Annotated in this window: 48 protein-coding genes (2 of these 48 only partly in view); 20 read left to right on the top strand and 28 right to left on the bottom strand. The window is 34.8% G+C overall.

Translation table 11 applies throughout. The features are described from left to right. Positions 1 to 995, top strand: the 3' portion of a protein-coding gene (locus ICJ83_RS02815) for an OmpA family protein (protein ID WP_188228834.1). 892 nt of this gene lie to the left of the window's left edge; the window shows 995 of its 1,887 coding nt (coding positions 893-1,887); the start codon falls outside the window, past its left edge; the stop codon is at positions 993 to 995. Between the two features lie 72 nt (positions 996 to 1,067). On the opposite strand, the gene ICJ83_RS02810 is transcribed toward ICJ83_RS02815, so the two are convergent. The 5 genes from ICJ83_RS02810 to ICJ83_RS02790 are packed head-to-tail and all read right to left on the bottom strand — an operon-like array spanning position 1,068 to position 4,718. Then, positions 1,068 to 1,832, bottom strand: coding sequence for a hypothetical protein (locus tag ICJ83_RS02810; protein ID WP_188228833.1), 765 nt, complete (start codon positions 1,830 to 1,832; stop codon positions 1,068 to 1,070). 28 nt (positions 1,833 to 1,860) lie between these two features. Next, positions 1,861 to 2,424, bottom strand: coding sequence for a 5-formyltetrahydrofolate cyclo-ligase (locus ICJ83_RS02805; RefSeq protein WP_188228832.1), 564 nt, complete (start codon positions 2,422 to 2,424; stop codon positions 1,861 to 1,863). Continuing rightward, entirely contained in the window at positions 2,417 to 3,409 is a 993-nt protein-coding gene (locus ICJ83_RS02800; RefSeq protein WP_188228831.1) for a succinylglutamate desuccinylase/aspartoacylase family protein, read from the bottom strand. Before ICJ83_RS02800 ends, ICJ83_RS02805 begins: the two co-directional genes overlap by 8 nt. 8 nt (positions 3,410 to 3,417) lie before the next feature. After that, positions 3,418 to 4,296 (bottom strand): 30S ribosomal protein S6--L-glutamate ligase, encoded by an 879-nt coding sequence (gene rimK / locus ICJ83_RS02795; RefSeq protein ID WP_188228830.1) that lies wholly within the window; start codon positions 4,294 to 4,296, stop codon positions 3,418 to 3,420. Continuing rightward, positions 4,293 to 4,718, bottom strand: coding sequence for an ATP-dependent zinc protease family protein (locus ICJ83_RS02790; protein ID WP_188228829.1), 426 nt, complete (start codon positions 4,716 to 4,718; stop codon positions 4,293 to 4,295). The genes rimK and ICJ83_RS02790 overlap by 4 nt, the downstream gene beginning before the upstream one ends. 130 nt (positions 4,719 to 4,848) lie before the next feature. Here ICJ83_RS02790 and uvrC point away from each other — a divergent pair, with 130 nt between their 5' ends. The 9 genes from uvrC to ICJ83_RS02745 all read left to right on the top strand — a co-directional run bounded on the left by uvrC (position 4,849) and on the right by ICJ83_RS02745 (position 17,057). Further along, entirely contained in the window at positions 4,849 to 6,642 is a 1,794-nt protein-coding gene (uvrC, locus tag ICJ83_RS02785; protein ID WP_188228828.1) for an excinuclease ABC subunit UvrC, read from the top strand. Between the two features lie 6 nt (positions 6,643 to 6,648). Then, on the top strand, positions 6,649 to 8,880 hold the full coding sequence (locus ICJ83_RS02780) for a patatin-like phospholipase family protein (protein WP_188228827.1): 2,232 nt from the start codon (positions 6,649 to 6,651) through the stop codon (positions 8,878 to 8,880). Positions 8,881 to 9,161: 281 nt separating this feature from the next. Continuing rightward, the gene (locus tag ICJ83_RS02775) at positions 9,162 to 10,319 is read left to right on the top strand and encodes a homogentisate 1,2-dioxygenase (protein ID WP_188228826.1); all 1,158 of its coding nucleotides are present in this window, start codon (positions 9,162 to 9,164) and stop codon (positions 10,317 to 10,319) included. A 150-nt stretch (positions 10,320 to 10,469) separates the two neighbouring features. Beyond that, positions 10,470 to 11,630 (top strand): 4-hydroxyphenylpyruvate dioxygenase, encoded by a 1,161-nt coding sequence (hppD, locus tag ICJ83_RS02770; protein ID WP_188228825.1) that lies wholly within the window; start codon positions 10,470 to 10,472, stop codon positions 11,628 to 11,630. 202 nt (positions 11,631 to 11,832) lie between these two features. Further along, the gene (locus ICJ83_RS02765) at positions 11,833 to 12,612 is read left to right on the top strand and encodes a DUF3108 domain-containing protein (protein ID WP_188228824.1); all 780 of its coding nucleotides are present in this window, start codon (positions 11,833 to 11,835) and stop codon (positions 12,610 to 12,612) included. A gap of 11 nt (positions 12,613 to 12,623) precedes the next feature. Beyond that, positions 12,624 to 13,541 carry a tryptophan 2,3-dioxygenase family protein gene (locus ICJ83_RS02760; RefSeq protein ID WP_188228823.1) on the top strand — a complete coding sequence of 306 codons (918 nt, stop codon included), beginning with the start codon at positions 12,624 to 12,626 and terminating at the stop codon, positions 13,539 to 13,541. Then, positions 13,499 to 14,830 (top strand): peptidoglycan DD-metalloendopeptidase family protein, encoded by a 1,332-nt coding sequence (locus ICJ83_RS02755; protein WP_188228822.1) that lies wholly within the window; start codon positions 13,499 to 13,501, stop codon positions 14,828 to 14,830. Before ICJ83_RS02760 ends, ICJ83_RS02755 begins: the two co-directional genes overlap by 43 nt. A 2-nt stretch (positions 14,831 to 14,832) precedes the next feature. Next, on the top strand, positions 14,833 to 16,452 hold the full coding sequence (gene pgi / locus ICJ83_RS02750) for a glucose-6-phosphate isomerase (protein ID WP_188228821.1): 1,620 nt from the start codon (positions 14,833 to 14,835) through the stop codon (positions 16,450 to 16,452). A gap of 164 nt (positions 16,453 to 16,616) precedes the next feature. Beyond that, positions 16,617 to 17,057, top strand: coding sequence for a hypothetical protein (locus ICJ83_RS02745; RefSeq protein ID WP_188228820.1), 441 nt, complete (start codon positions 16,617 to 16,619; stop codon positions 17,055 to 17,057). Positions 17,058 to 17,129: 72 nt separating this feature from the next. On the opposite strand, the gene ICJ83_RS02740 is transcribed toward ICJ83_RS02745, so the two are convergent. Continuing rightward, the gene (locus ICJ83_RS02740; protein WP_188228819.1) at positions 17,130 to 18,182 is read right to left on the bottom strand and encodes an endonuclease/exonuclease/phosphatase family protein; all 1,053 of its coding nucleotides are present in this window, start codon (positions 18,180 to 18,182) and stop codon (positions 17,130 to 17,132) included. Between the two features lie 87 nt (positions 18,183 to 18,269). On the opposite strand from ICJ83_RS02740, the gene ICJ83_RS02735 reads away from it, so the two are divergent. Next, positions 18,270 to 21,038, top strand: coding sequence for a TonB-dependent receptor domain-containing protein (locus ICJ83_RS02735; protein ID WP_188228818.1), 2,769 nt, complete (start codon positions 18,270 to 18,272; stop codon positions 21,036 to 21,038). A 23-nt stretch (positions 21,039 to 21,061) separates the two neighbouring features. Next, entirely contained in the window at positions 21,062 to 22,972 is a 1,911-nt protein-coding gene (locus tag ICJ83_RS02730; protein WP_188228817.1) for a DUF5689 domain-containing protein, read from the top strand. A gap of 66 nt (positions 22,973 to 23,038) precedes the next feature. On the opposite strand, the gene ICJ83_RS02725 is transcribed toward ICJ83_RS02730, so the two are convergent. After that, positions 23,039 to 24,007: an endonuclease/exonuclease/phosphatase family protein gene (locus ICJ83_RS02725; RefSeq protein ID WP_188228816.1), complete on the bottom strand. Its 969-nt coding sequence runs from the start codon at positions 24,005 to 24,007 to the stop codon at positions 23,039 to 23,041. 78 nt (positions 24,008 to 24,085) lie between these two features. Between ICJ83_RS02725 and hflX the strand changes: the two genes are divergently transcribed. Next, positions 24,086 to 25,303, top strand: coding sequence for a GTPase HflX (gene hflX / locus ICJ83_RS02720; RefSeq protein WP_188228815.1), 1,218 nt, complete (start codon positions 24,086 to 24,088; stop codon positions 25,301 to 25,303). Between the two features lie 38 nt (positions 25,304 to 25,341). Beyond that, positions 25,342 to 27,582 carry a transglycosylase domain-containing protein gene (locus ICJ83_RS02715; RefSeq protein WP_188228814.1) on the top strand — a complete coding sequence of 747 codons (2,241 nt, stop codon included), beginning with the start codon at positions 25,342 to 25,344 and terminating at the stop codon, positions 27,580 to 27,582. A gap of 74 nt (positions 27,583 to 27,656) precedes the next feature. Here ICJ83_RS02715 and ICJ83_RS02710 read toward each other — a convergent pair whose 3' ends face one another. The 15 genes from ICJ83_RS02710 to ICJ83_RS02640 all read right to left on the bottom strand — a co-directional run bounded on the left by ICJ83_RS02710 (position 27,657) and on the right by ICJ83_RS02640 (position 42,594). Beyond that, entirely contained in the window at positions 27,657 to 29,042 is a 1,386-nt protein-coding gene (locus tag ICJ83_RS02710; protein WP_188228813.1) for a S41 family peptidase, read from the bottom strand. 249 nt (positions 29,043 to 29,291) lie between these two features. Continuing rightward, positions 29,292 to 30,674 carry a glycoside hydrolase family protein gene (locus tag ICJ83_RS02705; RefSeq protein ID WP_188228812.1) on the bottom strand — a complete coding sequence of 461 codons (1,383 nt, stop codon included), beginning with the start codon at positions 30,672 to 30,674 and terminating at the stop codon, positions 29,292 to 29,294. Between the two features lie 327 nt (positions 30,675 to 31,001). Continuing rightward, positions 31,002 to 31,742: a hypothetical protein gene (locus tag ICJ83_RS02700; protein ID WP_188228811.1), complete on the bottom strand. Its 741-nt coding sequence runs from the start codon at positions 31,740 to 31,742 to the stop codon at positions 31,002 to 31,004. Beyond that, the gene (locus tag ICJ83_RS02695; protein ID WP_188228810.1) at positions 31,727 to 32,347 is read right to left on the bottom strand and encodes a hypothetical protein; all 621 of its coding nucleotides are present in this window, start codon (positions 32,345 to 32,347) and stop codon (positions 31,727 to 31,729) included. The genes ICJ83_RS02700 and ICJ83_RS02695 overlap by 16 nt, the downstream gene beginning before the upstream one ends. Positions 32,348 to 32,405: 58 nt before the next feature. Next, positions 32,406 to 33,332 carry a DUF3078 domain-containing protein gene (locus tag ICJ83_RS02690; RefSeq protein ID WP_188228809.1) on the bottom strand — a complete coding sequence of 309 codons (927 nt, stop codon included), beginning with the start codon at positions 33,330 to 33,332 and terminating at the stop codon, positions 32,406 to 32,408. 115 nt (positions 33,333 to 33,447) lie between these two features. Continuing rightward, positions 33,448 to 33,954 (bottom strand): DUF2480 family protein, encoded by a 507-nt coding sequence (locus ICJ83_RS02685; protein WP_188228808.1) that lies wholly within the window; start codon positions 33,952 to 33,954, stop codon positions 33,448 to 33,450. A gap of 49 nt (positions 33,955 to 34,003) precedes the next feature. Beyond that, positions 34,004 to 35,842 (bottom strand): ABC transporter ATP-binding protein, encoded by a 1,839-nt coding sequence (locus ICJ83_RS02680; protein ID WP_188228807.1) that lies wholly within the window; start codon positions 35,840 to 35,842, stop codon positions 34,004 to 34,006. 13 nt (positions 35,843 to 35,855) lie between these two features. Continuing rightward, entirely contained in the window at positions 35,856 to 36,179 is a 324-nt protein-coding gene (locus ICJ83_RS02675) for a DUF59 domain-containing protein (RefSeq protein WP_188228806.1), read from the bottom strand. Between the two features lie 54 nt (positions 36,180 to 36,233). Then, on the bottom strand, positions 36,234 to 36,656 hold the full coding sequence (locus ICJ83_RS02670; protein ID WP_188228805.1) for a SufE family protein: 423 nt from the start codon (positions 36,654 to 36,656) through the stop codon (positions 36,234 to 36,236). A gap of 106 nt (positions 36,657 to 36,762) precedes the next feature. Next, the gene (locus ICJ83_RS02665; protein ID WP_188228804.1) at positions 36,763 to 37,977 is read right to left on the bottom strand and encodes an aminotransferase class V-fold PLP-dependent enzyme; all 1,215 of its coding nucleotides are present in this window, start codon (positions 37,975 to 37,977) and stop codon (positions 36,763 to 36,765) included. Between the two features lie 213 nt (positions 37,978 to 38,190). Next, entirely contained in the window at positions 38,191 to 39,504 is a 1,314-nt protein-coding gene (gene sufD / locus ICJ83_RS02660) for a Fe-S cluster assembly protein SufD (protein ID WP_188228803.1), read from the bottom strand. 67 nt (positions 39,505 to 39,571) lie between these two features. Beyond that, positions 39,572 to 40,324 (bottom strand): Fe-S cluster assembly ATPase SufC, encoded by a 753-nt coding sequence (sufC, locus tag ICJ83_RS02655; protein WP_188228802.1) that lies wholly within the window; start codon positions 40,322 to 40,324, stop codon positions 39,572 to 39,574. 2 nt (positions 40,325 to 40,326) lie between these two features. After that, entirely contained in the window at positions 40,327 to 40,749 is a 423-nt protein-coding gene (locus ICJ83_RS02650) for a hypothetical protein (RefSeq protein ID WP_188228801.1), read from the bottom strand. Between the two features lie 42 nt (positions 40,750 to 40,791). Further along, positions 40,792 to 42,240 (bottom strand): Fe-S cluster assembly protein SufB, encoded by a 1,449-nt coding sequence (sufB, locus tag ICJ83_RS02645; protein WP_188228800.1) that lies wholly within the window; start codon positions 42,238 to 42,240, stop codon positions 40,792 to 40,794. Between the two features lie 24 nt (positions 42,241 to 42,264). Further along, positions 42,265 to 42,594 carry a HesB/IscA family protein gene (locus ICJ83_RS02640; RefSeq protein ID WP_188228799.1) on the bottom strand — a complete coding sequence of 110 codons (330 nt, stop codon included), beginning with the start codon at positions 42,592 to 42,594 and terminating at the stop codon, positions 42,265 to 42,267. 227 nt (positions 42,595 to 42,821) lie between these two features. Here ICJ83_RS02640 and thiL point away from each other — a divergent pair, with 227 nt between their 5' ends. Continuing rightward, the gene (thiL, locus tag ICJ83_RS02635) at positions 42,822 to 43,859 is read left to right on the top strand and encodes a thiamine-phosphate kinase (protein ID WP_188228798.1); all 1,038 of its coding nucleotides are present in this window, start codon (positions 42,822 to 42,824) and stop codon (positions 43,857 to 43,859) included. Between the two features lie 81 nt (positions 43,860 to 43,940). Here the strand turns inward: thiL and ICJ83_RS02630 are convergent, their stop codons facing one another. From ICJ83_RS02630 to ICJ83_RS02620, 3 genes are read right to left on the bottom strand one after another with little or no spacing between them, the layout of a single operon-like run. Continuing rightward, the gene (locus ICJ83_RS02630; protein ID WP_188228797.1) at positions 43,941 to 44,207 is read right to left on the bottom strand and encodes a hypothetical protein; all 267 of its coding nucleotides are present in this window, start codon (positions 44,205 to 44,207) and stop codon (positions 43,941 to 43,943) included. Between the two features lie 58 nt (positions 44,208 to 44,265). After that, a complete protein-coding gene (locus ICJ83_RS02625) occupies positions 44,266 to 45,045 on the bottom strand; it encodes an alpha/beta fold hydrolase (protein ID WP_188228796.1) in 780 nt (259 codons plus the stop codon). 8 nt (positions 45,046 to 45,053) lie between these two features. Continuing rightward, entirely contained in the window at positions 45,054 to 45,710 is a 657-nt protein-coding gene (locus tag ICJ83_RS02620) for a hypothetical protein (protein WP_188228795.1), read from the bottom strand. 160 nt (positions 45,711 to 45,870) lie between these two features. Between ICJ83_RS02620 and ICJ83_RS02615 the strand changes: the two genes are divergently transcribed. Further along, entirely contained in the window at positions 45,871 to 47,196 is a 1,326-nt protein-coding gene (locus ICJ83_RS02615) for an aspartate kinase (protein ID WP_188228794.1), read from the top strand. Positions 47,197 to 47,274: 78 nt separating this feature from the next. On the opposite strand, the gene ICJ83_RS02610 is transcribed toward ICJ83_RS02615, so the two are convergent. Beyond that, positions 47,275 to 48,567, bottom strand: a complete 1,293-nt coding sequence (locus tag ICJ83_RS02610; RefSeq protein WP_188228793.1) for an aminopeptidase P family protein — start codon at positions 48,565 to 48,567, stop codon at positions 47,275 to 47,277. Between the two features lie 369 nt (positions 48,568 to 48,936). Here ICJ83_RS02610 and ICJ83_RS02605 point away from each other — a divergent pair, with 369 nt between their 5' ends. The 4 genes from ICJ83_RS02605 to ICJ83_RS02590 are packed head-to-tail and all read left to right on the top strand — an operon-like array spanning position 48,937 to position 53,399. Then, the gene (locus ICJ83_RS02605) at positions 48,937 to 49,620 is read left to right on the top strand and encodes a succinate dehydrogenase cytochrome b subunit (RefSeq protein WP_188228792.1); all 684 of its coding nucleotides are present in this window, start codon (positions 48,937 to 48,939) and stop codon (positions 49,618 to 49,620) included. A gap of 12 nt (positions 49,621 to 49,632) precedes the next feature. Then, on the top strand, positions 49,633 to 51,645 hold the full coding sequence (locus tag ICJ83_RS02600; RefSeq protein ID WP_188228791.1) for a fumarate reductase/succinate dehydrogenase flavoprotein subunit: 2,013 nt from the start codon (positions 49,633 to 49,635) through the stop codon (positions 51,643 to 51,645). Between the two features lie 10 nt (positions 51,646 to 51,655). Further along, complete coding sequence (locus tag ICJ83_RS02595; RefSeq protein ID WP_188228790.1) at positions 51,656 to 52,396, top strand: succinate dehydrogenase/fumarate reductase iron-sulfur subunit; 741 nt, start codon at positions 51,656 to 51,658, stop codon at positions 52,394 to 52,396. Between the two features lie 40 nt (positions 52,397 to 52,436). Further along, positions 52,437 to 53,399 carry a M28 family peptidase gene (locus ICJ83_RS02590; protein ID WP_223154571.1) on the top strand — a complete coding sequence of 321 codons (963 nt, stop codon included), beginning with the start codon at positions 52,437 to 52,439 and terminating at the stop codon, positions 53,397 to 53,399. Between the two features lie 14 nt (positions 53,400 to 53,413). On the opposite strand, the gene ICJ83_RS02585 is transcribed toward ICJ83_RS02590, so the two are convergent. Continuing rightward, positions 53,414 to 54,565 (bottom strand): efflux RND transporter periplasmic adaptor subunit, encoded by a 1,152-nt coding sequence (locus tag ICJ83_RS02585; RefSeq protein ID WP_188228789.1) that lies wholly within the window; start codon positions 54,563 to 54,565, stop codon positions 53,414 to 53,416. 10 nt (positions 54,566 to 54,575) lie between these two features. After that, on the bottom strand, positions 54,576 to 57,671 hold the 3' portion of the coding sequence (locus ICJ83_RS02580) for a CusA/CzcA family heavy metal efflux RND transporter (RefSeq protein WP_188228788.1). It continues 1,221 nt past the right edge of the window; the window shows 3,096 of its 4,317 coding nt (coding positions 1,222-4,317); its start codon lies beyond the right edge, outside the window — the gene reads right to left on this strand; the stop codon is at positions 54,576 to 54,578.

Here is a 57,671-nt window from a genome sequence, read left to right as displayed (position 1 = left end):
AAGGAACCAAATACAATTACTTATCGAGTAAAAATAAACAAGAAGTGCGAGAGGCTATTAAAGGGCCTGTTTCGCGAGAAATGGAACCTATATTAAAGCACCATAGAAAAGCAGTGATAGAATTGGGGTTGGAAAAAAAGGATAGGTATAAAGATGCTACCGCAAATGCGTTATTAGAAAAGTTTAACGGCCAGGTTGCTGCGGGTAATTTAGATGAAGTAATAGATATTCAAAATTCTATTTTTGAGAAAATAAGATTAAACGAAACTGCCCCCGATATTTTGGGAAAAATGGAGATTCCAATGCAGGAAAAATTCGTAAAAATTTTCAATAAAAATTCGGCTTATAAATATATGTCTGATTTCAGGCAGGCTCTTATAGTTTATGACGAATTACAACAGCTAGAGGAATTAGCACCTAAAGACGCTGGGATTAAGTATAATTTAGTTGCGGTAAAAATGAAATTGTGGCGCTACAATGCTATAGAAGTTGATGAGGCAGCCTTTAAATCTCAAATTTATGCTTTAAGAAATTATGGAATTGGCTCGGGTTTAATGGATAGAATGATGGTTAATTATCACATTATAAAAGCCGAAAATTACATGCGATCTAGAGATTATGCTAGTAAAGATAAATCCGTAAATTTTATTAAGAACAATTACAAAAATTTTCCAATGTCTAATTTCGATTATTTAAGCTTAGCGCAGTTCTTCAGTTTTTATGCTAATACCGATTTAGCGGTGCAGTTACTGGAGCGAAAAGCAAGAAGCATTGATATAGACGAAGATTTATTGTTTTATTATTTAAACTTAACGTTAATCAATTCAAAGTTAACCAAGGATCCCGATTACAGGACCGTATTGCTAAATGCTACAAACATGAATAAAACAAGATTTTGTGAATTATTTAATTCTATTGAAAAAGGAGGTGTAACGTTTCAGTTGTTAGAAGACGAATATTTAAGAAAAACCTATTGCGAGAGCTGTAATGAATAATTCCAGAGTGAATGTTAATTTATTGATGAGACAACAAATAATATAAGTTTTACATTTTCTAAGATAAAGCTTTTAAATTTTCCAATCATAACCATCTTCTTTACTTAAAATTTTAAAAATTTGATATCCAAACTCAGCTAAATGAATTAATAGATCGTCAAGTGTTTTATAATTGAACTTTAAATTTATAAGATCATTTTCTAATCTATTAAGAGGGAATAGATATTCAAATAGTCTTTTGTAATAATCGTTATTAGGGATTTTTGAAGTTTTTAAATTGCCTTTCGAATGTGTTATTGCATGACGTATTTCTGAGAATATTTTGAATATCTCTTTAAATTTAAAATTAGTATTATTTTGTTTTGAATATTTAGCAAATCTTATTTTGCCAGCTTTTTTAATTAATTTAAAAATATCTTCACCACCCTTTAAACGGTTTCTTGAGTAATCATTATTCTTGGATAATGAATTTTTAAATGATTCATCCGTAATTATTTTCGTGTAAACCAAGTCTTTTAATAGAGTCTCAAATGCTTCATAGCATTGAGCAAAGGCTAAACCAAATTCTCTTGAAAGCACTTTGTTAATTTCTTTTGCGTAATTTTCTTTGAAAGTAGTTTTATTAACCCCTGTGTGATAATTTAACTTCCATCCATTTTCCGTGGGCCCTGTCCAGTCTCCAATAATTAATGAGGTTGCAGAAATATATTTAGCTCCTTTTGAAGTATATATTTCAACATCTTTGAGTAATATTTTATTTAAGCGGTTACAAGTATGTTTAAAATCCGTAATTGTTTCAAAATATTTGTTGAGGTGTATTCTATACGGATTTGTCATGTTAATATTGTACTTATATTAAAAATAATTAAAAAGTATAAACCTGTTTCGGAGTTATACAGTAATCCAGTTTAATATCATGATTGTTGCAATCATCAATCCGATTTACTGCTTCGAAAAACGATAATCCTATTTTGATGGTTTCTGGCTTGCAATCATCTAAAAACCGATCATAAAAGCCTTTGCCATAGCCAACACGATTTCCTTCCTGATCGAAGGCTAAAAGGGGAATAAAAACCACATCAATTTTTGTAGTTTCTATTTCAATACCATCAACAGGTTCTGGTATATTATAACTGTTCTTTTTTATCAACGTACTATCTGTTAGTAAAAAGTGACGCATAGTTCCTTTTTTAAAGTCACTTTTAGAAACTAAAATATGTTTGTCTTTTCCGGAAAGGATATTTAAAATATAATCGGTGTTAACTTCTTTGTGTTCTGTAATGGATAAAAAGATGTGGTAAAATGACGCATTCCAGATTGGAAGTTTTAATAGCTTGTTGGCGATTTCCAGACTTAAATTTTCAATGTCATCAATCAGTAAGTTGTGTCTAAGTTGTTTGTAAGTTTCACGCAATTCAGCTTTAAACATGTTGTTCTCTTTTAACTTTTAATTTTTTAGAAATATGAAAAAGCGCATCACCCTGATATACGATAGGAGCTTCATTAACATTAATAATGTATCCTGAATTAGTTGCCTTTACTTCGTGGTTTAATTTTCCGTAAGGGTCGGTAATGTTACCTAAAACATCACCTTTTTTTACTTGGCAGCCAATAGGTATGGCAGCCCGAAACATGCCTGAAAAATGAGCACGAATCCACCGGCTTTCATTAATGAAAACAGGTTCGGATTTTGCTTTTTTTGTTTTGTATTTTAAATTGAGCATGCCTAAATGTTCCAGTATGCGTTTCGAACCGTTAAGTCCGGCGCTGGTAACCGATTCATCTATATGAAACGATTTTCCGCCTTCAAAAAGTAACATGGGTTTGCCTAGTTTGAAGCAAGTATTTCTAAACGATTTGTTTAGGTTTTTAGAGTATAAAACAAATGGAGCTGCAAAGACTTTAGCTAAATCATTTAGGACTTTATTGTCCTTAGCAATACGTATTTGCGGCGCATTAAATCGACCCGAACCACCTGTGTGGAAATCGATAATATAATCGACATAGGGCACAATTTCGTTAATCAATTTATGAGCGACCCGGCTGGCTAACGAGCCGTCGATGGTGCCAGGGAATACCCGATTTAAATCGCGACCATCGGGAAATTCTCGTTTTAAGTTTATAAACCCAAAAATATTAATAACGGGTATGCAAATTATGGTTCCGCATTTTGGTTTATTTAGTCCTTTAGCTATGAGCTGTCGAACAATTTCAACACCGTTTACTTCGTCGCCATGAATACCTGCTGTAAATAATACAACAGGGCCTGGTTTTTTAGCACGTTCTATAATTACGGGAACATTTACCGGCGATGAGGTATGAAGGTTAGCCACATCGAAATTAACTTCTTTACTCTCTCCAGGTAATATACGCGTATCGAGAATGGTTAAAATATCCGGTTTAGTTGTTGTCATAGAGTCGTTTAAAGGAGTCTGTTTCGTTCTATATAAGTAATAATACTTTTAGCAATATTTCTTCCTGTAGCTTTTTCAATACCTTCTAATCCTGGAGTGGAATTCACTTCTAAAAGTAATGGTCCACGTGCTGATTGTAGCATATCTACACCGCAAACAGGTAATTTAAGTACACGTGAAGCATTCATAGCTAAACGTAATTCGGCATCATTTAATTTTATAATGTCGGCCGATCCTCCACGGTGCAGGTTAGAGCGAAATTCACCTTCTTTGCCTTGTCGTTTCATGGCGCCAACAACTTGTCCCTCTACAATTAAAGCACGAATATCGGCTCCTTTGGCTTCGCCTATAAATTCCTGAACGATAACACGAGCCTCTAAACCATTAAAAGCTTCTAAAACGGATTCGGCTGCATTTTTTGTTTCGGCTAGTACGACTCCTAATCCTTGTGTTCCTTCCAATAATTTTATAATTACAGGAACACCACCAACGTGTTCGATAACTTCTTCAACATCTCGCGAATAGTTTGTAAATACGGTTTTTGGCATACCAATACCTGCTTTACTCAAGCGTTGTAAACTACGTAATTTATCACGGGAACGTTGTATCGCATCGGAGGTGGCGATGGTGAAAACCCCCATCATTTCAAATTGACGTACTACTGCACAGCCGTAAAAGGTTATTGATGCACCAATTCTTGGAATTACGGCATCGACGTAATCTAAATAACGGTCTTTATAGTATATGGTTGGCTTTTCTTTTTCAATAATAATATCGCATTTTAAAGGATCGATAATTTCAACATTATGACCTCTTTTTTCGCCTTCTTTAATAAGTCTTTCTGTAGAGTATAGGTTTGGATTTCTAGAAAGAATAACTATGTTCATTGCTTTTTATAATTATAGGAAACATTTTCTAAATCGACGTCAACTAAAAATTTGCGTTTTAAAAACTGTCTTCCAATTAATACGGGGAATCTCATGTCGTCTCTAGTGCTTAAAGTTAAGTTAATCTTATAGGTTTTCCCAAAAAAGATAACATCAGATTTAATTTTATATCTGTTTTCTTTAAAGCCATTACTGCTTTTTACATTGGTTCGGGAATAATCGTCGAACACAATTTCAGTTTTTCCGAAATTCTTGTGTACATCGCTATGAAACGTACACCTTAAGGATCCGTTTTCTTCAATAATCTCAGAACAATGTATGGCAGAAGTGTAGGCGCCAGTATCAACCTTAACATTAATGTCGAACAAACTTAGTTTAGGGAAACTGATTATGTCGGCTCTGCCAATAATTTTTTTGCTCATTTTATAGTTTTATAATCGTGGCGCAATGTACCAAATTAGTTAATTGAAAAAGTATTAAACCCTAATAAGTTTTAAAGATTTAATATAATGAATTTTATCCATAAAAAATTAAATAATTACCTTTGAATTGATGGATAAACCAGCTCTAGAAATACAATTAAAAACGCTACCCAATCAACCAGGTGTCTACCAATATTACGATGCCAACGGCACTATAATTTATGTGGGTAAAGCCAAGAATTTAAAGAAGCGTGTGAGTTCGTATTTTAATAAAACACACGATAACGGAAAAACACGCGTTCTGGTAAAAAAAATAGCAAGTATAAAGCATATTGTAGTTGAGACAGAAACCGATGCATTGTTGCTGGAAAACAATTTGATTAAAAAGTATCAGCCAAGGTATAATGTGATGCTTAAAGACGATAAATCCTATCCGTGGATTTGTATAAAAAAGGAACGTTTTCCTCGGGTGTTTTCTACCCGTCGTGTTTTTAAAGATGGCAGTGAATATTTTGGACCTTATACCAGCATGAAAACGGTATCTACCTTACTAGAGTTAATAAAAGGTTTGTATCCGCTGCGCACCTGTAATTACGATTTGTCGGAATCTAAAATTGAAGCGGGAAAGTATAAAGTATGCTTAGAGTATCATTTAGGGAATTGTAAAGGCCCTTGTGAAGGTTACCAGAGTGAAGAAGCTTATCAAGAGCAGATTACTGGAATTAAAGAAATATTAAAAGGAAATTTTAAAGATTCACTCCATCAGTTTCGTAGGCAAATGAACGATTTTGCAGCTAGTATGCAGTTTGAAGACGCCCAGCAGATTAAGGAAAAAATAGAGGTTCTAGAAAATTATCAGGCAAAGTCAACCATTGTTAATCCAAAAATTAGTAATGTCGATGTGTTTTCTATTGTGAGTGATGAAGGCTACGGTTATGTAAATTTTTTGCAAATATCCTATGGTTCTATTATTCGATCACATACGCTGGAAATTAAGAAAAAACTAGATGAAACCGATTTGGAGTTACTCGAATTGGCAATTACCGAAATCAGGCAACGATTCAATTCAAAATCCAAAGAAATTTATGTGCCATTTGAAGTAAATTTAGGAAATGATATTAAAGTGACGGTTCCTAAATTAGGCGATAAAAAACACATTCTCGATTTATCGCTTCGCAATGCGAAATACTATCGTATGGAACGGTTTAAGCAAATTAAAATTACCGATCCCGATAGACATGCCAATAGAATAATGGCACAGATGAAAGCCGATTTAAGACTTCATGAAGAGCCTCGACATATTGAGTGTTTTGATAATTCCAATATTCAGGGAACTAATCCAGTGGCTGCTTGTGTGGTGTTTAAAAATGGAAAACCCAGTAAAAAAGAGTATCGTCATTTTAACATAAAAACGGTAGAAGGTCCTGACGATTTCGCTTCCATGGAAGAAGTAGTATATCGCCGATACAAACGCCTGTTAGATGAAAATCAGCCTTTACCGCAACTTATTATCATAGATGGGGGTAAAGGTCAGTTGAATTCAGCGTTAAAAAGTTTGGAGCGATTGGATTTAAGAGGAAAAATTGCGATAATAGGCATTGCCAAACGTTTGGAAGAACTGTTTTATCCAGGAGATCCCATTCCGTTATATCTCGATAAAAAAAGTGAAAGTTTAAAGGTGATACAGCAACTTCGCAATGAAGCCCACCGTTTTGGTATTGAACATCATAGAAACCGAAGAAGTAAAAATGCCTTAAATACAGAACTTGAAACAATTTCTGGGATAGGTGAAAAAACAATCGTAGATTTATTAAAGCATTTTAAATCGGTGAAACGAGTCGCCAATGCTAAACTTGACGAACTTGAGGCGGTGGTTGGAACTTCAAGGGCCGAAAAAATTTACAACTATTACCATAATAATTAATATTTTATGAGGTCCGTAATTACAGTCTTTATTCTTTTGGTTTGTTTTGCAGGACGTTCGCAGAACACAAAAGCCGAAGAGGTTAAAGTGGGCTTGGTACTAAGTGGAGGAGGAGCAAAAGGACTTGCGCATATTGGGGTTTTGAAGGTTCTGGATAGTATGGGGGTGCAAGTCGATTATATTGCGGGCACCAGTATGGGAGCTGTTGTAGGCGGGCTTTATGCTGCAGGTTATACAGGGAAACAACTTGATTCGGTTTTTAGAGAAATAGATTTCGATAAACTTATAAACGATGACTTACCTCGGTCGTCGAAACCATTTTTTGAGCGCAATAATTCTGAAAAATATGCCGTAACACTTCCTTTCGACAAGCTTAAACTAAAATTGCCATCGGCCTTGTCAAGAGGTCAGAACACCTATAATTTAATTGCTAAATTAACTCTAAATGCAAACGAAATTCGTGATTTCGATAAATTACCAATTCCTTTTTTTTGTATCGCTACAAATGTAGAAACAGGAGAGCAGGTTATGCTCGATCAGGGCAATCTGGCTCAATCTGTAATGGCGAGTGCGGCTTTACCATCATTATTTCAGCCTGTAATTATTAAAAATCAGGTGCTAATCGATGGCGGCGTAATAAATAATTACCCTATAGATGAACTTAGAGCGAAAGGTATGGATGTTATTATTGGAGTCGATGTTCAGGACGGTTTGGCAAATAGGGAGGAGTTGGCTTCAGCACTTGATGTTTTGGTTCAAATTAATAATTTTAGAACCATTAACGATATGAAACTCAAAAGGAATAAAACCGATATTTACATTAAACCAAATATTAAGGATTACTCTGTGGTTTCATTCGATCAAGGTGCCAGCATTATTGAAAATGGAGTCAAATCGGCATTAGATAAAAAGGATGAGCTTCAAAATTTAATAGCAAAGCAAGGAGCGCCTAGCCCATCTAGGATAAAAATAAAGCCACAGGATTCGTTAGCGATTCACAGTATTGTAGTTCGCGGAAATGATAAATATACAAGAGCCTATGTATTAGGAAAATTGAAATTAAAGAGTAACGAAACAGTAACCTACGATAAATTTAATAAAGGCATTAACAATTTAATCGCAACAAATAATTTCGATTCATTCGAATATAAGTTAATCAAAAGATCTGGCACGAACGATTATGATTTAGTAACGTATCTTCATGAAACAAAGGCAACAACATTTTTGAAATTTGGTTTGCATTACGACGAGTTGTATAAAAGTGCGGCACTAATAAACTTGACTAAAAAGCGTTTACTGTTCGATAGTGATATTGCTTCATTAGATTTTATATTAGGCGATAATGTACGCTATAATTTTGAGTATTTTATCGATAAAGGATTTTATTGGAGTATTGGTATAAAGTCCAGATTTAATCAATTTAAAAAAAGTATTAATGCCCAACTTTTATTAGATGAAAGTGAAATTATAGATGCCGATATAAACAAGCTAGAAACCCAATTGGAGGATCAAACCAATCAAATTTATGTGCAAACTTTATTCCGGAAAAATATAGCTTTAGCTATGGGAGGAGAGCATAAGCGTCTAGAAATGAAGTCAGAAACTTTTGTGAGAAATGCCAGAGAAGATGAGACCGTATTTGAGCAAACCGATTATTTAAGTGTTTTTGGAACCATGAAAATAGATAGCTACGATAACAAATACTTTCCTAAACGCGGCGTATATTTTGATGGCGATTTACATATGTATTTATGGGCTTCTTCATTTAATCAAGATTTCAACGATTTTACAATAGCCAAGGCCGATATAGGTTATGCTTTTAGTGTATCTAAAAAGTTGGCGTTTAATATCTTGTCTAGTGGAGGTTTTAAAATAGGCGATAAAACAACAAAAAGCTTAGATTTTGCTTTAGGAGGATACGGAGCCGAATTTATAAATAATTTATCACCATTTTTAGGCTACGATTATATTTCGTTAACAGGGAATAGTTTCGTTAAAGGAGCTTTTATTGTAAATTATGAAATCTTTAAAAAGCATTACATTACCTTAGAAGGGAACTGGGCAAATATTGAAGACGATATTTTCGATTCAGGAGAGTGGTTTACACTTCCCGATTACAGTGGTTATGCTTTAGGTTACGGAATCGATACATTTTTAGGCCCAATTCAAGTAAAATATAGTTATACTCCCGATATTGGTAGAAGTAAATGGTTTTTTAATGTGGGCTTTAGGTTTTAAAATTTAATGTATATTTATTTTTTGCGTCATTTTTTTACGATATTTGTAATGTTATGCAAGTATTTTGGCAAGATTTATTGTTGTTTCTTCACTATCTGATTAAGAGAAACCCTGAATAAAAATTCGCTACACGGGCGATCCTGAGTGGCGTAGTGTAGTATATTGCTATAACTGCCAAATACCTCTAAGAATTCAAAGCCCAAAACATCGAGACAAAAAAGTTATGTTGTGCAAGCCTACTGGACATATAACTTAATGTATAACTTTAATTCTTTAATAAAATGCCTTTATATCATAAATTAGGAAATATTCCGCCTAAACGTCACACACAGTTTAGAAAACCAGATGGCACGCTATATTACGAACAATTGTTTGGAACCATTGGTTTCGATGGTATGTCTACAAACAGCTATCACGAACAACGTCCCACTCAGGTAAAAAATATATTAAATCAGTATAGTGTTAAACCAAAAATAGCAAAGTCTAATAATATTCAGTCTTATCGTTTTCGTGGATTTCAAGTGAAACCAGAAGCCGATTTTTTAAACAGTAGAAAAACAATTTTAGTTAATACTGATTGTGCTATTATTTTAGCGGCGCCTCAAGAGTCTATTCGAGATTATTTTTATAAAAATACCGATGCCGATGAGCTTATTTTTATTCATAAAGGCACGGGTAAATTAAGAACACATCTTGGGAATTTAAATTTTAAATACGGTGACTATTTATTAATTCCGAGAGGTGTTATTTATAAAATAGATTTCGATACGAATGATAACCGTTTGTTTATCGTAGAATCACATCGACCTATTTATACGCCAAAACGTTACAGAAACTGGTTCGGACAATTATTAGAGCACGCGCCGTTTTGTGAACGCGACATTCGTCGACCGTCTGAGCTTGAAACCAATAATGAAAGTGGCGAATTTTTAATAAAAGTGAAAAAGCAGGGTGAAATTATCGAAATGATTTACGCGTCGCATCCATTTGATGTGGTAGGTTACGACGGGTATAATTACCCATATGCATTTTCAATTCATGATTTTGAACCCATTACAGGTCGCATACACCAACCACCGCCAGTGCATCAAACATTCGAAACCGATGCTTTTGTGGTGTGTAGTTTTGTGCCGCGATTATACGATTATCATCCACAAGCGATTCCTGCACCTTACAACCATAGTAATATAGATAGCGATGAGGTTTTATACTATGTTGATGGCGATTTTATGAGTCGTAACGATATCGAAGCTGGACATATATCATTACATCCGGCTGGTATACCTCATGGTCCGCATCCAGGAGCTACCGAGCGCAGTATAGGAAAAACCGAAACCGAGGAGTTAGCAGTAATGGTCGATACATTTAAACCACTAATGGTAACCGAAGAAGCTTTAAAAATTGCCGATGAAAACTATTATAAATCTTGGTTAGAATAAGAAGCTGTTTCCTGCTTTCGGCAGTCGCTTTTAAAACGATTATGGGTAACTGTTATAGTTTTAAAGAGCTCCAACAAAGCCTCAATCAGGGCTATTTGAAGTTTTGGGATAATTAATCAAACAACATTTAAACGAATAAACATAGAAATAATGAGTAAAGATATAGAATCTGTAAACTACGGTTTAGAAAAGATATTTAAAGGAGCGAAAGATTTTCTTCCGCTTTTAGGGACCGATTATGTTGAGTTTTATGTGGGGAATGCTAAGCAGGCTGCACATTTTTATAAATCGGCATTTGGGTTTCAGTCTTTTGCTTATAAAGGATTAGAAACAGGGTCTCGAGAAGAAGTAAGTTATGTGTTAAAACAAGACAAAATAAAACTGGTTTTAACTACACCTTTATCCAGTAAGTCACCAATTAATGACCATATTGTAAAGCATGGCGACGGAGTAAAAGTTGTGGCTCTTTGGGTAGAGGATGCTCGAAAAGCCTATGAAGAAACTACCAGTAGAGGCGCAAAATCATATATGGAACCAACCGTCGAAACCGACGAGTTTGGCGAAGTAGTGCGTTCAGGAATCTATACCTATGGCGAAACAGTACATATGTTTGTAGAGCGAAAAAACTACAACGGCACTTTTATGCCGGGATTCCGCGAGTGGAAATCTGATTATAACCCCGAACCTGTTGGGTTAAAATATATAGACCATATGGTAGGAAATGTAGGTTGGGGCCAAATGAACACCTGGGTTAAGTGGTACGAAGATGTTATGGGATTTGAAAACTTTTTGTCGTTTGATGATAAGCAAATCCATACCGAATACTCTGCGCTTATGAGTAAGGTAATGAGTAACGGTAACGGGCGTATAAAATTCCCGATAAATGAACCTGCCGAAGGCAAGAAAAAATCACAAATTGAGGAATATTTGGATTTTTATGAAGGGGCCGGTGTGCAGCATATAGCAGTAGCTACCGACGATATCATTTCAACCGTTTCCAGTTTAAGAGCCAGAGGGGTAGAGTTTTTGTCAACACCGCCAGAGGCATATTACCAGGCAGTTCCAGAGCGTTTACATGCTCATGACCATAAGTTACGGGAAGATATTGAAACCTTAAAAAAATTAGGCATTATGATCGATGCCGACGAAGAAGGTTATTTGCTTCAAATTTTCACGAAACCCGTAGAAGATCGTCCAACTTTATTTTTCGAAATAATACAACGCATGGGAGCTAAAGGTTTTGGTGCTGGAAATTTTAAAGCATTGTTCGAGTCCATTGAAAGAGAGCAAGCTAACCGAGGGACACTTTAATTATATTTTTAAGTTATTTAAAAACCATCATTTTTAATGATGGTTTTTTTGTTTCACACCACATTATTTAAGTATTAAGGCTTTCTTAATATTACCGGCTGTACAAGTTATTTTCATATTTTTGGAATAGTAATTGTGATTCCTTAATTAAAAAGCAATAAAAATTTAATTATAAAGTTAAATTACAACTACCCAAATGCGCATGAAAAAGATACTACTTATATTATTGGTAATATGTACAATTCCGAAAACAATTGCTCAGCAGGAATCCTCTTTCGGTGCAGGTGAGTGGTTCAAATTCAGAATGAGTTACAGTGGATTTTTAAAGGCTGGTAATGCCACCCTTACTGTAAAAGAAACCAAGTTAAAAGGTAAAGACGTTTATCATGTTGTAGGTAAAGGCTGGACAACGGGAATGATAAAATGGTTTTTTAGGGTTGAAGACTTGTACGAGAGTTATTTCGATAAAAATGCTATCATTCCATACCGTTTTATTCGAAAAATAGATGAAGGCGGGCATATAAAAGACATTGAAATTAATTTCGATCATACCGCAAATAAAGCGCATGTGTATAACAAAAAACACAACACAAAACGAGTTTTTAGTACACCGGAGAATGTGCAGGATATGGTGTCTACCTACTACTATTTACGCGATAATATAGATGTGAATAGTTTAAAAAATGGACAGGAAATTAGAACCGACATGTTTTTTGATGAGGAAAACTATGGTTTTAAGCTAAAATATTTAGGTGAAGAAACTATAGAAACCGATTTTGGTTATGTGCATGCTCTAAAATTTAGACCATATGTAATGGCAGGACGCGTATTTAAAGAAGAAGAAAGTTTAACACTTTGGGTTTCAAAAGATAAAAATAAAGTACCTTTGCGAATTAAGGCGGACTTGGCTGTTGGTTCGTTACGAGCAGACCTTGAAGCCTACAAGGGATTAAAACATTCGTTTAAGATTAAAGTAGAATAATAGCAAATCATTTGAAAAAAAAGTTAACTCATCAGCTTAAGGAAAAATACGAGGCTATAGACCAAGATGTTGAAGACTATCTCGAAGGTTTATTGCAAAGTAAGCCCTTAAATTATTGGGATTACATTCAAACGGATGCCTTATTAAATCTACAGGTACAACGTACGGTTTTTAAAGACGAAATGGTATTTATCATGTATCATCAGGTAAATGAATTACTTTTTAAGATGATACTTTGGGAAATCGAACAAGTGGCTAAAACCGAAAAGGTGGACGCCGAATTTTTTACGACTAAAATTATGAGAATTAGTCGTTATTTCGATATGTTAACATCATCTTTCAGTATAATGAAAGATGGTATGGATGTAGAACAATATAATAAATTTAGACAAGCACTTACTCCAGCAAGCGGATTTCAAAGTGCTCAATATCGAAAAATTGAATTTGCTTCTACCGAGTTAATCAATTTAATCGATAAACGATTTCGCGATACTATAGATAGAAACTCCTCTTATGAAAATGCTTTCGAGCATTTATATTGGCAAGCCGCCGGAAAAGATTTTAAAACAGGTAAAAAGAGCTATACTTTAACAGTTTTTGAAGAAAAATACAAAGACGAATTTATTAGATTTACCAAATTTTATTATCAGAACAATTTATGGGCAAAATTTAAGGCACTTCCAAAGGAAGCCAGAGAAGATAAAGCTCTAATTGAAGCTATGAGACATTACGATTATACCGTAAATATAAAATGGGTCATGGCGCACTATAATACAGCAAATCATTATTTAAATATTGGCGGTAAAACTGCCGAAGCAACAGGAGGAAGTGAATGGGTGAAATACATGCATCCAAAATATCAAAAGAGAATATTTTTTCCAGAGTTATGGACAGAGAAAGAAATAGAAAATTGGGGAACAGATATTTAACAACATTAGCGCTGGCAGCCCTAGGGTTTGTGAGCTGTAAAGACAAGGAAAAGCCAGTAGAAGAAGTAAAACCAGAATTAGCCATTGTAGAACCTAAAAAAAATATTGAATTTGGGTTTAATCTAGATGATTATGTGGTAAAAAGAGATACGGTGAAAAGTGGCGAAAGTTTCGGTCAAATATTAGAGCGTAATAAAATAGGGTATCCACAAATATTTCACATTGCCGAGAAGGCAAAAGAAGCATACGATATAGCGCGTTTTTTTCAAAAAGGAAAACCATACACGATATTGTGCTCGAAAGATTCATTAGAACTTCCAAAAACCTTCATTTACCAGCCTAGTTTGGAAGATTACGTCGTTATTAATTTTGAAACTAAAGATTCTATTCAGGCTTACAAAAGCAAAAAGCCTATTAAATATGTTGAAAAAATCGCAACAGGAGTAATAAACAGCAGTATATCTGAAACTTTGGATGAACAGGGAATTAGTCCGGTTTTAACCAATATTTTGGCCGATAATATTTATGCATGGACGATTGATTTTAGACGTTTACAAAAAGGTGACCGATTTAAAGTCATTTACACCGATAAGTATATTGACGATAGCATTTATGTTGGCGTTCATGATGTAAAAGCGTCGTATTTCGAGCATAATACCGAACCGTTTTATGCGTTTCGATACGAAACCGATAGTGTAAAAGGGATTGTGGACTATTTTAATGACGATGCCAAAACCTTACGTCGCGCGTTTCTAAAAGCTCCTGTAAAATTTAGTCGAATTTCGTCACGTTATAATTTAAAGCGTCGCATTGCGGTTTATGGTTACAAAGTAAAGCCTCATAAAGGAACTGATTTTGCTGCCCCCATAGGAACGCCAATTATGGCGACAGCTAGTGGTACCGTAACTAAATCGTCGTACACCAGAGGTAATGGTAATTATGTTAAAATTAGGCATAATGGTACCTATGAAACCCAATATTTACATATGCAGAAACGTAATGTGAAACCTGGTGATTATGTGAAACAAGGCGATGTAATAGGTTCGGTTGGTATGACAGGATATACCGGTGGTCCACATGTTTGTTACCGTTTTTGGGTAAACGGAAGACAGGTAGATCCATTTAAGCAGAAATTGCCAGCAGCAAAACCTATTCCAGATAGCTTAAAATCGAAATATTTAGATTTTATAAAACCTATAAAATACAGATTAGACAATACAAACTTTAGGCCTCAAAAAATAGAGGATAGTCAAACTAATCAACCAGTTATTACACAAGCAACTTCTTAAACATGGCATTACCAAACATGAACCCAACAGAAACAACATCTTGGAAAAAACTACAACAACATTTTGATAAAGTAAAAGACGTTCATATGAAAGATTTGTTTGCTCAGGATGAAGAGCGAGCCAACAAATTCACCATTAAATGGGACGACTTTTATGTAGATTATTCAAAAAACAGAATTACTGAGGAAACGTTAGCATATTTACTTGAATTAGCAAATGATGTTAAATTAAAAGAAGCTATTAATAGTCAGTTTTCTGGAGAAACAATTAATCAAACCGAAGGGCGTTCGGTATTACATATGGCGCTACGCGCACCACAATCGGCCGATTTTAAAGTCGATGGTAAAAATGTCATGCCTGAAATCTTTGATGTTAAGAAAAAAATCGAAAAGTTTACTAACGATATTGTTAATGGACATAGAAAAGGTTATACCGGAAAAACATTTACCGATATTGTAAATATTGGAATTGGAGGTTCCGACTTAGGACCAGCTATGGTGGTTGACACGCTTCAATATTACAAGAACCATTTAACGACACATTTTGTTAGTAATGTAGACGGCGATCATGTAAATGAGGTTATTAAAAAACTAAATCCTGAAACGACTCTTTTTGTAATCGTATCTAAAACCTTTACCACGCAAGAAACGCTTTCTAATGCAAATACTTTAAAATCTTGGTTTTTAAAATCTGCTAACGATGAAGCGATTGCTAAACATTTTGTAGCGGTATCTACTAATATCGATAATGTTAAAGCTTTTGGTATAGATGAAGACAACATTTTCCCTATGTGGGACTGGGTTGGCGGTCGGTTTTCTTTATGGAGTGCCGTAGGATTATCAATTAGTTTGTCTATTGGATACAACAATTTTGAAAATCTTTTAAAAGGAGCTCATAAAATGGATGAGCATTTTAAAAATGAAGATTTTAGCAACAATATTCCCGTAATTTTAGCCTTGTTAAGTATTTGGTATAACAACTTTTTTAAAGCAGAAAGCGAAGCTGTAATTCCTTATTCGCAATACCTAAATCAGTTTGCAACTTATTTGCAGCAAGGTATTATGGAAAGTAATGGAAAAAGTATAGACCGAGACGGAAATCCAATAGGGTACCAAACGGGCACTATTATTTGGGGCGAACCAGGAACTAATTCACAGCATGCCTTTTTTCAATTGATACATCAGGGAACCAAATTAATTCCTGCAGATTTTATTGGGTTTACTCAGTCTTTGCATAATAATAAAGACCATCAGGATAAGTTAATGTCTAATTTTCTGGCGCAAACAGAAGCTTTATTAAATGGCAAAACAAAAGAACAGGTTTTAGCGGAAGGCACCCCAGACCAACTTGTTCCATTTAAAGTGTTTGATGGAAACAAACCAACAAATACTATTTTTATAGACAAGCTTACTCCAGAAAGTTTAGGTAAGTTAATAGCCTTGTATGAGCATAAAATATTTGTTCAGGGTATTATCTGGAATATATTTAGTTACGACCAATTTGGAGTAGAATTAGGGAAACAATTGGCAAACAAAATTTTAAGTGAGTTTAGTAATAGTACAACATCTAAACATGATAGCTCAACTCAAAATCTTCTAAATTACTATAAAGGAAAATCATAATAAGTAATGCTATAATTATTAATACAGGGTTGTTCCTCCTTTAATAATTTTATTTGTTTTGTAGTAAAGAAAAACGATTTATATTATCAAAACCGCTTCAAAATTGAAGCGGTTTTTTATTTTTTTAATTAGTACATTTGTTACTCAATAAAAAATAAAAGTTCATGTTCTACAAAACGATTTTAGCGCTTCATTCGTATTGGGCGTATTTGGTGTTCATTGTATTAATAATAACTGTAATTAACGCGTTAATTAAGGTGTTTGGTAAAAAAGAATACGAAGCCAAAGATTTTAGGCTAGCCTTGTTTACATTAATTCTTACTCATACACAGTTACTAATAGGTATTATACTTTATTTTGTCTCTCCAAGATTTGAATTATGGGGACAATTAGGAGGCGAAGTCATGAAAAATGCTATGGCTCGGTTATATCTGGTAGAACATCCTTTTGTTAATATTTTGGCAATAGCCTTTATTACTATTGGTTATTCAAAACATAAAAAGAAATTAACATCAAGTGCAAAATTAAAACCAATAGCTGTATTTTATACTATAGGTCTAGTTCTGTTATTGTCCAGAATACCATGGGACGCATGGTTAGGTTAATAAATTAGAAAAAGGAAGCAATTAAGCTTCCTTTTTTATTTTGATGATTCTGCTTAATTCTTTCAGAAAGTTTTAATCTATTACTTTTAATAGAATAATAAATACTGGAAAATGGTCGCTGTAGCCATTGGTAAAAGATCCATTGGAAAAACTTCTTTTTGGATAGCCTTTAAAACGCCCTGTTTGGTCAATTAAATAGCGCTTGTTATAAATGGCTGCTTTGTAAAAGTTAAAAGACGAATAATCTTGGGTCACTAAAGGTTGTGTTAGCATGATTTGGTCGAATAGGCTCCAACTATCTCTATATGCGGTAGTTCCAAAGCCTTTTTTAAATAAGTTATTGTATGGGTTGTAAATAGCTTTCAGTGGAAGGTTGTATTTGTCTTTTCGGGGTTTCAGTACTTTCTTAATTGAAGCACTTGTAGGATCATCATTAAAATCGCCCATAATACAAATTTTAGCGTAAGGATCTATGGCCTGCAACGAATCTATAATTTGTTTGGTCAATTTTGCTGCTGTCATTCTTTTATGTTCACTTTTTGCCTGACCACCACGTTGAGAAGGCCAGTGGTTTACTATGATGTGGAATGGTTCTCCCTCAAGCAGTCCGCTAACTATGAGCTGGTCTCGGGTATATTGTCGTTTTCCTGTACTCTGATCATAAATGTTTAATGTTTTAGACTCTGTTGCTAAGGGCGTAAAAATCGGTTTTTGGTATAATAAAGCTACATCAATACCTCTTGCATCTGGTGAATTGTAGTGAATAATGCCGTAGTATTTTGAACGCAATAGGGAATCATTTATAACATCCTCAATAACCTCGCGATTTTCCACTTCACAAATACCAATAATTGCCGGTGCGTTTTGGGTTACATCTTTTCCAATATCGGCTATTACACGAGCCATATTTTTAATTTTTTGTTTATAAACTTCTGATTTATGGAATTTAAGTTTCAGAATCGGACTCGATTCATCAAAAATATTGGGATCGTTTATGGTGTCGAACAGGTTTTCCATATTATAAAAAGCTATAGCATGTCCTTTATATTGCTTTTTCGTCTGGCTAATAACAAGTTGCGTTATACTAAATAATAGTCCTAGAAGAAATAATTTCAGTAATGTCATTGTGTATTATTTTAAATGTAAGAAAAATACTAATATATTAATATTTTACATTATATTTATTGTAGTAAAAATCCTTCTTTACGGTTTATGAATAAACTACTACTCATTTTGTTATTAAGTTTTGTGTTCGCATATGCTTCTGCGGCACAGCAAGCAAAAATAAAAGGGCGTGTTAAGGATAATATTTCGCTGCAGTATGTTGAGGGGGTAACGGTTGCAATCGAAAAAACGAACATTTCAACGACAACTGATAATCTTGGCGTTTTTGTTTTGTCGGATGAATTGCCATTAGGGGAACATCTTTTAATAATATCTAAAGTAGGTTATATTACCAAACGTTTTCCAATTGTGATAAATCCTTCCAAAATGTTAGACTTGTCTGGGATTACCCTCGAGCAGGATACATCAATCGTTAATGACATGTATACAATTGTACTTACCGATGATGAATTAGATGACGATACCGGAGGTGCCGATAATATTTCAGGATTATTATCGGCTTCTTTAGATGTGTTTCAACGCACCGCTGCATTTGAATTTAGTGCTTCTTTTTTTAGGCTACGGGGCCTCGATTCTGATATGAGTTTAGTGTCAATTAATGGTATAGAAATGAATAAAATGTATAGCGGTAGACCTCAGTGGAGCAATTGGGGAGGCCTTAACGCAATGGTGCGACAACAGGAATTTTCATCGGGTTTAATGCCTTCATTCAATAATTTTGGAAATGTATTGGGAACCACAAATATTAATACCCGTGCATCTCATTATCGTGAAGGTGGACAGGTCACATATTCTTCATCAAATAGAAGTTATACCAATCGATTAATGATAAATTATGCCACTGGATCGCTCAAAAATAATTGGGCACTGGCAATCATGTTCTCAAGACGTTGGGGTAACGAAGGATTTCAGGATGCTACGCTATACGATGCTAATTCTTTTTTTATTTCAGCTGAAAAAAATCTTAATAAAAACCATAGTTTAAATTTAACGGCCATTTATGCCCCAAATAAACGAGGTAAGTCTTCTCCAAACACGCAAGAAGTTTATGACTTAAAAGGGATAAAATATAACGAATACTGGGGTTGGCAACAGGGAAATAAGCGCAATTCCAGAATTAAGAATGTAGAAGAACCTATTTTTATTTTTAGTCATTATTGGGATATTTCTTCTAAATCGCATCTAAACACCAATGTAGCTTATCAATTTGGGAAAGTTGGAAATAGCCGCTTAGATTATGGAGGAACCAGATTGAACAATGATGGCGTCCCTATTGGTGGCGGTGCTAATCCGAGTCCGTCATATTATCAAAAATTACCCAGTTATTGGTTAGCACAGACTCCTGAAGCCAATTATGAAAATGCCTATTTATCCGAACAGGAATTTTTGAATTACGGGCAAATCGATTGGAATCATTTATATCAAACAAATTATAATAACACACAAGCCAATGCCAGTTATGTGTTGTATGAAGATCGAAATGATGATACACAACTTAGTTTGAATTCTGGTTTCCAAACGGAATTGAATGGGCATGTTAGTTTAAATGCTTCTATTAATTATAAGCGTTTGGAATCTGAAAATTATGCTGAAGTTATTGATTTGTTAGGCGGTAACGGGGTTTTAAATGTTGATGCATTTGATGGGTTTCAATACGATTTACAACAACCCAATAAGATTTCTAAAGAGGGAGATACGTTTAAATATAACTATAACTTTTTTGCTAACCTAATGTCTGGTTACGTTCAAGGAAAATTTAATTACAAGACTATCGATTTTTACTTGGCGGCCACTGTATCAAAAACGAATTATCAAAGAGAAGGTGTGTTTGACAATGAGGCTAACGCAGGTAATTCGGTTGGAAAGAGCGATCCTGTACATTTTACAGGTTTTGGTTTTAAAGCAGGATTAACTTATAAATATAGTGGTAAGCACATATTAAAAGCGAATTTAGGTTATATGCAGCGCCCTCCATCTTTACGAAATACCTTTTCGAATGCGCGTGTTAATAACAATGTCGTGCCACAAATTAAAGAAGAAAAAATTAAGGCATTAGATTTTAGTTACATATATCGATCCCCCATTGTAAAATCAAGGTTAACCGGATTTTATATTAAAACTGAAGATGCCAATGAAATTGCATTTTATTATGCAGATGGCGTTACAGGTTTTGAAGGGACTTCAGAATTTGTTAGCGAAATTATTCAAGGCATTGATAAATCATATTTAGGTTTAGAAACAGGCATTGAAGCCAAAATAACATCAACTTTCAAGCTTAAAGCAGCTGTATCCTATGGACAATATCTTTATGCAAATAACCCCAGTTTAACTTTATCCTCTAATAGTATTTCAGTTAATCAAGGTCAGGCCAATTTAAAAAATTACCGATTGGCTTCCGGGCCGCAGCACGCCTACTCATTCGGTTTCGAATATCGAGATCCCAATTATTGGTGGTTAGGAGCTACAGCAAATTATTTTACAAACACTTATTTGGATATTAGTCCGATTACAAGAACCTCTAATTTTTATAAAAACCCTGAGGATGGGTTACCGTTTAATGATTACGATGAATCCGTTGCACGCGAACTGCTAAAACAAGAACAATTTGACAATTATATGGTAGTTAATCTTGTTGGGGGTAAATCGTGGCGTATCGATTCATATTATGTTGGATTTTTTGCCAGTGTAGGTAATGTTTTAGATAAGGTTTATAAAACAGGGGGATTTGAGCAGGGGAGGAGTGCTAATTACAGGGAGTTAAAAGAAGATGTTGCGCGCGATAAACGTGTTTTTGGTCCTAAATACTGGTATGGACGAGGTACTAATTATTTCTTGAATCTATACTTCAGGTTTTAAACTGAAATTAAATATGAGTTAAAATGAACAGCGTATTAAAAAAGAAATTACAATTTTTGGGATTAATGTTTATGCTATTATCGTGTGTTGAGAATGATGATTATGCCATTCCTAAAATAGAATTAGACGAACCAAATATTACTGCAAACACAACGATTTCAATAATAAAAAATATGTATAATGGAAGTCTTATAAATTTTAATGAAGCAAATAATGAAGGCGAACTTATCATTGAGGGGTATGTAGTTTCTAACGATGAAGCCGGAAATTTTTATAAGGTTTTAATCATTCAGGATAAAGCCGAAAATCCCACAGCAGCGATTCAAATAGATATCGATGTAACAGCATTATTCGCTTTATATAAACCAGGACAGAAAATCTATGTGAAACTAAATGGTTTAGGTATGGACGAACAAAACGGTGTCTTACATATTGGAGCGTTACACGGCGGAAGTGTTACCAGAATCTCGGCCTTTAATTATAAAAAACATATAAAGAGGTCTCCTATTTTAGATAGTATAATTCCAAAAATTATTACGCCCTCTGAGTTTAATGATAGTTATATAAACATGTTGATTCAATTGGATAACATGCAGTTGCGAAATGAAGAATTAGGGCAACCTTATGGCTATGCAAATAATTCGTATACCGCAAATCGGTATCTTCAAAATTGTGAAGATAATTCATTTATTATTTTAAGAAATAGTGGCTTTTCAGATTTTAAAAATCAATTATTTCCTGAAGGACAAGGTACAATAGTTGGTGTTTTGAGCAAGTATAACAACGATTTTCAGTTATTTATTAGGGATACCGAGGATGTTAAATTTTATGACGAACGTTGCGAAACCTCAGTTTACATGCCTATCGATCCATTTAATTTACCTTATACACAAAATTTTGAAGGTGATTATATTAAAGGACAAAGTTTAAGGATAGACGGGTGGTATACCGTGAATACTTCGGGCGGTACAAAAGTGTTTACACTCGAAAATGTTAATAATAATTTAGTTGCTCAAGCGCAGGCTTACGGTTCTGGAGAAACCATTATGGAAACTTGGCTTATTTCTCCAGGAATTCGTATCGATGCAGCCTCTAAAAATCCTGTGCTGTCATTCACTTCAAACGATGGTTATAACAATGGCGACCCTTTAACGGTTTATATTTCTAATAATTTTTCGGGTGTGATTGATGAAGCCTCTTGGAATGAAATTAGTCCGTTTTTATCTACGGGAAATTCTAGTGGTTTTGGTGCTGAATTTAAGTTTTCTGGTGAAATAGATTTGTCAGAATACATAGGAGAAGTTATTTATGTCGGTTTTAAATATTCAGGCGGAACAAATGGTATAACCACAACAATTCAGCTCGATGATTTTTATGTAGGGGAAGCAATAAATATAAAAAGTGAAGGTCCTTCTGAAAATGCCGTATTGGTTTTTCCGGGAGGCGATTTTGAAGATTATAATACGTTTTTAGCAGGTTTAAATTCTGAAGGAATTCAAGATTATGCATCTCAAAGTGCTGGTAATGGCTTAGCCGAATCCACAGGACTAAACATTAAAACTGGTGGTGCCACTGGAAACGATTATGTGTTTACAGCTGTTGGACATGGTAGTTTAACCGATACATATAACACCATTCATTTTTATTTGAAAGGGACTTCCAATAAGAGTATTTCGATAAACCTATACAAAACCGATGGGGCTTATTATCGATTTAATCTTGGCGATGTTTCTGACGATAAAACCATTAAAGCATCATCTAGCAACCAATATGGAGGCGTTATTAATACAAACGAAGAATGGGTGCTTATAACTTTAGATTTATCTGAAATAACTGATTTAAACTTAACAAATACCAATTCGGATTTTTTTGCATTAAAAATAGGAAAGGAGTCGACCTATAATCTTTATCTAGATAATTTTACTATCGAGTAATTATTTCGTTCATCTTTACTAGAACTAATGATATAACTTCTTTTGAATTATTTCTGTTCACATAGATCAATTCTTTTTAAAAATCGCATAAACTGGAAAATGATCGCTGTAACCGCCATGATATTTTTTTCCAACATAAGTTCGAAAGGGAGTGCCTTTAAATTTACCACTAAACTGCTTTAAAAAATCGGCATCGAAAATATTGGCCGTTTCAAACTCTAAGCTATCGGGTGTGTTTTCAAAAAAATTAGTTGAAACTAAAATTTGATCAAAAAGATTCCACTGTCTCTTATGGTAGGTTGTACCGCGACTAAAAGAACGTAGAGTTTCCATGGGGTTGTATAAATTGTATTCATTAACAAGCGATTTTATACTATTGCTCGAAGGGTCGTCATTAAAATCGCCCATTATAATAATTTTCGCCTCAGGCGTTTTCTGTCTTAACTTCTCTATTATCTCTCCAGCGCGATTTGATGCAGCCATACGTTTGGCTTCTGTTTCTCTTTGACCTTCTCGCCTCGAGGACCAGTGATTTACTAATACATGAACTGGAACCTTATCTAACTTACCCGAAACTAGTAGAATATCACGTGTGTAATCTGGAGTACCGTCATCATCAAATAAAGCAATATTAAAAGTCTCCGAATGCGTAACTTCAAAAATATCCTGGTTATAAACTAAAGCCACATCAATGCCCCGTTCGTCGGGCGAATCGAAATGTACAAAGTCGTAATTGTAATTTTTAAGATGATTATAATTAATTAAATCTTTAACAGTTACGGTATTTTCAACTTCTGCCAAGCCAATTAGAGCCGGTGGTTTACCGGTTTCAACCCTGCCAATTTTAGATATGGCATAACTTAATTTTCTAAGTTTGTTTTCGTAACGTTTAGGCGTCCATTTTTTTTTAGAAATGGGCAAAAAATCGTTGTCGTTGGTATGCTTATTCTCGTAGATATCAAACAAATTTTCAAGATTGTAAAATGCAGTGGTATGCAATTCGGGTCTCACTTCAGCATCATCAAAATTCGTCATAGAATAGGTTTATTTTGGTTTAAAAATATAAAAATTAAAATGGTTGCAATTATGTAACTTTGCATATTATTTATAAGTATGTTAGAAAAGAAAGATATAAACTTAGAGAAAGCTGTATTAATTGGTATTGTAACCAAAGACCAAGATGAAACAAGGTCTAAAGAATATTTAGATGAGCTTGAGTTTTTAACTTACACTGCTGGGGGAGAAGTAGTAGGGCGTTTTACTCAAAAAATGGATATGCCTAATCCAAAGACGTTTATTGGAACTGGTAAGATGAATGATGTACGAGATTTTATTGAAGAAAATGACATAGGAACGGCTATTTTTGATGATGAATTGTCGGCAGCCCAAGAACGCAACATTAGTAAAATACTAAACTGTAAAGTTTTAGACAGAACTAATTTAATCCTTGATATTTTTGCGCAGCGAGCACAAACCAGTTATGCGCGTACGCAGGTAGAGTTGGCACAATGTGAATATTTACTACCAAGATTACGTGGTATGTGGACACACCTTGAGCGTCAAAAAGGGGGTATTGGTATGCGTGGTCCAGGTGAAACCGAGATTGAAACGGATAGACGGATAGTACGCGATAAAATTGCGCTTTTAAAAGCACGTATTAAAACCATCGATAAGCAAATGTCGGTGCAGCGCGGTAATCGTGGCGCAATGGTGCGCGTAGCCCTAGTTGGATATACGAATGTGGGGAAATCCACACTAATGAATGTTATTAGTAAAAGTGAGGTCTTTGCCGAAAATAAATTGTTTGCTACTCTGGATACCACAGTAAGAAAAGTGGTAATTCAAAATTTACCCTTTTTATTAAGTGATACTGTAGGGTTTATTAGAAAATTACCAACACAGTTGGTAGAGAGTTTTAAAAGTACACTGGATGAGGTTCGAGAGGCCGATTTATTGTTACATGTGGTAGATATTTCGCATCCTAATTTTGAAGAACATATTGAGTCGGTAAATAAAATATTAGGTGAAATAGATAGTGTCAATAAGCCCACCATTATGGTTTTTAATAAAATTGATGCCTATAAGCCAGAGCCATTTGAAAGCGATGATGAATTCGATATAGAACGCACTAAAAAACACTATTCTCTGGAGGAGTGGAAAAAGACCTGGATGGGTAAAATAGGAGAAAATGCCTTGTTTATTTCTGCTATAAATAAAGAGAATTTAGAAGATTTCAGAAAGCGAGTTTATAACGAAGTACGAAAAATTCATATTACACGTTTTCCTTATAATAACTTCCTTTATCCGGATTACGATGACTTAATGGAATAGTAAAAACGGATTTTCAGGAAATCTCCAAAAAAAGATTAATGAAATTACTATTAAAGCGAAAGTGGATACGGTGGGCAATAATAGTAGGTTTTGCGGTTGTTGGTTTTTTTGCCATAGTTTATGTAAGCGTTTTTTTAGGTGTTTTTGGTAAATTACCAAGCCGTGCCGAATTAAGTTCTATTAGTCAAGCCGAGGCCACACAGTTACTAGACAAAGACGGTAAGCTAATAGGGAAATTTTACATTTATGACAGGCAACCCCTAGAATTTCATGATTTGCCGCAACACCTTATTGATGCCCTTGTGGCTACGGAAGATGTTCGCTTTTATAAGCATGACGGTGTAGATAATGTAAGTTTACTTCGTGTGTTTATTAAAAACATTATTCTCGGCGATAAATCTGCAGGAGGTGGTAGTACTATTACTTTACAATTGGCTAAAAATTTATTCGGCAGGAAGGACTATGTCCTATTCAGTATGCTTATTAATAAATTTAAAGAATCTATCATAGCGAAACGGATTGAGGATATATATTCTAAAAACAATATTCTCACCCTGTATTTTAATACGGTACCCTTTCCCGATAATACGTTTGGAATAGAGAGTGCGTCACGTAAGTTTTTTAATAAACCTGCTAAAGATTTGAATTATTCTGAAGCAGCTGCGCTTATAGGAACTCTTAAGGCTACCAGTTATTACAATCCCAGATTACATTTGGAACGCACCCAATCAAGACGAGATGTTGTACTCCAACAAATGCACAAATATGATTATTTAACCGAAGCAGAAGCAGATTCTTTAAGTGCTGAAGCTTTGGTTTTAAACTACAAGTCTTTTAATCATGATATTGGTTTGGCACCTTATTTTAGAGAATCTGTTCGTAAAGAACTTAAAAAAATACTGGATTCTCTTAAAAAAAGCAGTGGTGAAACATACGATTTGTATCGTGATGGTTTAGTTGTACATACCACTTTAGATTCTTCTATGCAGGCCTTAGCCGAAGCTTCAATGAAAGAACACTTGAGTTCTTTACAGCGCGTTCATGAACAATCGTATGGCAAATATGCGCCTTGGCATGATAAGAAAATAGTAAATAAAGCTATTAAATCGCTACCGGCATATAAGCGTTATAAAAACCAGGGTTTAAGCGAAAAGCAAATTCTTGATTCGCTGGCCATAAAGCGGAAAACAGAATTGTTTCAATGGACAGGTGATACTGTAGAAAATGTTTCTACCATTGATAGTTTAAAACACAGTTTGAAATTGTTAAATACCGGAATGCTGGCTATAGACCCGCAAACAGGCGCTGTTAGAACCTATATAGGTGGGATTGATTATCGATTTTTTAAATACGACCATGTGTCGCAAAGTGAACGTCAGGTGGGATCTACTTTTAAACCATTTGTTTACACCGCAGCTATTGAAGATGGAATGAAACCCTGCACCTATTTTTCTTTATCGGCAGTAACATATACCGATTTTGATGATTGGACACCAACCAATTCAGGTAAGGAGGAAAACGATGCGCATTTAAATTACAATCTGGAAACAGCATTAAGTCAGTCGGTGAACACCATTGCGGTTAAAGTACTAAATAAAGTGGGTATTGAAAAGGTAATTGCACAGGCTGAAAAAATGGGTATTGAAAAGAAACTGCCTGAAGAGCCATCATTAGCATTAGGTGTAGCAGAAATAAATTTAAGAGAACTAACTGGGGCTTATGCTAGTTATGTAAATGATAGCAGACCTGTAAGACCTTTTGCCATAACAAAAATAACCGATAAAAACGGTGACGTTATTGTGGCGTTTAAACCAGAAATTAAGGAAGAACAAGCTTATAGTGATTACACGCGCGAAGTGATGTTGCAAATCATGCAATCTACGGTTAATAGTGGTACGGCTACCCGTTTGCGTTCTAGTTATAATTTAAAAAATGATATTGCTGGAAAAACAGGAACTACTCAAAACAATAAAGATGGCTGGTTTGTGGGTATTACTCCTAAATTGGTAACTGTTACTTGGGTGGGTAACGATAACCACAGTATCGGGTTTAAAACTACAGGAATAGGACAGGGGGCAAATTCGGCCCTGCCAATTTTTGCTAAGTTTTATCAAAAGCTAAATGCCGATTCGCAATTTAATTCGATAACCAAAGCGCAGTTTCAAACGCCTTCCGATGCTGTACTCGAAGACCTTGATTGCGAACCTGAAAAACGCGATGGTTTTTTTAAGCGTTTGTTTGGAAACAAGACAAAAGAGCGAAGGTTTAAAAGGAAATAATAAGTATGATAACTGTTTTAAATCGAAATTTTTTAAATAAGAAATTTGAAGAAATACATAACTAGTATCATTAATTAATTCAATTTGTTTAGTAATCCATTTAATATCTCATCATCTTCGTCTAATAAATGGTCTTTTATAAAAATATCTGGAATAACACCTTCTTCTTTCTTACTTCCATTAATTCTTGTAATATAACCTTTAGAAACTTTCACTGGAATGCCAGTATTTGGTAGCTTGTATTGAAATTGCGATGCATAAAGCGAGGGGTATTCTCCTGTTTCTTCGCCTACTATGGTGCCAAAGCCATAGTCTTGTATTTGGGCAGCTGCAACGGTCGATTGCGAATGAGATTGTCGGTTAACCAAAACATATACGTTTCCCGAAAATCGTCTTGAGTGTTCTTGAGGTTGATAATCATCTAATTCAGGTTCGTAAATTTCTCCGTCTTTATGGTTTAAGATATTTTTAAAATAGGGTGCCGTAGTATCACTAAATTTTCTAGTGTGTTCTTTTAAAAATTTACTGCTTTTTATCGTGAAATGAGAGGTCCATTTAAAAGGCTTGTCGGCAATGTAAGAAACTAAATAATCGCTAAAGGAATTATCACCACCACCATTATTTCTAAAATCAATGATGAGGTTATCACTACCTCTTTTGTTAATCACAGCAAATGAAGAGTCAATAAATTGTTGATATTTTTGTTCGTTACCAGAAAAGTTCCCCGGATTTAAATACGCAGCATTTTCATAAAATTTTAATTTCATATGCGCATTTATAATCTCAGTCCTTTTCATTTCATATGCTTCAATTAAATGAACCGACGATAGGTTGTACTTTGTTAATTTTCCGTTCAAAAGAACTTCAACTTCAAACATATCTTGTCTTCCAAATACCTGCCAGTATAATCTTGGAAACGATAACATTTCAATTTTCGCATTTTTAAAATAAGTTCTTTCGGCAGAGATTTGTGGGTAAATTTTAGTAAGAATATCGTTTATAGAAATACCGTTAATGCTAACTAATTCGGTGCCAATTTCTATATTTGGGTTGCTTGAAAAGTTTTTACGGACTAAACTTTTATTATTTTCAAAAGCAATTTCCAAAGGAAATATTGTGCCTCCGCTGTAAGCATATTTGCCATAAGATGCCCCAGGGAAATCTATTTCTGTATGACCATTATTTGCGGCTGATGTTACTTTTTGAAATAAGTTGGTAGCTTCCAACAGGGTTAAGGAATCTTTTACGATAGATTTTTTTACGTTTTTATAATTATTTTGGAAGTCCTCTTTATTCACATAGGCATAAATATTGTAATGCGCGTCAATGAGAGCGTTATATAAATAGTCTAAGTCCTCATGAATTTGATTCTGCCCAAATCGCTTAATGTCTTCTTGTCCTTTTACATTTTGGGTAATAAATGTAAGTATTAAAATGATTATAAAATTGAGTCTTTTCATACTAAAGTTTAAGATAAAACGAATTAAAGGCAAAATTGTTACAGAGCCAAGTATCATCTCTTTGTTGTTTAAAATCTTATGCAAAACGTTTTCATTATGATAAACTAAAAGGGCTATAGGTAAGCATGAAATTTACTTTTGCATGAGGCTTAAAACTAAAATCCAATTATTTTTTAATTTTAAAAAGGTCTACATTTGTTAAATGTCATTTCTTGTAGGACTCAAGTATTTAAATAAGTTTATTCTTTTTTAGTATTCCGTAAATTTTGCTTCAAAAGAATCTAATGTTGGAAAAATATTATTTTTTTGATTGAACCGGATTTCAAATTTAAACGCATAACCTGCCTCTAATTCAGGAAAATTGAGTGTTGCGGGATATGTTTCTACCACTTTAACATAGCCTGGTTTTTGTGAGTAAGATTCCTTAATAGTTTTGAATTTCGTCCAGTTGTTAATATGACCATCATTGTCGGTGTCTGTCCCTACTCTAATTTGAATACCATCAACCCAAGGACCATCACTTATAAAATCAAAATTATTTCTTTGCACCAAAAGATAAAATTTTCCCTCTGCAAAACCTACAGTGGGGTCTGGATGAAAGCCCTCGCCAATTTCGCCATCCCAAACAAATGTTTTATTAATATCGTCACTTCGCCATCTTCCAACACGCATCGATTTTGTTTCATCATGCGAATCGTAATCACAGAATATAAAGTATTGCTTTCCAACTTTTATCACGCTGTAATCGCCAAATGCATCTTGAGGCCCTTCATGGACTTCATAAGTATACGGGGTTGAATCTCTCCCGTGGACTAATTGGTTTGGGTGCGGTTCATAATTCTTAATTTTTCCTGTCGGTTTAGTACGTTTGTCTATTGGAGGTGGATATTCGTGCGGTAAAAAACCATTTATGCCATCTGGGCTATCAGCATGGCCTGCTAATGGAGAGTCCCATGAATTTTCACGCGGATTTATTGGACTCCAATCTTCATATATGAGATGAAAGATATTATCCTCATCTCTGAAAATAGCCATATCCGAACCATGAGACGGGTCTTTAAATACTAGACCTATTTCCTTGCCTTGTTTGCCGTCGGTAAGGTTCTCATCTATTATAAGGTGAGGGTCTTCATCATTCGGTTTGTCAAAATAGATATAGAATTTGCCATTCACATGTTCTGCTGAAGTCACCCATTTGTTTGTAATATTTGAAACTGGGCCAAAATGTTTCCAATGCTTCATGTCCTTACTATGCCATGAGTGATACCCCGTAGAGTCATTTCCTTTATATCTGGCCAGAAACCAATAATTACCTTCTGATATCGGAATAAAAACAGGGGCGTCTTCAGCCATTTTAGGTGTAACCTTAGGAATTGCTTGCCAGTTATTCCATTGCGTTGTTTGCTTTAATGTTATGGACTGTAATTTACGCTTTGTTTTAAAACGTTTTACTTTACTTGAAAAGTAAGCAGAATCATGTTTTGGTTTGATAAAGCCTTCTGTAATCTCGAGATCTGTATACCTATATGCTCCAGACTTCCACTCTTCTTGGGTTTCAATTTTCCATTGGTTGTTTGAAAAATTACAACCGAATATTAAAAGAGATGTTAAGATTATTGATGTACTTTTCATTTGAATTTTAATTTCGCGAATAACGCATATGAGCAAACTAAATTTTGCTATAAAGTACAATTTTTTGATTATAGTTACATTTCAGGGAAACCTATTGTGATTTTTGATGAAAAATATAAGAAATTTTGGAAGTAGGAATCCAGCTTAGAAAGCTCATTATCTTGTTGTTCTTAAACTTTTTATTTTAATGAGAATTCAACATGGCTTTCAATTGAGTAAGTTAATACTTATAAATAAGACTGATTTTAATTTTTTTGTCTAAACACTTGTTTGACCGCTTATTATTAATTCTAAGTACTAAGTGGATTGAACGATTAAATATATTTTTTAGAGCACCAGAAAAATATGTTGTAACATTTCGATTATTCTTTTTCCGGTATAGGAGTCAAAGAAATGGGTGTATACTCTTGTTAATAAAAAATGGTCCGTAAGCCAATAGATCAAAATCAATAAACTAAGGAATTTAAATTTTTTAAAATAGAACTGGTCAAATACAGTCATTGCCAATAATGGTACGATGTATAGTACGTTAATTAACCAAAAGTTATCTTCGAAATTCCAAAACGTCCGCGCTAACCGCTGTACTGCAGCCACGGTCAAAAAAACCATCGCCAATACCATTATGCGTTTATGGATATAGGGCTTTTTCCGGTTATAAATTGCAATTAGCGCTATAGAAACACCAAGTAATATTTGCATTAGTGTTCCTTCTTTAACTTCATGACTCCTAACATGTGCACTGTTGATTATAGTGTGGAAACCGGTAACAAAAACAAGAAATAGTAATATCACCCCAAATTTCCCTAATCGCATATGCCATATTATATTCTTTGAAGATATAAGCACGCATTGAACCAAAAAGAGTATCACCCAGATAGAAAAAGTTATACCATGTACTATAAGGAACCCTGGATTTGGTGTTATACTGGTTTTTAGATAAAAACTATCTGCAAAACCAGCTAATGTTACAAAGAAAAACCAAAGGCCTGTAAGTAAAAAGAATTGCTTTTCTGGATCTTTTTTAAGGTGGTCAAAATTCCAATGGAGATGGTTTATTTTCTTTTCCATAACCAGGCATTTTTAAAAATAAGCAATAGTAAAAAGGAGAAAACACCCAGAAATAGAGCAGATATAAAAAAACGAGGTTTACTTATACCTCCTTGAATCGGAGGATCTTTGCCGATTAAATGCGCAACCACAATTTTAAATTGTCCATCCTCAAACTTCCATATTTCCGATTGCATCGACGTAAATCCGGATGGCTCTTTAATAGTATAAGAAGTAACATAAGTCGTCGAATCAATTTTTACAATAGGACTGAAATCAATAGTATAATCAGTACGTGGAATATCCAATCTCGTCAGCGCTTTTTTAATTTCTTCTTTTCCAGTTAGTCCAAAGAAAGGAATAACAGCATTTTCCGTCATCAGTTCAGCATAAGAGATGGTTTCGCCTTCATAGATTAAAGCAGTAACATCCGTTATCTTTTTTTGTAAAAGTTTTTCAACTTCTTCCAATGGAGGTTGAGTCTGAGCCGAGATAACGCCAAACACTAAAAACAGAATTGAAGTAAATATTATGTTTAATTCTGACAAGGTTTTGATTGTTTGCGTGTTTCTATATCGCATTGATATAATATATACTTTTAAATATACATAAATATCTACAATCAAAAAACGGCTGTTTTAAATTAATAAAACAGCCGTTTATGTATTATTTTAAAATTTGATTTTAGAATTTATAACTTAAACCAACAGTGTAATAACTTTGTAATTTATTGTCTAGATCATCAAACCCTGTGGCAGTTGCAGGATCTTGAGCTAAAGCATAATCCAGAGCTTCCTGCTTGTTGTTTCTTAAACCAAAATCGAAACCAACACCTATCATTTTCCATAAGGTATAACTAAAAGAGTTGGTCCAAGTCCAATTGGAGTAATCGTTACTTTTATAACTCTGGAACATGGATAAATTCGTTTTAAAGTTAATGGCACCAAATTTTCTGGTGTAGTCTGCTACGATTTTAGCACCCAACGATGATTCGTAAATAGTTTCTCCTTTACTAAAAACAAAGTTGTAGTTTAATGGATGAATAACCACTATTAAATTTTCAATGGGTGTCCATGTAGCCCCAATACCTAAATCGAGGTATCCCGGGTCGTTAAAATTATCAATTAATGTGGTACGATATTCCATTAAGCCTGATGCGGCTAAGGTTTTAGTAATGTTTCTACCGTATAGTGACGAAATATTAAAAACGTCGGTTGATGGCTCAAAACCACTATCATCTGTGGGGTCATCTTTATCATCTAATTTTACCCAATTCAGGTTTGTGGTTAAGGAATTTCTCCAGAAAAACTTCTCTTGAATTAAATTTGCATAAGCATTTAAAGTAAACCCAATATTACCAGATTCGTTGTTTGGTGTGCCTTGCGAATACCAGTTATTAAAGTTTGACAAGCTACCTCCAATGGTACCAAAGGCCCCTGTTCTCCAGCCCGGTAAAGCATCTATTTTAGCTTGTATGGCTTTAATGTCTGCTGCTATCGCATCGGCTTCAGCTTTCTTTTCCTTTTTTTCTGCTTCAAGTTCTTCCTTGGTTTGTGCACCGAGTGTTGCTATACCTACGAAGAATACCAGTAATAGTAGTGTTTTTTTCATTCTGTTTGTTTGTAAAATGGAATATAAATATAAATTTTAATTGAAAAACTAACAATTAATCTCTTAAGATAATTACTGCATGAGACACCTCTTGTAACCATGAGGTCACAATTTCTTATTTATTTTTGAAAAGCGGTACCGACGAACATGCCTCGCCATACATAATCGATTTTACGACAGGTTTTAATTTTGATACCAGCATGATATAAGCATTTGGTGGTACAGGTTTTTTAGAACACCCTTTGATAATAACTGGTTTATCGGCATAGGGCGAAACATCCATATGATTTATAATATCCTGGTAAAGACAGGTTTCTAAGGCTTCAAGCGTACCAGTAACTATGTATTTGGCGTAAGGTTGTAAGTGCAGACTAATGAGCATAAAAGCCCACCCAGGAATAATCGCATCGCTACTACAAGTTATTGCTACATAGCAGTTTTCATATTGCGACCAGTCGTGTTCTGCTACATAGGACCTAAAATCTTTTTCGCGCAGTACAAAACCTTCAAAAAGCCAGTCTTTTATATCAAAAATAATGCGAGATCCTTTTGGGTAATAATCTTCCAAGTCGATAGTTACCAGTTTACTATTCGCTACGCGATTTATAATTTCTTCTGCCATATTGCAAATTTAAATAAAGTTTAATAACTAAAGTGTTTTGAAATGTATACTATTGATAGCCTTCGGCTTGCAATGCGAATAAATGCGCATATAAATTGTCGTTAGCCATAAGTTCTTCATGCGTGCCGAGCTCAAGCACTTTACCGTCTTCTAAAACCAATATTCTATTGGCTTGCCTAACTGTACTAAATCGGTGAGAAATAATAATGCTGGTTTTGCCCTTGGTAAGTCCAATAAACCTGGTAAATACATCACTTTCGGCTTTAGCATCAAGTGCCGATGTTGGCTCATCTAAAATCATCACTTCGGCATTTTTCATATAGGCTCTTGCTAATGCTACTTTTTGCCATTGCCCTCCTGAAAGGTCTTGCCCGTTAGCAAATCGCTTACCTAACTGTTGATTATAACCGTATTTTAGGTCCTTAATCACCTGATTAGCTAAACTTAATTCGGCTGCGTTTTCAATTTTTGTTTGATTGTCTAGCTCATTAATATCTCCAATGGCAATATTTTCCTTAATGGTAAATTCATATTTGAAAAAGTCTTGGAAAATAACACCAAAAAAGGCTTGGTAATCTCCTTTGTTAAAACGATTTATATTGATACCATCCAATAGAATCTCTCCTGAAGTAGGTTCGTAAAAACGTAGGAGTAATTTGGTAAGTGTGGTTTTACCAGCTCCGTTTTGTCCAACAAATGCTAATTTTTCTCCAGCCTTTAAATTAAAGCTGATATCTTTTAAAATTTCAAACTCGGAGCCAGGATATGAAAAGTACACGTTTTTAAATTCGAACCCTTCCTTTATGTGCTTTGGAAGCGGAACATCTTCTTTTGTTTTTGAAGCTACCGAAATATCAATAAAATCGAAATAATCTTTTAAGTACAATGCACTTTCCGAAATACGAGTAAATCTGGCAAAAAATTCTTGAAGATTTTTCATTAGACGATTAAACGTACCCGATAGAAATGTTAGTTCCCCAATGGTAATAACTCCTGAAAGCACACGATAAATAATGAAAACGTATGCGCCGTAGTAACTTAAAGAGCCAAGCACATTAAATACAAAGCCTAATGCCGATCGCTTTACAGCCAGCGTTCTATTGAGTTTGTAGTACTCTTCAGAAAGGTTTTTAAATCGGTCTACAATAAAATCGGTGAGTCCAAAAAGTTTAATCTCTTTTGCTGTTTTATCGTTAGCTCCTATATATCTAAGATAGTCTAATTGCCTGCGTTCGGCAGTCCAACTTCTTGCTAATGAATATTGTTGTTGGCTAAATCGTACTTCGTTAATAAACGAAGGAATTATACTAAGTATCAATAAAATAATTAAGTACGGCTCGAAATAAATTAAACCTGCTACTAAGGTTGCAATGGATATTGCACTTTGTGCCTGCCCTAGTACATTAGACATTAAGCCTACACGACCTGTGGTTTGTGTTCTGGCACGTTCCAGTTTATCGTAAAACTCCGAATCTTCTAATAAACTGATATTAATTTGATTGGTTTTTTTAATGATGGTAACCGAAGTAGAAATATTGTATTCATCACCTAACAAGCCATCGGTTAAGGAAATGGCACGACTTACTAAATCGGATAATATGACTAAAGCAAATTCAATCGCAACATAGGTCCAAAGTTGGGTGTAATCTGTTGTTTCAAGGGAAATTTGATGTATAATTTCATCAATTATTAATTTACCAACCCATAAGATAACAACGGGAAGCAGTGCCCCAATAAGTCTGCAAAAGGCAGAGAGTAAGAATAATTTTTTATTGACATTCCAAATTTCTCTGAAGAACCGCGGAATGTAAATAAGTGCATTAAAAGACGACTTTAAATTTGTTTTTTTATCGCCGTCTTTTAATGATTTAGGTGTGCGTTTCGCCATCTAAAGGTTTTTATTATAGCATGCCTAATTCTAATTTGGCTTCTTCACTCATTAAATCCTGTGTCCATGGTGGATCGAAGGTAATTTCAACCTCGGCACTATTGACTTCGTTTAACGATTTTATTTTTTCTTCTACCTCAAGAGGTAACGTTTCTGCTACAGGACAGTTAGGTGTCGTTAATGTCATTAAAATTTTAACATCATAATCTTCATTTACAAAAACATCATAGATTAACCCTAATTCGTAAATATCTACAGGGATTTCTGGGTCGTAAATGGTTTTTAAAACATTAACTATTTTTTCACCTAATTCGGTCGTGTCAATTGCTTCGCTCATATTTGTAATGTTTAAAGGCTTAGTCGGAATCCGACAAGCGACTTAACGCATATTTTATTTTAATTGTGTTTGGTACGCAATGGCATACATTTTAAGTTGTTTTATCATACTTACCAAGCCGTTTGCTCGGGTAGGCGATAAGTGTTCTTTTAAACCAATCTGGTCTATAAAATCCATATTGGCATCAATAATATCTTTTGGATGCTGGTTAGAAAATACACGGATTAAAATAGCAATGATGCCCTTAGTAATTATAGCATCACTGTCGGCAGTAAATTCTATTTTATCATCTTGCATTTCGGCATGAACCCATACCTTACTCTGGCAGCCTTTAATAATATTACTATCTGTTTTATACTGTTCTTCAATTAAGGGTAAATCTTTCCCTAAATCTATCATATATTGATAACGTTCTTCCCAATCTTCAAACATTGAGAATTCGTCAATAATTTCATTTTGAATTTCTTCTATAGTCACAATCTCAAATTTTATGTAAAAGTACAATAAGAAATAGCTTCTAACAAATTTATGATGTAGAGGTTTTTAGTTAAAAATACACTGAAACCGTTTAAGTTAACGTGGATTAGGCAAGCATCATTTTGGCCTTTTTAACTCCTGCCACAAGGGCGTCAATTTCAGCTTTAGTGTTGTAAAAAGCAAAAGATGCTCGCACAGTACCTGGAATACAATAAAAGTCCATTATGGGTTGCGCGCAATGGTGGCCGGTACGTACAGCTATACCAAGTTTATCGAGAATTGTGCCTACATCGTAAGGATGAATACCGTCTAAATTAAATGAGATAACTGATGTTTTTTGTTGAGAAGTTCCATAAATGGTCAACTCATCAATGTTTAAAAGTTCCTGAGTCGCGTATTCTAGAAGCTCATTTTCGTATTGTGCAATAGTATCGAAACCAATAGAGTTCATGTAATCTAATGCAGCTCCAAAAGCGATACCGCCGCAAATATTTGGGGTCCCTGCTTCAAATTTATGTGGTAAATCGGCGTAAGTGGTTTTTTCGAACGTCACTTCAGCAATCATTTCTCCACCGCCTTGGTATGGTGGTAATTTTTTTAACCAACTTTCTTTTCCGTAAAGCATGCCTTGGCCTGTAGGGCCACACATTTTATGGGCGGAAGCAACATAAAAATCGACATCTAATGCCTGTACATCGGGTTTAATGTGCGGACAGGATTGTGCGCCATCAATTAACACAGCGGCACCATACAAATGTGCTTGTTTTATTATGTGTTCAATAGGGTTAATTGTTCCTAAAGCATTCGATATATGATTAACAAAAACCAGTTTGGTGTTATCAGAAAGGAGATTGTCAAAATCTGAAATAATCAATTCCCCATCCTGGTTCATCGGAATTACTTTTAAGGTAGCTCCGGTGCGTTCGCAAAGCATTTGCCAAGGCACTATGTTACTATGATGTTCTAAAGCTGAAACGATAATTTCGTCTCCCTTTTTTAATAACGATGAAAATCCATTAGCTACTAAATTAATACCATGCGTTGTGCCTGAGGTGAAAATGATTTCGTGAGCATGTTTTGCATTAAAATGCTTCTGAATTTTTTGTCGTGCATGCTCGTATTTATCGGTTGCTTCCTGGCTTAAGCTATGTACACCACGATGTATGTTTGCGTTGTAGTTTGAGTAATAATCTACAATGACATCGATAACCTGTTGCGGGGTTTGTGAGGTTGCAGCATTATCAAAATAGACTAAAGGTTTACCGTTTACTTTGCGTGAAAGAATAGGAAAGTCTTTTCGTATGTCGTCTACATTAAACATAGCAGGTTTGGTTTAGCCCCGATAGCAGCGACATCCTTTTTTGTAGTGTTAAACCGTGAGGTTCAAAACGAGAAAAAGATATAGCGGATAGCGGGAATGGCTTCTAATATTATTTTCTTTTTGTTAGTTAAAACGGAACCGAAATAAAATCTCGATTCCGCCGTTACTCATATTTATTTTATGCTCTTAATGAGATTCCTGCTTGTGCAGAAATTATACTTCGAAACCAATATTAACGCCTAATTTGTTAGCGATAAGTTTGGTAATACGTTGTTTTATTTCTGGAATTTTTACCGAGCTTAAGACGTTGTTGCTAAAAGCATACATTAAAAGACCCTTGGCTTCTTTTTCAGGAATACCACGTGATCGCATATAAAACATGGCACTCTCATCCAACTGACCAATTGTACACCCATGAGAACATTTTACATCGTCAGCAAAAATTTCCAGTTGAGGTTTTGTGTTAATCGTTGCTTTATCGCTTATTAGTATGTTGTTATTGGCCTGGAAGGCATTAGTTTTTTGTGCTTCTTTTTCAACAATAACTTTTCCATTAAAGACACCAGTAGCATTATCATCAAATATCCCTTTGTAGTCCTGATGACTTTCGCAATTTGGCTCTATATGATGTACTAAAGTGTTGTGATCAACATGTTGTTTGTCGCCTATAATGGTAACTCCTTTAAGCGTGGAATCAATTCGTTCACCGTTTTGGAAGAAGTTAAGATTATTACGTGTTAATTTACCACCAAAACTAAAGGTATGCACAGAGGCATGACTTTCGCGTTTTTGATTTATAAACGTGTTGTCTATTAAAGACGCATTGTGGTTGTCATTTTGAATTTTATAATAATCGACAATGGCACGTTTATTAGCAAATATTTCGGTTACACTATTAGTTAAAACAGGGTTCTCTGTTAAACTTTGATGGCGTTCAATAATTTGCACATGAGAATTCTCGTCTACCACAATCAAGTTACGCGGTTGCAGCATGGTTGCTGCTTCATTTCCTGTTGAAAAATGGACAATTTGAATTGGTTTTTCAACAATTTTATTCTTTGGAATATGAATAAAAGCGCCTTCGCTTGAAAATGCTGTGTTTAATGATGTCAAGCTATCTGTAGTCGCTACCTTATTAAAATAGTTTTGAATAACTAACTGGTATTTTGGTTTGCTCAATGCCGCCGACATTAAACATACATCCATACCATCGTGTGTGGTTTGAGAAAGGTGCGATGAATATTTACCATCGATAAACACAATTTTGTAACTGTCGATATCGTGGATGAAATATTTCTTTACGTCGCGATACTCTAAAGCGTCTTCCTGCTTTGGAAATAGGCTGTAATCTTGTTTTAATACACTATTTAAAGAGGTGTATTTCCAAGCTTCATCTTTTTTGGTAGGAAACCCTTTTTCCTCGAATATTTTGAAAGCATCGGTTCTAACATCGTGAACATATGCATCGTTATCGACGCGGTTTTCAAATGCTAGAAATGATGATACTAATTTATCTTTTAAATCCATGTTCTTCACGTTTTAGTTGTCAGTCTAAGTTTGTAGTAATCCAAACTATTATGACTGTTTACTAATATTAAGCGTTAGCTTCTTCTTTAATCCAGTCGTAGCCTTTTTCTTCTAATTCGTGAGCTAACTCTTTTCCTCCAGATTTTACAATACGTCCATCGTACAATACATGAACAAAATCAGGTACGATATAATCTAATAAACGTTGGTAGTGTGTAATAACTACAACTGCGTTGTTTTCATTTTTTAATTTGTTAACCCCATTAGCCACAATGCGAAGTGCATCGATATCTAATCCAGAATCGGTTTCATCAAGAATAGCTAATTTAGGTTCTAACATGGCCATTTGGAAAATTTCATTACGTTTCTTTTCTCCTCCAGAAAAGCCTTCGTTTAAAGAACGCGATAAAAATTTACGATCGATTTCTAATAGTTCCGATTTTTCACGGATTAATTTTAGCATATCTTTTGCTGGCATTTCTTCAAGGCCTTGTGCTTTACGGGTTTCGTTTATGGCTGTTTTCATAAAGTTAGTTACCGAAACGCCAGGGATTTCAACAGGGTATTGAAATGATAAGAAAATACCTTTATGAGCACGCTCTTCTGCGGCCAATTCGTCGATATCTTCACCATCGAAAATAATGTTACCATCGGTTACTTCGTACTCTTCTTTACCTGCAATTACAGATGATAATGTACTTTTACCAGAACCATTAGGCCCCATAATAGCGTGTACTTCACCAGGTTTAACTTCTAGGTTAATACCTCTTAAAATCGCTTTATCCTCAACACGAGCGTGTAAATTCTCAATTTTTAACATAACTATTCTTGTCCTAGTTTTACAACTTTGTTATTCTCTGGGTTAGGTTCAGAAACATTTAATATCTCTATAACTTCTACTTTATTCTCCCAAAGAATTTTATCGTCTTTTTTATTTGTAATTTTTCCTCTTATTTCAACCGGAACCATATCGGTAGGTTCCTTTTTATATTTTTCGGCCAGCTGGTTAAGCTCTTTCATTTTGTCATTAATGAATACGCCGTAAATATTTGCATGCGTTTGTATTACTGCAGCCCCGTCATAATAAACAAATTCTCCTTTTAATAAGGTTAAGCCATCGTTTTGTTTGGCTGTTTTTTCTGGACCATCGATGTTGTTAACATCCTCCATAGTCTTTGTTGTTTTGTCGTTTTTACAAGCCGTTAAAACGAAAAGGGTAATAAGTAATACAATTGCTTTTTTCATTTAAATTGGGTCTCTTATTTTTTTCCTGCTTACGCAAGACGATTATCCAACACTACCTTCTAAGCTTATTTCTAATAATTTTTGAGCTTCAACGGCGAATTCCATTGGTAACTTATTAAGAACCTCTTTACTGAATCCGTTTACAATAAGTGCAATGGCTTTTTCGGTATCTATACCACGTTGGTTACAATAGAAAATTTGGTCTTCACCAATTTTACTAGTCGTTGCCTCGTGCTCGATTTGTGCTGTTTTATTTTTAGCCTCTATGTATGGGAAGGTATGTGCACCACATTCGTTACCCATTAGTAAACTGTCGCACTGCGAAAAGTTACGTGCGTTTTCGGCGCGGCTTGCAATTTGTACTAAACCACGATACGAGTTTTGCGATTTGCCAGCGGAAATACCTTTGGAAATAATCGTTGATTTTGTGTTTTTACCCAAGTGAATCATCTTTGTACCCGTATCGGCTTGCTGGTAATTGTTTGTTACAGCTATCGAGTAAAACTCACCAACTGAATTATCTCCTTTAAGTACACAAGAAGGATATTTCCAGGTTACTGCACTACCGGTTTCTACCTGAGTCCACGAAATCTTCGCATTCTTTTCGCATAAACCACGCTTCGTTACGAAGTTGTAAACTCCTCCTTTACCTTCGGCATTTCCCGGAAACCAGTTTTGTACAGTACTGTATTTTATTTCAGCATCATCTAAAGCGATAAGCTCTACTACAGCCGCGTGTAATTGGTTTTCGTCACGACTTGGCGCGGTACACCCTTCAAGGTAACTTACGTAACTGCCTTCGTCTGCAATAACCAATGTTCTTTCAAATTGACCTGTCCCTGCCTGATTGATTCGGAAATAGGTTGAAAGTTCCATCGGGCATTTTACACCCTTTGGAATGTAACAGAAACTTCCATCACTAAATACAGCACTATTTAAGGCTGCGTAAAAATTATCAGTTTTTGGAACCACGGTTCCTATGTATTTTTTAACTAATTCTGGGTGCTCTTTAATAGCCTCAGAAATTGAACAGAAAATAATACCTTGTTCCGCTAAGGTCTTTTTAAAGGTTGTTGCTACCGATACTGAATCAACAACTACGTCCATAGCTACACCAGCTAATTTCTTTTGTTCATCCAATGAAATACCAAGTTTGTTAAAGGTGTCTAATAATTCAGGGTCGACCTCATCTAAACTTTCATATTTTGGTTTTTTATTGGGTGCTGAATAATAGGAAATGGCTTGAAAATCTGGTTTTTCATAATGCACATTAGCCCATTCAGGCTCTGTCATGGTTTGCCAGTTACGAAACGCTTCCAATCGCCATTCAGTCATCCATTCCGGCTCTTCCTTTTTCATAGAAATTGCGCGAACGATATCTTCATTTAACCCCACAGGAAAGGTGTCAGATTCTATATCAGTATAAAATCCGTATTCGTATTCCTTAGTTTTAAGTTCTTCTCTTAAATCGTCTTCAGTATATTTACTCATCCTTTAATTTTCAATTATTAAAATTTATAAAGAGAAAGATTCGCCACAACCACAGGTGCGGTTGGCATTTGGGTTGTTAAAAACAAATCCGGTACCGTTTAAACCTCCAGAATATTCCAGAGTGGTTCCTATAAGGTATAAAAAGCTTTTCTTGTCTACAATTATTTTTACACCATTATCTTCAAAAACCTTATCGTCTTCTACTTTTTCTTTATCAAACTTTAAGTCGTATGATAGCCCAGAACAACCGCCACTTTTTACCCCAACGCGGATATAATCGGTAGCTGGGTTAAAGCCATCATCTTGCATAAGTTCGATAACTTTTTTCTTAGCCGTTTCAGAAACCTTTATCATAATTATCTATATAAAAAAATATATTGTCAAAATTGACTGCAAATATACATATTAAGTCGGGGATAACCATAGAGCCTAACATTATATTCACATATAGTTTTATAGGTTTTTCTTATTGTTTGTAAAATGAAGTGTTTGTTGTACTTTTTTAGTTATTAGAGGAATAAATTGAATTTTTATTAGTCATTAAGTGTTTAATTGTCTGAGAAGGTTCTTATTTTTGCAGCATGATAGAAGATAAGAATCAACAACGCACGGATTTAGGTACTTTAGGTGAGTTTGGATTAATTGATCACCTGACTAAAAATTTCAAAATAAATCATGAATCTACAGTAAAAGGTATTGGAGACGATGCTGCTGTTTTAGATTTTAAGAAAAAAATAGTGGTAACAACCGATTTGTTGGTTGAGGGAGTGCATTTCGATTTAAGTTATATGCCACTGAAGCATTTGGGCTATAAATCGGTTATTGTTAATCTTTCTGATGTTTTTGCGATGAATGCCACGGCAACGCAAATAACGGTTTCTATAGCTGTGTCTAATCGTTTTCCATTGGAAGCATTGGAAGAAATTTATGCGGGTATTGAAACAGCTGCAAAAATTTACAATATCGATGTAATTGGTGGGGATACAACATCATCTAATAAAGGCTTGTTAATCTCGGTTACTGCGCTTGGTGAGGTTGATAATGAAGTTTATCGTAGTGGTGCAAAACCAAACGATTTGTTAGTTGTTTCTGGCGATTTAGGTGGAGCTTACATGGGGTTACAGGTTTTAGAACGCGAAAAGGAAGTGTTTAAAGTGAACCCCAATAATCAACCAGATTTAGATGCTTATACATATATTATTGAACGTCAGTTAAAACCTGAGGCACGAAAAGATATTGTTAAATTGTTGAAGGATTTAGATGTAAAACCAACATCTATGATTGATATTAGTGATGGCTTGTCTTCCGAAATTATGCATATTTGCAAACAAAGTAAAGTTGGGTGCGATTTGTATGAAGCAAAAATTCCTTTAGATCCACAAGTGATCTCTACTTGCGAAGAATTTAATATAGACAGTACGACGGTAGCATTAAACGGTGGTGAAGATTACGAATTGTTAATGACAATTTCTCAGGAGGATTATCCTAAAATAAAGGCAAATCCAAATTTAACGGTGATTGGTTATATGACTGAATCGAGTGCAGGAATGCATTTAGTAACAAGAGCGGAAACTAAAATTCCTATAAAAGCACAGGGCTGGAAGAATTTTGACGAGTAGGTGTTAGCAATTACTACTATGTATAGGTTGGGTAGTAACTGTTTGATTAAGGTCAAAGCGGTTTTTTACAAGTATAGCATTTTAATAAAGTGAAGGTGCTATATGTTGACGCTGTCTGCGTTCCATTCTACTATGATGAATGCGTTCTAAAATGGCGTTGATTTCCTTAAACTTAGGTGTTAGTTCTGTTAAATTTCCATTGCTGTTTGTGGTAAGCTGCTTTTTACAATGCGAACAGGTGTATTCTTTAACGTGGTAGGTTACTTGTTTAGTAACTTTGAAATTATGACCAAAAAGGTTGCAATACATCTTTGGTATAAAGGCTGATTTGTTAGGGGTTGTTTTCATGGTTTTGTGGTTTAGTGCTTTAAATTTAAGTAAAAACATCTAAAAACAAGACAAAACGCTATAATTTTTCGATGAAATGCATCATAGTAGATGAAAATTCTTTCATATTTTCGATATGGCTCATATGTCCGTCGGGAAACTCTACAAGCTTTACAGGTTTATTAAAGGTTTGATTAATAAGGTTTTTATAATCTAATACAGGGTCTTTTTTGCTTACAATCATGAGTTTATCAATCCCTGAAAGCTCTAAAATGTGTTCTCGATTTGGTCTTGTTTTCATACCTTCCAGCGCAGCTATAATACCTTGTAGAGGTGTGTTTAATGCTTCCTGAATAACTTGCTGTATTTTTTCCGAGAAAATTTCTCTGTTTTTTGGGCGAAATAGGTTGTTAACCGCAATTCTTATGAAGGTCTTATGATTTTGCTTAACGGCTTCAATAGCACGGTCTCTTCCTATTTTACGATCGGGGCTGTCCTCTTGTGCAGTTGAATTCATTAAACAAAGCCCTTTCATTTTGTCAGGATAATTTTCGGCGAAAGTCAAAGCGACATAACCACCCATAGAGTGTCCGATAAACGTTGCTTTATTAATTTCTAAATGATTTAGAACTGCCAAAACATTTTCGGCCATGAGTTCCATGCTGTGTATATAACCTAAACATCCTGTTTCACCATGACCTAACAAATCGATACATATAATACGATGCGTTTTTGAGAATTCCGGTAAAAAGGGCTCCCACATGGTTTTATTTTCTAAAAAACCATGAAGTAAAACAACGGCATTGCCCTTACCTGTATCCGTATAGGCTATTGATATGTTTTTGTATTCTATCGTCATAAACTATATTATGCCTTTACTTTTTTAATAGCCGAAAAGGCTTTGTCTACAAATTCATCTTCAACCAAAATAGTGAATTCGTTGGTAGTTGAAATAACTTCATAAAGTACGATGCCTTCCCAGGCTAGGCGTTTAAAAAAGTGATAATACAAACCTGCTATTTTCGAATTGTCTTCGGGTAAGTTTACGCAGATTGCCGATAAGCCGCTTTGTGATGCTAAAAATGTTTCATTGTCCAGGCATTCTTTTACAAAAGAATCTAGACTGCTCGAAACAATAAGGTTACTTTCGTGTATCCCTCGCGTAAACGTGTAGAAAAGTTTAGGTTCTTGATTTATGCGCTCTAAAATTTTTGCATGGTTATCAATGATGGTTTCTGAATTTTTAACGGTAAAATCGGTTAGGTTGGAGCGTACTGTAATGTCGCCTAAATTTTGCATCACCTTTTTCATTTTTACCGAATTGGTTAAAGTGGTCGGTGGATTGTAGCGTCTCAAGGCCATCATAATAGCGCCAGGTTTAACCTCTTTTTTAAGCATTTTGCTTATCGGTTCGGTTAATTCTATCGCTAATGCACTAAAATTTATAATATTTCGCGATAGCGCTTCTTCTAAATAGGGTTGTGTGATTAAAATGTCTTCAACACAGTTTGATACAGTTTTCATGTTAATTATTTAACAATATGTGCAAAAGTAAACATATTTTTTAATAAATATCTTTTTTAAGGAAAGGAGTTATAGTTTAGCAGCCAATTTAATGGAAATGAAGGATGTATTTTCATTTAAGATAATAAAAGAACACTAAATCGAGTAGGTATTTATTAATATGAAAGTATTAAAATTTGGAGGGACCTCAGTGGGGTCGGTTGAGAGTATTAGTAATGTAAAAAGCATTATTAATGATGGCGAGAAGAAAATAGTTGTATTATCGGCAATGTCTGGTACAACGAATCATTTAGTGTCTATAGCTAAAGATATTGAGGAAGGTCAAGCAGAAGAAGCGGCAAATAAGGTAAATGCGCTTCATGAGACTTATAAAAAGGTTGTTGATGATCTTATTAATACAAATGTTGAATTAAACGCAGACGTAAAATCTCATATCGATAATGTATTTAATTTATTATTAAAGGCGACAAACGCAGCATTTACGCAAACCTTGGAAAATGAAATTCTGGCGCAGGGAGAATTACTTTCTACGTACATGGTTAATGCATATTTAAAGCAGGAAGGTATAAGTTCAACCTTATTACCGGCGTTAAGCTTTATGCGAATAAATGAAGAGAAAGACCCAGACATTAATTATATAGCCGAAAAATTAAATACCGTATACAACCAAGCAGATGATGCTCAAATTTATATAACGCAAGGTTTTATTTGTTTAGATCACGAAGGTAATATCTCTAATTTACAACGTGGAGGAAGCGATTATACAGCGACTATTATTGGTGCAGCTATAAAGGCTGATGAAGTTCAGATCTGGACAGATATAGATGGGATGCATAATAACGATCCCAGATATGTAGAAAACACAAGGCCGATTTCAAATTTATCGTTCGATGAGGCTGCCGAATTAGCATATTTCGGTGCAAAAATTTTACATCCTCAAACGGTAACGCCTGTTAGGGAAGATAATATTCCGGTACGCTTAAAAAATACTATGAATCCCGATGCACATGGTACTTTAATAAATAACAACCACTCGGAAGTTGGAATTAAAGCTATTGCTGCTAAAGATGGTATTACCGCGATTAAAATAAAATCGGCACGCATGCTTAATGCTCATGGTTTTTTAAAGAAGGTATTTGAAATATTTGAAGTATACAAAACATCAATTGATATGATTACCACATCGGAAGTTGCGGTATCTTTAACGATTGATGATAATAAGAATTTAGATAAGATTCTTGTTGAATTAGAAAAAATTGCGACGATTGAGGTTGATAAAAATCAAAGCATTGTTTGTTTAGTAGGGCATTCTGTGGTAAATCATCATGATACCTACAGGTTGTTTCAGATATTACAAGATGTAAAAATTAGAATGATTTCTTACGGTGGAAGCAACAACAATATTTCACTATTAATCAATTCTAACGATAAAATAAAAACACTTAGCAAGCTAAACGATTATTTATTTGAATTAGTCACTCTATAAATTATAATTTTAGTATTGTTAAAAAGGGTCGTTGTAAAACGACCCTTTATTTTTTGTGTGTGTATGTTGAAGTGCGGTTTAACTATTCATTAAATCTTCAATTTCTTCGGCTTCAATAGGAATATTTGCCATTAAATTTAATGGTTCACCTTGGGCCTGAACAACTACATCATCTTCTAAACGAATACCGAAACCTTCGTCAGGAATATAAATACCTGGTTCAACAGTAAATACCATGTTCGGTTGAATAGGTTCGGTTAAAATACCATAGTCATGTGTGTCTAATCCCATATGGTGTGATGTGCCGTGCATAAAATATTTTTTATACGCTGGCCAATCCGGATTTTCGTTTTGTACATCGGCTTTATCTAGCAAGCCTAAACCTAATAATTCTGAGGTCATCATTTTGCCAACTTCAACGTGGTAGTCTGCCCACATTGCTCCTGGTACTAATAATTTAGTTGCTTCATTTTTAACACGTAAAACAGCGTTGTAAACTGCTTTTTGTCTTTCGTTGTAACGGCCAGAAACAGGAATCGTTCTACTTAAATCGCTGGCATAGTTTGCGTATTCTGCGGCGGTATCAAATAAAATTAAATCGCCATCCTTGCATTGTTGATTATTTTCAACATAATGCAAAACATTGGCGTTATTCCCTGAGGCAATAATAGGCGTGTAAGCAAAACCTTTAGAGCGATTACGAATAAATTCGTGAATCATTTCGGCTTCAATTTCGTATTCCCAAACCCCTGGTTTAACAAAGCCTAAAACTCTGCGAAATGCCTTTTCGGTAATGTTACAGGCGTTTTGAATTAAATCGATTTCTATTTGATGTTTTACAGAACGTAAACGTTGTAAAATAGGATTACTTTTTGCAACACTATGCGCTGGGAAAGTTTCTCTTAACCATTTGTTGAATCGGTCCTCGCGAGTTTGGGTTTCAACGTGAGAGCGGTAATGCTCGTTGGTGTTTACATAAACGGTATCGCATTGCGACATGACCTCCTTGAAAATCTTATTAAAATCCTGAAGCCAGTATACAGTCTTAATGCCCGATGTTTCAAAAGCTTTTTCTTTAGTTAACTTTTCACCTTCCCAAATAGCAATGTGTTCGTTGGTTTCGGTTAAGAATAAAATTTCACGATGTTTTGGATTTGGACAGTCTGGAAACAACAATAAAATACTTGATTCCTGATCAACACCACTTAAATAAAAAATATTGCGATCTTGCTGAAAAGGCATAGTGCTGTCCGCGCCAATTGGGTATATATCGTTAGAGTTAAAAACAGCCAAACTATTTGGCTTCATTTGTGCTGTAAAATTCTTTCGATTGTTAATAAATAGAGCGTTGTCTATTGGGTGATATTTCATATTAAAAACATATTTAATTTTGAGAATGTTACAAAAGTACAGAAAGTAAATGTTAATAAATGTTATAATTAGGAATATGGGTATTTATGAAAGTGGATTAACACGGTTTAATTTCAATTATTTAAATTAAAAAAAAAGATCGTTAGGAGTTTATTCGTTATTTTTTTGGAGAAAAATAAGTAAACTACTTAGATTTCTTTTTAATATTGAATAAAAACCGTTGATTAACAAGGTGTTTTTGAGAGTTGTTTTCTAAGTATTAGCCTTCTTTAAAACCATTCTAAATACTTGATAAAACAGGAACTAAAGTTTGTGAAAAATAGGTGTGCTCATTACATTTGCAATTAGATATAAATTAACTTCAAAATAATGAGCGGATTTTTTAAATCTTCGATTGGAAGAAAAGTAGCGATGGCATTATCGGCTTTTTTCCTAATGATTTTCTTATTACAACATTTTGCAATAAACCTGTTATCCGTTTTTAGCGGAGATCTTTTTAATGAAGTATCTCACTTCATGGGTACTAATTGGTTAATTCAATTTGTGATGCAGCCGGTATTAATCTTTGGTGTGGTATTTCATTTCATCATGGGATTTGTTCTGGAAATAAAAAATAAAAATGCCCGTGGCGTTGCTTATGCCAAAAATAACGGAGCAGCAAACTCATCTTGGGTTAGTAGAAACATGATTTGGAGTGGATTGGTAATTTTAGCCTTTATTATTCTTCATTTTATTGATTTCTGGTTTCCTGAAATCAATACGAAATATATTCAAGGCGATATGTCAGGTTTACATGAAGGTATTGAAGGGTACAGGTATTTCCACGAGTTACAGGAGAAATTTGTTAATCCAGCCAGAGTAGCGGCTTATGCTGTTGCATTTGTGTTTTTAGCGATGCACCTTTTACACGGTTTTACATCGGCGTTCCAGTCTATGGGAGCTACTGCAGGAAGAAAGGAAACATTACAAAACATTGGTAAAGCTTATGCTATTATAATCCCTGCTGGATTTATAGTTATTGCTTTATACCATCATTTTAATCATATCCATTAATCATAAGATATTATGGCATTAGATTCAAAAGTACCAAAGGGTCCAATTAAAGATAAATGGACAGATTATAAAAATAAAATTAACTTGGTTAATCCGGCTAACAAACGTCATATCGATGTTATTGTGGTTGGTACTGGATTAGCTGGTGGTTCTGCTGCAGCAACTTTAGCAGAACTTGGATATAACGTAAAAGCGTTTTGTTACCAAGATTCTCCACGTCGTGCGCACTCTATTGCTGCACAGGGGGGGATTAATGCTGCCAAAAACTATCAAGGCGATGGTGATTCTACGTACCGTTTGTTTTACGATACGGTTAAAGGAGGTGATTATCGTTCTCGCGAGGCTAACGTTTATCGTTTAGCAGAGGTGTCTGCTAATATTATCGACCAGTGTGTGGCGCAAGGGGTTCCTTTTGCACGTGATTACGGAGGGTTGCTAGATAACCGTTCGTTTGGTGGGGTATTAGTATCACGTACCTTTTACGCTAAAGGACAAACTGGTCAGCAGTTGTTATTAGGTGCATATTCGGCAATGAACAGACAAATTGCTCGTGGAAAAATTACCATGTACAACCGTCATGAAATGTTAGACGTTGTAAAAATTGATGGTAAAGCCAGAGGAATTATTGCTCGTAATCTAGTAACCGGAGAGATTGAAAGACATTCAGCACATGCTGTTGTAATTGCTTCAGGTGGATACGGAAATGTATATTTCTTATCAACAAACGCCATGGGCTCTAACGCAACGGCGGCTTGGAAAATACATAAAAAAGGAGCGTATTTTGCAAATCCATGTTATACGCAAATTCACCCAACCTGTATTCCGCGTTCGGGAGACTATCAGTCTAAATTGACTTTAATGTCTGAGTCTTTACGTAATGATGGGCGTATTTGGGTACCTAAAAATATGGAAGATGTTATCGCTATTCGTGAAGGTCGTAAAAAACCAACCGATTTAAGCGAAGACGAACGAGATTATTATTTAGAGCGTCGTTATCCTGCGTTCGGTAACTTGGTGCCTCGTGATGTTGCATCTCGTGCTGCTAAAGAACGTTGTGATGCTGGTTACGGTGTTAATGCCACTGGTGAAGCGGTATATTTAGATTTTGCTTCAGCGATAGAACGTTACGGAAAAGAGCAGGCTAAAATTCATAATATTGAAAATCCAACAGCTCAAAAAATCTACGATTTAGGAAAGAAAGTTGTTGAGGCTAAGTATGGAAACTTATTCCAGATGTATGAGAAAATCGTTGACGAAGATCCATACAAAACACCTATGATGATTTATCCTGCAACTCATTATACTATGGGTGGTGTTTGGGTAGATTATAACTTAATGACTACAGTAGATGGTTTGTATTGTATTGGTGAAGCAAACTTCTCAGATCACGGCGCTAACCGCTTAGGAGCTTCTGCTTTAATGCAAGGTTTAGCAGATGGATATTTTGTATTGCCGTATACTATTGGAGATTACTTATCAAATGATATTAGAACAGGAAAAATTCCAACCGATACTAAAGAGTTTGATGAGGCTGAAAAAGAAGTTAAAGACAGAATTGATTTCTTCGTAAATAATAAAGGAGAGCACTCAGTAGATTATTACCATAAAAAATTAGGTAAAATCATGTGGGATAAATGCGGTATGTCTCGAAATGAACAAGGTTTAAAAGAGGCTATGGCCGAAATTAAAGCTTTACGTGAAGATTTCTGGAAAAATGTAAAAGTTCCAGGAAGCGCAAACGAAATGAATCCTGAGTTAGAAAAAGCAGGTCGTGTTGCAGATTTCCTTGAGCTTGGTGAGTTATTCGCTAAGGATGCGTTAAACAGAAATGAGTCTTGTGGTGGTCACTTTAGAGAAGAATCGGTTGAGTTAGATGGTGAGCAAAAAGGTGAGGCCAAACGTAACGATAAGGATTATGCTTACGTTGCAGCCTGGGAATATAAGGGAGAACCTGCAGACGCCGTTTTACATAAAGAAGAATTAGAGTTTAAAGATATTGAACTGAAACAACGTTCGTACAAATAAAATAGACATTATGAATTTAACACTTAAAATTTGGAGACAAAAAGACTCAAATGCAAAGGGTCAAATGGTCGATTATAAAGTTACTGATATTTCAGAGCATATGTCTTTTTTAGAAATGATGGATGTTTTGAACGAACAACTTGTAAATTCTGGAGAAGAGCCTGTGGCTTTCGATCACGATTGTCGCGAGGGAATTTGTGGCATGTGTTCTATGTACATTAATGGAGAAGCTCACGGCCCTGATCGTGGTGTTACTACATGTCAGTTACATATGCGTATGTTTAAAGATGGCGATACGATTACCATCGAGCCATTTAGAGCTGCTGCATTTCCTGTAATTAAAGATTTAGTGGTAGATAGAACAGCTTTCGATCGTATTCAGCATGCCGGAGGTTATATTTCGGTAAATACTTCTGGTAATACGCAAGATGCAAATGCCATTCCTATTTCAAAGCATGCAGCTGATGAGGCTATGGATGCAGCAACTTGTATTGGTTGTGGAGCTTGTGTGGCTACTTGTAAAAACTCTAGTGCCATGTTGTTTGTTGGAGCTAAGGTATCACAATATGCCTTATTACCACAAGGACAAGTTGAGGCTGCCGATCGTGTTCGAAACATGGTAGCTCAAATGGATTTAGAAGGTTTTGGTAACTGTACCAATACTGGCGCTTGTGAAATTGAATGTCCTAAAGGTATTTCTTTAGAAAACATTGCCAGAATGAATCGAGAATTAATGAAAGCGCAGTTTTAATAATTGCTGGCTTTTATCTTATATATAAAAACCCAAGCTTTTGCTTGGGTTTTTTTTGTTAGCTTTAGTGAGTAATTATAAAATGATGAGTAGGTTGTTTGTGCTGCTTATTGCGAGCTGTAGTTTCTGTTTTTTAAGTTTTGGACAAGTCGATGAATCGATCCCGCTTGATGTATTCTCAAAGGAAGCACTTTTAAAGAATGTGGAAAATTTATCTTCGGATGCTTTCGAAGGCAGAAAAACAGGAACACGTGGCGGGCAACGTGCTAGAAAATATGTTATAAATGAATTTACTAAGCGGCAGGTTCAAGCATTTTTTAAATCCTATGTCCAACCGTTTTCATTTACTTACAACGATCAATTTTATGAAGCTTCTAACGTATTGGGCTATATCAAAGGAGCAAAATTTCCAGATAAATTTATTGTTATAAGTGCGCACTACGATCATGTGGGTATAAAAAATGGTGCTATTTATAATGGTGCCGATGATAACGCCTCTGGTGTAAGTGCGTTATTCGCTTTCGCTGAATATTTTAAAAAATATCCGCCTAATTATTCGGTTATACTGGCTGCTTTCGATGGTGAAGAACTAGGACTTCAAGGCAGTAAATATTTTGTAAATAGCTTAGGTTTTAAATTGAAAAAAGTGGTTTTCAATATTAATATGGATATGATAAGTCGCAGCGATAAAAACGAACTCTATGCTGTTGGCTCAGGACATTTTCCATATTTAAAGCCCATTATTAATCAAATTAAACATACCAATAATTTTAAATTGTCTATGGGGCATGACATAGGCGATTGGAAAGATGATTGGACCTATGCTTCCGATCACGCACCTTTTTATAAAAAAGGTATCCCATTTTTGTATTTTGGCGTTGAAGACCATCTGGACTACCATGAGCCAACCGATGATTTTCAAAACATTCAGCCAGAGTTTTATACAGAAGCTGTGAAAGCGATAATGTTGGTATTTCAAAAGATTGATGAATTATCGCTTTAACAGCATCATGCTAATTAATGGGAATGACCACCACCTTCGTCAGCTAATAACATATAGCCGCCTTTGCTTAGAATAGTTTTTCCATTTAAATCTGAAGGATTAAGAATTTCCGAATAAGATTCGTTCTGTAAACCAACAGTTACTTTTACTTTTTCAAAGGTGTAATTAGTATTGGTTTTTTCCTTAACGTAAAGTACGTAATTGGCATTTTCATATTCAATAATGGCTTCATTTGGGAGGGCAGGTTTGTTTACGGAATCACTTATAATCTGAGCTTCCACAAACATACCGACAATAAAATTAGTTTCTTCTTCATTTAAAATATGACCATGAACTGTAATAATTCTATTCTTAGGATCTACCGTTGTGCCTACCAAATGTACCTCGGCTTCAAAGGTTTTGCTTGAAGCTTCAGGAATTTTAAAGGTTATTTTTTGCCCTTTATTCACATTCAAAATATCTTTTTCAAAAACAGCTAATTCTAAATGAATATGTTCGGTATCTATAATTTCCATAATCATATCGGAAGGAGCAACATAAATGCCATTACTCACATTAACTTTAGTGACATGACCTTCTATGGGAGAATATAAGTTTACGGTAGATGTTATTTGACCTTTTTCTACCAATACCGGATTTATATTAAGCATTTTTAACTTTTTTCGTAATCCGTTGTATTCGGCTAGGCTACGTTTATAATCACTTTCTGCTTTTAAGAATTTTTTTTGCGATGTAATTTGTTCTTCGAAAAGGATTTGTTGTCTATCAAATTCAGATTTCAGGTATTTTAATTGTTCTGCAATTTCTAAATAGTGTTGTTGTAACTCTACAAATTCAGGATTTTCCAAACTAACCAATAGTTGTCCTTTTTTCACCTGATCACCAATCAATAATGGTGTTTTTGTTATGTAACCTCCCATAAAACTGCTAATCGTTGCTTTGTTATGCGGTGGTACATCAATAATACCACTGGTGATAATTCCTTTATTAAAAGTTTGAGGTTCTATCGCGCCTAGTGCCATCTCTTCAGATTGAAACTGATCTTGTGTTACGGTTATATGCGCATCTTTATGTACATCATTTTCGTTTTCATGGCTATGAGCTTGTTCTTCATTTTTACAAGCTATAACTGTAAGTAGTGTAATAATTATATAAATATATTTCATGGTCGATGTTTTATTTGATTATAAGGTGATTAATGGCAATTACAGTTTGGTTGTAATGATTCAGGTTATCGAGATAATCTAATTGAATTTCGGTAGCCGTTTCTATACTTTGTATATACTGAAAGAAATCTATTTCGCCTTCTTTAAAATTTCGATTCGCTGTTTTTATGATTTCTATGGAGAGCATTTTACCCTCATTTTCAAAGTAATTTATGGTTTGATTATATTGTTCAAGTTCAGAAAGTAGTCTTTGGTGTTCCGATTTAAGCTTTATCTTATAATTTTCTTGTTCGGCTATTACAGATTCGCTAGCGAGTTTAGTAGCTTTTATTTTAGAAGCATTGCCGCTAAAGAGTAAAGGAATTTTAATACCAAATTGATAACCTATTAAGTTGTCGTTTAACGTTCCGTTTGACCCCTGAAAATATTCAACACTTAAATCTGGTAGGAGGTGCTGTTTTTCCTGTTGGTTTAAAGCTTTATAGTAATCCTTATAATGGTCGTAATACCCCAAACCAACATTGTCATCTACAGAAATTGTTTGAAGTTCCAGTTTATCAATTTTACTATAAGTTTCAGGAAGAGTATCTACCTGAACAAATGCTTTTAGTTGTTCTCTTGCGGCATTAACTTCGAGTAGTGATTGTCTGTATTTTGTTTCTAATTGCTTTTGTTTCGATTTGGCACTTAATGTTTCTAAATAATTGGTTTCACCTAATTCAAATCGGCGTTGTGCCGCTTTGGAAAAATTTCGATACAAACTATCTAAAAATCGATAAGACTCGGCTTTATTTTTGGCATAACTCAATTGATAATAAGCTAAAGAAACATCGCGTTTAAGGGTTTCTAACTTAATATTGTATTGTGTGTTTTGGAGTTTACTTTTTGCTTTGTAAACTTTTTTATCGGCAAAATACAAGGTGGGAAATTTAAATTCCTGACTGACTCCAAATACTTTTAATGGTATACCATTAATCGCCATATTGTTTTCGTCGTAACTGTAAAAGAGCTGTGTTTTGTCAAAATAAAAGGCACTACCAATTAATGATTTGCTTTCTTCGGTTTTTAAAGCACTAGCTTTTAAACTGGCATTGTTTTCAACGGCTAGATTAATGGTTTCGTTTAAGGTAATTGGAGTATTTTGTCCATTCATTTTAAAACATAGACAAAGAATAATAATTGAAGCGACAGATTTCTTATTAATTTTAAAGTTTGTTTTCCCCTCAAACCATGCATAAAGCACAGGTAAAACGATTAAAGTTAAAACCGTTGCGGTAATAAGTCCGCCAATAACTACAGTAGCCAACGGGCGTTGTACTTCAGCACCTGCACTTGTTGAAATGGCCATTGGTAAAAAGCCTAAAGCGGCTGCCGAAGCTGTAAGTAATACAGGTCGTAAACGTTCTCTTGTTCCTCGTTTTATTCGTTCTTCAATATCCTTTATACCTTGTTCCTTTAATTCTTTAAAGTGCTCTATTAGTACGATGCCATTTAAAACAGCAATACCGAATAAGGCTATAAACCCAATACCAGCCGATATGCTAAATGGCATTCCGCGAAGCCATAATAATAATATACCGCCAACGGCCGACAAGGGTATGGCGGAATAAACCATAGCAGCTTCTTTTATCGATCCAAACGCAAAATGTAATAAGATAAATATAAGAATGAGTGCTATAGGGACAACCATTAACAATCGGTTTTTAGCGCTTTGTAAATTTTCAAACTGTCCGCCATAGGTGATTCGATAGCCAGTTGGAAGGGTTATATTGGTATTAATAATATTTTCAATATCATCGACCACCGACTGTAAATCGCGGTTTCTAACATTAATACCAATAACAATTCGGCGTTGCGTGTTATCTCTTGATATTTTTGCAGGACCTGTAGTGTATTTAATTTCGGCTAATTCACTTAAAGGAATTTTAGCCCCTGTTGGAGTGTCGATATATAAATTTTGAAGGTTATCAATATTTGTTCTTTTGTATTTATCTAACCTGATAACCAAGTCGAAACGCTTTTCCCCTTCAAAAATATTTCCAACGGTTGTACCGGCAAAGGCCATGGTAATAATATCGTTTACTTCTGAAATGTTTAAACCGTAACGTGCAATTTTTCTTCGGTCAAAATTAACGGTCATTTGCGGAAGACCCTCTACTTTTTCAATAACAATATCGGAAGCGCCTTCAACATCCTGAATTAATGTTTTAATTTGGTTGGCTTTATTGCTTAAAATCGATAAGTCTTCACCAAAAATTTTAACGGCGACATCAGCCCTTACTCCAGTAATGAGCTCATTAAAACGCATTTCAATAGGTTGAGTGAACTCGACTTCCATGCCGGGAATGATTTTTAAAGCGTCTTTAATTTTGTCGGCTAACTCGTCTTTACTATCTGCCGTTACCCATTGGTCTTTTGGTTTTAGTTTTACAATCACATCACTTTGTTCCATACTCATGGGGTCAGTTGGTACTTCTGCTGCACCAATTCGGCTTACAACCTGCGATATTTCAGGAAAATTATCTAACAGTATTTTTTCTATTTTGGTTGTTATTTCTATGGTTTTTGAAAGTGATGTTCCTGTTTTTAGTACAGGTTGAATTGCAAAATCACCTTCGTCTAACGTTGGGACAAATTCGCCTCCCATGGTAGTAAAAATCCAGATGCTAAAAGCTAATAAACCTGCTGAAAACCCAACAACTACCTTCTTGCTTCTTAAAGCCCAGTGTATGGCAGGTTTATATGCTTTATTTAAAGCGTTCATTAATTTTATAGATAGGTTGTTGTTGCTGTGTTTCACGGGTTTTAAAAATATAGAGGAAATTACAGGAACATAAGTCAAGCAGAGGAGCATGGCACCAATTAAAGCAAAACTAAAGGTCAAGGCCATGGGCTTAAACATTTTGCCTTCTACACCAGATAATGAAAGTATTGGTATAAAAACAATGAGAATAATGAGTTGTCCAAAAATTGCAGAATTCATCATTTTGGATGCACTTTTGTGAGTTATTTTATCAATGTGCTGTTGCTGATCGCCTTTTGTTAAAGCTTGTAATTCCGTTCGTTGACTTGTAATTTGGAATGCTATAAATTCAACAATAATAAC

Origin of the sequence: Aestuariibaculum sediminum, assembly GCF_014596945.1 — a bacterium.
Taxonomy (GTDB): Bacteria; Bacteroidota; Bacteroidia; order Flavobacteriales; family Flavobacteriaceae; genus Aestuariibaculum; species Aestuariibaculum sediminum.
This window is presented reverse-complemented; position numbering and strand designations above follow the sequence as displayed.

Coding starts and splice junctions, on each gene's coding strand:
- ICJ83_RS02810 (WP_188228833.1), bottom strand. CDS start 1,832: ATGACAAATCCGTATAGAATACACCTCAACAAATATTTTGAAACAATT.
- ICJ83_RS02805 (WP_188228832.1), bottom strand. CDS start 2,424: ATGTTTAAAGCTGAATTGCGTGAAACTTACAAACAACTTAGACACAAC.
- ICJ83_RS02800 (WP_188228831.1), bottom strand. CDS start 3,409: ATGACAACAACTAAACCGGATATTTTAACCATTCTCGATACGCGTATA.
- rimK (WP_188228830.1), bottom strand. CDS start 4,296: ATGAACATAGTTATTCTTTCTAGAAATCCAAACCTATACTCTACAGAA.
- ICJ83_RS02790 (WP_188228829.1), bottom strand. CDS start 4,718: ATGAGCAAAAAAATTATTGGCAGAGCCGACATAATCAGTTTCCCTAAA.
- uvrC (WP_188228828.1), top strand. CDS start 4,849: ATGGATAAACCAGCTCTAGAAATACAATTAAAAACGCTACCCAATCAA.
- ICJ83_RS02780 (WP_188228827.1), top strand. CDS start 6,649: ATGAGGTCCGTAATTACAGTCTTTATTCTTTTGGTTTGTTTTGCAGGA.
- ICJ83_RS02775 (WP_188228826.1), top strand. CDS start 9,162: ATGCCTTTATATCATAAATTAGGAAATATTCCGCCTAAACGTCACACA.
- hppD (WP_188228825.1), top strand. CDS start 10,470: ATGAGTAAAGATATAGAATCTGTAAACTACGGTTTAGAAAAGATATTT.
- ICJ83_RS02765 (WP_188228824.1), top strand. CDS start 11,833: ATGAAAAAGATACTACTTATATTATTGGTAATATGTACAATTCCGAAA.
- ICJ83_RS02755 (WP_188228822.1), top strand. CDS start 13,499: ATGGACAGAGAAAGAAATAGAAAATTGGGGAACAGATATTTAACAACA.
- pgi (WP_188228821.1), top strand. CDS start 14,833: ATGGCATTACCAAACATGAACCCAACAGAAACAACATCTTGGAAAAAA.
- ICJ83_RS02745 (WP_188228820.1), top strand. CDS start 16,617: ATGTTCTACAAAACGATTTTAGCGCTTCATTCGTATTGGGCGTATTTG.
- ICJ83_RS02740 (WP_188228819.1), bottom strand. CDS start 18,182: ATGACATTACTGAAATTATTTCTTCTAGGACTATTATTTAGTATAACG.
- ICJ83_RS02735 (WP_188228818.1), top strand. CDS start 18,270: ATGAATAAACTACTACTCATTTTGTTATTAAGTTTTGTGTTCGCATAT.
- ICJ83_RS02730 (WP_188228817.1), top strand. CDS start 21,062: ATGAACAGCGTATTAAAAAAGAAATTACAATTTTTGGGATTAATGTTT.
- ICJ83_RS02725 (WP_188228816.1), bottom strand. CDS start 24,007: ATGACGAATTTTGATGATGCTGAAGTGAGACCCGAATTGCATACCACT.
- hflX (WP_188228815.1), top strand. CDS start 24,086: ATGTTAGAAAAGAAAGATATAAACTTAGAGAAAGCTGTATTAATTGGT.
- ICJ83_RS02715 (WP_188228814.1), top strand. CDS start 25,342: ATGAAATTACTATTAAAGCGAAAGTGGATACGGTGGGCAATAATAGTA.
- ICJ83_RS02710 (WP_188228813.1), bottom strand. CDS start 29,042: ATGAAAAGACTCAATTTTATAATCATTTTAATACTTACATTTATTACC.
- ICJ83_RS02705 (WP_188228812.1), bottom strand. CDS start 30,674: ATGAAAAGTACATCAATAATCTTAACATCTCTTTTAATATTCGGTTGT.
- ICJ83_RS02700 (WP_188228811.1), bottom strand. CDS start 31,742: ATGGAAAAGAAAATAAACCATCTCCATTGGAATTTTGACCACCTTAAA.
- ICJ83_RS02690 (WP_188228809.1), bottom strand. CDS start 33,332: ATGAAAAAAACACTACTATTACTGGTATTCTTCGTAGGTATAGCAACA.
- ICJ83_RS02685 (WP_188228808.1), bottom strand. CDS start 33,954: ATGGCAGAAGAAATTATAAATCGCGTAGCGAATAGTAAACTGGTAACT.
- ICJ83_RS02680 (WP_188228807.1), bottom strand. CDS start 35,842: ATGGCGAAACGCACACCTAAATCATTAAAAGACGGCGATAAAAAAACA.
- ICJ83_RS02675 (WP_188228806.1), bottom strand. CDS start 36,179: ATGAGCGAAGCAATTGACACGACCGAATTAGGTGAAAAAATAGTTAAT.
- ICJ83_RS02665 (WP_188228804.1), bottom strand. CDS start 37,977: ATGTTTAATGTAGACGACATACGAAAAGACTTTCCTATTCTTTCACGC.
- sufD (WP_188228803.1), bottom strand. CDS start 39,504: ATGGATTTAAAAGATAAATTAGTATCATCATTTCTAGCATTTGAAAAC.
- sufC (WP_188228802.1), bottom strand. CDS start 40,324: ATGTTAAAAATTGAGAATTTACACGCTCGTGTTGAGGATAAAGCGATT.
- ICJ83_RS02650 (WP_188228801.1), bottom strand. CDS start 40,749: ATGAAAAAAGCAATTGTATTACTTATTACCCTTTTCGTTTTAACGGCT.
- sufB (WP_188228800.1), bottom strand. CDS start 42,240: ATGAGTAAATATACTGAAGACGATTTAAGAGAAGAACTTAAAACTAAG.
- ICJ83_RS02640 (WP_188228799.1), bottom strand. CDS start 42,594: ATGATAAAGGTTTCTGAAACGGCTAAGAAAAAAGTTATCGAACTTATG.
- thiL (WP_188228798.1), top strand. CDS start 42,822: ATGATAGAAGATAAGAATCAACAACGCACGGATTTAGGTACTTTAGGT.
- ICJ83_RS02630 (WP_188228797.1), bottom strand. CDS start 44,207: ATGAAAACAACCCCTAACAAATCAGCCTTTATACCAAAGATGTATTGC.
- ICJ83_RS02625 (WP_188228796.1), bottom strand. CDS start 45,045: ATGACGATAGAATACAAAAACATATCAATAGCCTATACGGATACAGGT.
- ICJ83_RS02620 (WP_188228795.1), bottom strand. CDS start 45,710: ATGAAAACTGTATCAAACTGTGTTGAAGACATTTTAATCACACAACCC.
- ICJ83_RS02615 (WP_188228794.1), top strand. CDS start 45,871: ATGAAAGTATTAAAATTTGGAGGGACCTCAGTGGGGTCGGTTGAGAGT.
- ICJ83_RS02610 (WP_188228793.1), bottom strand. CDS start 48,567: ATGAAATATCACCCAATAGACAACGCTCTATTTATTAACAATCGAAAG.
- ICJ83_RS02605 (WP_188228792.1), top strand. CDS start 48,937: ATGAGCGGATTTTTTAAATCTTCGATTGGAAGAAAAGTAGCGATGGCA.
- ICJ83_RS02600 (WP_188228791.1), top strand. CDS start 49,633: ATGGCATTAGATTCAAAAGTACCAAAGGGTCCAATTAAAGATAAATGG.
- ICJ83_RS02595 (WP_188228790.1), top strand. CDS start 51,656: ATGAATTTAACACTTAAAATTTGGAGACAAAAAGACTCAAATGCAAAG.
- ICJ83_RS02585 (WP_188228789.1), bottom strand. CDS start 54,565: ATGAAATATATTTATATAATTATTACACTACTTACAGTTATAGCTTGT.